53 protein-coding genes, 2 tRNA genes and 1 riboswitch (1 of these 56 running past the window's edge) are annotated in these 56,083 nt (G+C 67.9%); of the genes, 35 read left to right on the top strand and 20 right to left on the bottom strand.

Annotation, left to right across the window (positions count from 1 at the left end; genetic code table 11):
• On the bottom strand, positions 1–855 hold the 5' portion of the coding sequence (locus ASE02_RS03420; RefSeq protein ID WP_056731153.1) for an ABC transporter substrate-binding protein. The gene continues 240 nt to the left of window position 1, outside the view; 855 of the gene's 1,095 nt are visible here — the first part of the coding sequence; the start codon lies at positions 853–855; the stop codon falls past the left edge of the window.
• A 91-nt stretch (positions 856–946) separates the two neighbouring features.
• On the opposite strand from ASE02_RS03420, the gene ASE02_RS03415 reads away from it, so the two are divergent.
• From ASE02_RS03415 to ASE02_RS22620, 5 genes are all read left to right on the top strand, one after another.
• Entirely contained in the window at positions 947–1,612 is a 666-nt protein-coding gene (locus tag ASE02_RS03415) for a response regulator transcription factor (protein WP_056731152.1), read from the top strand.
• A complete protein-coding gene (locus ASE02_RS03410; protein WP_200957602.1) occupies positions 1,609–3,045 on the top strand; it encodes a sensor histidine kinase in 1,437 nt (478 codons plus the stop codon). Before ASE02_RS03415 ends, ASE02_RS03410 begins: the two co-directional genes overlap by 4 nt.
• 143 nt (positions 3,046–3,188) lie before the next feature.
• Positions 3,189–4,490 (top strand): CitMHS family transporter, encoded by a 1,302-nt coding sequence (locus tag ASE02_RS03405; protein WP_056731148.1) that lies wholly within the window; start codon positions 3,189–3,191, stop codon positions 4,488–4,490.
• 5 nt (positions 4,491–4,495) lie between these two features.
• A complete protein-coding gene (locus ASE02_RS03400) occupies positions 4,496–4,930 on the top strand; it encodes a hypothetical protein (RefSeq protein WP_056731146.1) in 435 nt (144 codons plus the stop codon).
• Between the two features lie 400 nt (positions 4,931–5,330).
• Positions 5,331–5,492 carry a hypothetical protein gene (locus tag ASE02_RS22620; RefSeq protein WP_200957601.1) on the top strand — a complete coding sequence of 54 codons (162 nt, stop codon included), beginning with the start codon at positions 5,331–5,333 and terminating at the stop codon, positions 5,490–5,492.
• Positions 5,493–5,906: 414 nt separating this feature from the next.
• Here ASE02_RS22620 and ASE02_RS03395 read toward each other — a convergent pair.
• Positions 5,907–5,983 (bottom strand) — tRNA-Met (locus ASE02_RS03395).
• Positions 5,984–6,079: 96 nt separating this feature from the next.
• Between ASE02_RS03395 and ASE02_RS03390 the strand changes: the two genes are divergently transcribed.
• From ASE02_RS03390 to ASE02_RS03375, 3 genes are all read left to right on the top strand, one after another.
• Positions 6,080–7,108, top strand: coding sequence for a glycosyltransferase (locus ASE02_RS03390; RefSeq protein ID WP_056731143.1), 1,029 nt, complete (start codon positions 6,080–6,082; stop codon positions 7,106–7,108).
• The gene (asnB, locus tag ASE02_RS03385; protein ID WP_056731142.1) at positions 7,108–8,793 is read left to right on the top strand and encodes an asparagine synthase (glutamine-hydrolyzing); all 1,686 of its coding nucleotides are present in this window, start codon (positions 7,108–7,110) and stop codon (positions 8,791–8,793) included. Before ASE02_RS03390 ends, asnB begins: the two co-directional genes overlap by 1 nt.
• A gap of 302 nt (positions 8,794–9,095) precedes the next feature.
• The gene (locus ASE02_RS03375; protein WP_056731138.1) at positions 9,096–10,328 is read left to right on the top strand and encodes a PQQ-dependent sugar dehydrogenase; all 1,233 of its coding nucleotides are present in this window, start codon (positions 9,096–9,098) and stop codon (positions 10,326–10,328) included.
• A 123-nt stretch (positions 10,329–10,451) separates the two neighbouring features.
• On the opposite strand, the gene ASE02_RS03370 is transcribed toward ASE02_RS03375, so the two are convergent.
• Positions 10,452–11,564 carry an NAD(P)/FAD-dependent oxidoreductase gene (locus tag ASE02_RS03370; protein ID WP_056731136.1) on the bottom strand — a complete coding sequence of 371 codons (1,113 nt, stop codon included), beginning with the start codon at positions 11,562–11,564 and terminating at the stop codon, positions 10,452–10,454.
• Between the two features lie 86 nt (positions 11,565–11,650).
• Between ASE02_RS03370 and ASE02_RS03365 the strand changes: the two genes are divergently transcribed.
• Positions 11,651–12,835: a serine hydrolase gene (locus ASE02_RS03365; protein ID WP_235536589.1), complete on the top strand. Its 1,185-nt coding sequence runs from the start codon at positions 11,651–11,653 to the stop codon at positions 12,833–12,835.
• Between the two features lie 18 nt (positions 12,836–12,853).
• On the opposite strand, the gene ASE02_RS03360 is transcribed toward ASE02_RS03365, so the two are convergent.
• A complete protein-coding gene (locus ASE02_RS03360) occupies positions 12,854–16,273 on the bottom strand; it encodes an indolepyruvate ferredoxin oxidoreductase family protein (RefSeq protein ID WP_056731134.1) in 3,420 nt (1,139 codons plus the stop codon).
• A gap of 141 nt (positions 16,274–16,414) precedes the next feature.
• On the opposite strand from ASE02_RS03360, the gene ASE02_RS03355 reads away from it, so the two are divergent.
• The 4 genes from ASE02_RS03355 (at position 16,415) to ASE02_RS03340 (ending at position 19,991) form a co-directional block, all read left to right on the top strand.
• Positions 16,415–16,912: an Lrp/AsnC family transcriptional regulator gene (locus ASE02_RS03355; RefSeq protein WP_056731132.1), complete on the top strand. Its 498-nt coding sequence runs from the start codon at positions 16,415–16,417 to the stop codon at positions 16,910–16,912.
• 51 nt (positions 16,913–16,963) lie between these two features.
• Positions 16,964–17,854 (top strand): pirin family protein, encoded by an 891-nt coding sequence (locus ASE02_RS03350; protein WP_056731130.1) that lies wholly within the window; start codon positions 16,964–16,966, stop codon positions 17,852–17,854.
• 87 nt (positions 17,855–17,941) lie between these two features.
• Positions 17,942–19,330, top strand: a complete 1,389-nt coding sequence (locus ASE02_RS03345) for a cytochrome P450 (protein ID WP_056731127.1) — start codon at positions 17,942–17,944, stop codon at positions 19,328–19,330.
• Positions 19,331–19,373: 43 nt separating this feature from the next.
• On the top strand, positions 19,374–19,991 hold the full coding sequence (locus ASE02_RS03340; RefSeq protein ID WP_056731266.1) for a glutathione S-transferase family protein: 618 nt from the start codon (positions 19,374–19,376) through the stop codon (positions 19,989–19,991).
• Positions 19,992–20,045: 54 nt separating this feature from the next.
• Here the strand turns inward: ASE02_RS03340 and pgsA are convergent, their stop codons facing one another.
• The 4 genes from pgsA to ASE02_RS03320 are packed head-to-tail and all read right to left on the bottom strand — an operon-like array spanning position 20,046 to position 24,721.
• On the bottom strand, positions 20,046–20,675 hold the full coding sequence (gene pgsA, locus ASE02_RS03335) for a CDP-diacylglycerol--glycerol-3-phosphate 3-phosphatidyltransferase (protein ID WP_056731125.1): 630 nt from the start codon (positions 20,673–20,675) through the stop codon (positions 20,046–20,048).
• A gap of 26 nt (positions 20,676–20,701) precedes the next feature.
• Positions 20,702–20,977 carry a hypothetical protein gene (locus ASE02_RS03330; RefSeq protein ID WP_056731123.1) on the bottom strand — a complete coding sequence of 92 codons (276 nt, stop codon included), beginning with the start codon at positions 20,975–20,977 and terminating at the stop codon, positions 20,702–20,704.
• 42 nt (positions 20,978–21,019) lie between these two features.
• On the bottom strand, positions 21,020–22,888 hold the full coding sequence (gene uvrC / locus ASE02_RS03325) for an excinuclease ABC subunit UvrC (protein ID WP_056731121.1): 1,869 nt from the start codon (positions 22,886–22,888) through the stop codon (positions 21,020–21,022).
• A 45-nt stretch (positions 22,889–22,933) separates the two neighbouring features.
• On the bottom strand, positions 22,934–24,721 hold the full coding sequence (locus ASE02_RS03320; RefSeq protein ID WP_056731119.1) for a long-chain-acyl-CoA synthetase: 1,788 nt from the start codon (positions 24,719–24,721) through the stop codon (positions 22,934–22,936).
• Between the two features lie 153 nt (positions 24,722–24,874).
• Here ASE02_RS03320 and ASE02_RS03315 point away from each other — a divergent pair, with 153 nt between their 5' ends.
• The 5 genes from ASE02_RS03315 to ASE02_RS03295 all read left to right on the top strand — a co-directional run bounded on the left by ASE02_RS03315 (position 24,875) and on the right by ASE02_RS03295 (position 29,004).
• Positions 24,875–25,591, top strand: a complete 717-nt coding sequence (locus tag ASE02_RS03315) for an HAD family hydrolase (protein WP_056731117.1) — start codon at positions 24,875–24,877, stop codon at positions 25,589–25,591.
• A gap of 233 nt (positions 25,592–25,824) precedes the next feature.
• Positions 25,825–26,022, top strand: a complete 198-nt coding sequence (locus ASE02_RS03310; protein WP_156405890.1) for a hypothetical protein — start codon at positions 25,825–25,827, stop codon at positions 26,020–26,022.
• Positions 26,019–26,531, top strand: a complete 513-nt coding sequence (locus ASE02_RS03305; RefSeq protein WP_056731114.1) for a hypothetical protein — start codon at positions 26,019–26,021, stop codon at positions 26,529–26,531. Before ASE02_RS03310 ends, ASE02_RS03305 begins: the two co-directional genes overlap by 4 nt.
• Positions 26,532–26,724: 193 nt before the next feature.
• Positions 26,725–28,701, top strand: a complete 1,977-nt coding sequence (locus tag ASE02_RS03300; protein ID WP_056731112.1) for an ATP-binding protein — start codon at positions 26,725–26,727, stop codon at positions 28,699–28,701.
• A gap of 81 nt (positions 28,702–28,782) precedes the next feature.
• A complete protein-coding gene (locus ASE02_RS03295; protein WP_056731110.1) occupies positions 28,783–29,004 on the top strand; it encodes a hypothetical protein in 222 nt (73 codons plus the stop codon).
• A gap of 104 nt (positions 29,005–29,108) precedes the next feature.
• Here ASE02_RS03295 and ASE02_RS03290 read toward each other — a convergent pair whose 3' ends face one another.
• Positions 29,109–29,855 carry a pentapeptide repeat-containing protein gene (locus ASE02_RS03290; protein WP_200957599.1) on the bottom strand — a complete coding sequence of 249 codons (747 nt, stop codon included), beginning with the start codon at positions 29,853–29,855 and terminating at the stop codon, positions 29,109–29,111.
• Between the two features lie 123 nt (positions 29,856–29,978).
• Complete coding sequence (gene thiC / locus ASE02_RS03285) at positions 29,979–31,811, bottom strand: phosphomethylpyrimidine synthase ThiC (protein WP_056731109.1); 1,833 nt, start codon at positions 31,809–31,811, stop codon at positions 29,979–29,981.
• A gap of 58 nt (positions 31,812–31,869) precedes the next feature.
• Positions 31,870–31,977: riboswitch (TPP riboswitch) on the bottom strand.
• A gap of 89 nt (positions 31,978–32,066) precedes the next feature.
• Here thiC and ASE02_RS03280 point away from each other — a divergent pair.
• The 3 genes from ASE02_RS03280 to ASE02_RS03270 all read left to right on the top strand — a co-directional run bounded on the left by ASE02_RS03280 (position 32,067) and on the right by ASE02_RS03270 (position 34,223).
• A complete protein-coding gene (locus ASE02_RS03280; protein WP_056731107.1) occupies positions 32,067–32,465 on the top strand; it encodes a DUF6491 family protein in 399 nt (132 codons plus the stop codon).
• Positions 32,466–32,532: 67 nt separating this feature from the next.
• Complete coding sequence (locus ASE02_RS03275; RefSeq protein WP_056731104.1) at positions 32,533–33,537, top strand: D-cysteine desulfhydrase; 1,005 nt, start codon at positions 32,533–32,535, stop codon at positions 33,535–33,537.
• Entirely contained in the window at positions 33,534–34,223 is a 690-nt protein-coding gene (locus ASE02_RS03270; protein ID WP_056731103.1) for an aspartate/glutamate racemase family protein, read from the top strand. Before ASE02_RS03275 ends, ASE02_RS03270 begins: the two co-directional genes overlap by 4 nt.
• On the opposite strand, the gene ASE02_RS03265 is transcribed toward ASE02_RS03270, so the two are convergent.
• The 5 genes from ASE02_RS03265 to ASE02_RS03245 all read right to left on the bottom strand — a co-directional run bounded on the left by ASE02_RS03265 (position 34,220) and on the right by ASE02_RS03245 (position 39,544).
• A complete protein-coding gene (locus ASE02_RS03265; RefSeq protein WP_056731101.1) occupies positions 34,220–35,071 on the bottom strand; it encodes a neutral zinc metallopeptidase in 852 nt (283 codons plus the stop codon). The genes ASE02_RS03270 and ASE02_RS03265 overlap by 4 nt on opposite strands.
• 73 nt (positions 35,072–35,144) lie before the next feature.
• Positions 35,145–35,495, bottom strand: a complete 351-nt coding sequence (locus ASE02_RS03260; protein ID WP_156405889.1) for a hypothetical protein — start codon at positions 35,493–35,495, stop codon at positions 35,145–35,147.
• Between the two features lie 34 nt (positions 35,496–35,529).
• Entirely contained in the window at positions 35,530–36,087 is a 558-nt protein-coding gene (locus ASE02_RS03255) for a tetratricopeptide repeat protein (RefSeq protein ID WP_056731097.1), read from the bottom strand.
• A 152-nt stretch (positions 36,088–36,239) separates the two neighbouring features.
• On the bottom strand, positions 36,240–38,516 hold the full coding sequence (locus ASE02_RS03250) for an ATP-binding protein (RefSeq protein WP_056731094.1): 2,277 nt from the start codon (positions 38,514–38,516) through the stop codon (positions 36,240–36,242).
• Between the two features lie 113 nt (positions 38,517–38,629).
• On the bottom strand, positions 38,630–39,544 hold the full coding sequence (locus tag ASE02_RS03245; RefSeq protein WP_200957598.1) for a DMT family transporter: 915 nt from the start codon (positions 39,542–39,544) through the stop codon (positions 38,630–38,632).
• A gap of 142 nt (positions 39,545–39,686) precedes the next feature.
• On the opposite strand from ASE02_RS03245, the gene ASE02_RS23140 reads away from it, so the two are divergent.
• The 3 genes from ASE02_RS23140 (at position 39,687) to ASE02_RS03230 (ending at position 44,137) form a co-directional block, all read left to right on the top strand.
• Positions 39,687–42,374 (top strand): autotransporter outer membrane beta-barrel domain-containing protein, encoded by a 2,688-nt coding sequence (locus ASE02_RS23140; protein WP_200957597.1) that lies wholly within the window; start codon positions 39,687–39,689, stop codon positions 42,372–42,374.
• Between the two features lie 53 nt (positions 42,375–42,427).
• Entirely contained in the window at positions 42,428–42,823 is a 396-nt protein-coding gene (locus ASE02_RS03235) for an MAPEG family protein (protein ID WP_056731088.1), read from the top strand.
• 171 nt (positions 42,824–42,994) lie between these two features.
• Positions 42,995–44,137: a patatin-like phospholipase family protein gene (locus tag ASE02_RS03230; protein WP_056731086.1), complete on the top strand. Its 1,143-nt coding sequence runs from the start codon at positions 42,995–42,997 to the stop codon at positions 44,135–44,137.
• Between the two features lie 131 nt (positions 44,138–44,268).
• Here the strand turns inward: ASE02_RS03230 and ASE02_RS03225 are convergent, their stop codons facing one another.
• Entirely contained in the window at positions 44,269–44,463 is a 195-nt protein-coding gene (locus ASE02_RS03225) for a heavy-metal-associated domain-containing protein (RefSeq protein ID WP_056731085.1), read from the bottom strand.
• A gap of 153 nt (positions 44,464–44,616) precedes the next feature.
• Between ASE02_RS03225 and ASE02_RS03220 the strand changes: the two genes are divergently transcribed.
• The 6 genes from ASE02_RS03220 (at position 44,617) to ASE02_RS03195 (ending at position 50,460) form a co-directional block, all read left to right on the top strand.
• Complete coding sequence (locus tag ASE02_RS03220) at positions 44,617–47,097, top strand: heavy metal translocating P-type ATPase (RefSeq protein ID WP_056731083.1); 2,481 nt, start codon at positions 44,617–44,619, stop codon at positions 47,095–47,097.
• Positions 47,098–47,106: 9 nt separating this feature from the next.
• Positions 47,107–47,538, top strand: a complete 432-nt coding sequence (cueR, locus tag ASE02_RS03215; RefSeq protein WP_056731081.1) for a Cu(I)-responsive transcriptional regulator — start codon at positions 47,107–47,109, stop codon at positions 47,536–47,538.
• A 71-nt stretch (positions 47,539–47,609) separates the two neighbouring features.
• Positions 47,610–47,694: transfer RNA gene (locus ASE02_RS03210), tRNA-Leu, on the top strand.
• Positions 47,695–47,863: 169 nt separating this feature from the next.
• The gene (locus tag ASE02_RS03205; protein ID WP_056731079.1) at positions 47,864–48,190 is read left to right on the top strand and encodes a FeoA family protein; all 327 of its coding nucleotides are present in this window, start codon (positions 47,864–47,866) and stop codon (positions 48,188–48,190) included.
• A complete protein-coding gene (locus ASE02_RS03200; RefSeq protein WP_369818515.1) occupies positions 48,184–50,058 on the top strand; it encodes a ferrous iron transporter B in 1,875 nt (624 codons plus the stop codon). The genes ASE02_RS03205 and ASE02_RS03200 overlap by 7 nt, the downstream gene beginning before the upstream one ends.
• 93 nt (positions 50,059–50,151) lie before the next feature.
• Entirely contained in the window at positions 50,152–50,460 is a 309-nt protein-coding gene (locus tag ASE02_RS03195) for a hypothetical protein (RefSeq protein ID WP_056731075.1), read from the top strand.
• Between the two features lie 74 nt (positions 50,461–50,534).
• On the opposite strand, the gene ASE02_RS03190 is transcribed toward ASE02_RS03195, so the two are convergent.
• The 4 genes from ASE02_RS03190 to ASE02_RS03175 are packed head-to-tail and all read right to left on the bottom strand — an operon-like array spanning position 50,535 to position 53,324.
• Entirely contained in the window at positions 50,535–51,035 is a 501-nt protein-coding gene (locus ASE02_RS03190; RefSeq protein ID WP_056731074.1) for a MarR family winged helix-turn-helix transcriptional regulator, read from the bottom strand.
• Entirely contained in the window at positions 51,032–52,039 is a 1,008-nt protein-coding gene (locus tag ASE02_RS03185; RefSeq protein ID WP_056731072.1) for a fumarylacetoacetate hydrolase family protein, read from the bottom strand. Before ASE02_RS03185 ends, ASE02_RS03190 begins: the two co-directional genes overlap by 4 nt.
• Entirely contained in the window at positions 52,040–52,315 is a 276-nt protein-coding gene (locus ASE02_RS03180; protein ID WP_056731069.1) for a hypothetical protein, read from the bottom strand.
• A 10-nt stretch (positions 52,316–52,325) separates the two neighbouring features.
• The gene (locus ASE02_RS03175) at positions 52,326–53,324 is read right to left on the bottom strand and encodes an isoaspartyl peptidase/L-asparaginase family protein (protein WP_056731067.1); all 999 of its coding nucleotides are present in this window, start codon (positions 53,322–53,324) and stop codon (positions 52,326–52,328) included.
• A gap of 163 nt (positions 53,325–53,487) precedes the next feature.
• Between ASE02_RS03175 and ASE02_RS03170 the strand changes: the two genes are divergently transcribed.
• From ASE02_RS03170 to ASE02_RS03150, 5 genes are all read left to right on the top strand, one after another.
• Positions 53,488–54,063, top strand: coding sequence for a YqaA family protein (locus ASE02_RS03170; protein WP_056731065.1), 576 nt, complete (start codon positions 53,488–53,490; stop codon positions 54,061–54,063).
• 43 nt (positions 54,064–54,106) lie between these two features.
• On the top strand, positions 54,107–54,622 hold the full coding sequence (locus ASE02_RS03165) for a disulfide bond formation protein B (protein WP_056731063.1): 516 nt from the start codon (positions 54,107–54,109) through the stop codon (positions 54,620–54,622).
• Positions 54,619–55,182, top strand: a complete 564-nt coding sequence (locus ASE02_RS03160; RefSeq protein ID WP_056731061.1) for a demethoxyubiquinone hydroxylase family protein — start codon at positions 54,619–54,621, stop codon at positions 55,180–55,182. The genes ASE02_RS03165 and ASE02_RS03160 overlap by 4 nt, the downstream gene beginning before the upstream one ends.
• A complete protein-coding gene (locus ASE02_RS03155; RefSeq protein WP_056731060.1) occupies positions 55,179–55,823 on the top strand; it encodes an N-acetyltransferase in 645 nt (214 codons plus the stop codon). Before ASE02_RS03160 ends, ASE02_RS03155 begins: the two co-directional genes overlap by 4 nt.
• Positions 55,820–56,083, top strand: a 264-nt coding sequence (locus ASE02_RS03150) for a DUF1294 domain-containing protein (protein WP_235536588.1), incomplete at its 3' end; no start/stop codon positions are given. The genes ASE02_RS03155 and ASE02_RS03150, both read left to right, overlap by 4 nt.

The raw sequence follows: 56,083 nt of genomic DNA, 5'->3' as shown, positions 1-56,083 counted from the left end.
GCGCGCTTCCTTCGAGATGAACGCGATCCGCGACATCACCTGGGTGTAGTCGGCCGGGAACACGATCCCGATCGACGGATCGCGCTTGGCCCGCTCCAACACATACGAACCGATGACATTGTATGAGATCAGGTGTTCGCCGGCCGCCAGCTTATCGATCATCGCCAGGGTCGAGTCATAGAGCCTGGGCTCCACCGCGCCGAGCGCGCGGATGAGCTTCCAGGTGTCGCGGCTGACCCGCAGGTCCTGCGACAAGTAGAGGAACCCGACGCCGCTCTTGGCCGGATCGTAGGTCGCCACCTTGCCGCGATAGGCCTTGGGCTTGGTGCGCAGAAGACGCTCAAACGCCTCGTGGCTGCCGGGGACGTCCTTGGCCGCCATCAGCGCCTTGTTGTAGGCGAACACGATAGGCTCGGCGGTCACGCCCCAGCCCTCGTTCTTCCACACCGCCCAAGACGGCAGGTTCGGCTTTTCCGGTGAGCCGTAGGCCTGGGCGTAGCCGTCGTTGATCAGCTTGGCCTGCAGGTCCATCGCCGAGCTCCAGACGAGGTCGGCCGATGCGGGGCCCTTGGCGTTCTCGGCGATGAAACGGCGATAGAGATCCGAGGCGCTCAGCTCCTCATAGCGCACCCGGATGCGGGGATAGGCCAGGCGGAAGTCGTTCAGGGTCCCGGCCATGCTGGCGGTGTCGGTGTTGGCGTAGACGACCAGTCGGCCTTCCTTCTCCGCCGCGGCGATCAGGTTCTTGTACGAACGGGGATAGCCGGCCGGGGGCTTGGCCTCCGCGCGGGTCGCCGGGAGCTGCGGCGCCAACAGGCCGGCGGCCGCGACCAGGCCTCTGCGAGACAGCAACATGCCTCTTCTCCCCCCAGGACGATTGCGCGACGCCCCCCGATTGGCGAAAGATGCGCGCAACGAACAAGATAGAGAAAAATCGGAGGGAACGTTGCGTATTCTGGTGGTCGAGGACGATGCGGCCCTCGCCCGTGGGGTGATCGCGACGTTCAAGAAGGACGGCTACGCCGTCGACCATGTCGTCGAGGGCGAGGCCGCGCTCGATATCGAGGCGAGCGAGCCCTACAACACCATCGTCCTCGATGTGACCCTGCCGGGCCTGAGCGGCTTCGAGGTGCTGAAGAAGATTCGCGCCCGCGGCTCCAAGACCCCAATCCTGATGCTGACCGCCCGCGACACCGTGCAGGACCGCGTGACCGGCCTGGACCTCGGCGCCGACGACTACGTGTTGAAACCCTTTGACCCCATCGAACTGTCGGCGCGGGTCCGGGCCTTGATGCGGCGCGGATCAGGCGATCCGGCCCCTACTTTGACGCTCGGCGCGCTCAGCGTGGATCGCTCGGCCGGCGTCGCCCACCTCGACGGGCGAGCGCTCGATCTGCGTCGCCGCGAATGGGCCGTGCTGGAAGGCCTGGCCACCCGCGCCGGCAAGGTGGTCACCCGCGAGCGGCTCGAGAACGAGGTGTTCGGCTATGACGATCCGGTCGGCCCGAACGCGCTGGAGGTCTATGTCGGCCGCCTGCGCAAGAAGCTGGAAGCCACCGGTCCGCTGATCCGCACGATCCGCGGAGTCGGCTATATGATCGACTGTTCGTGACGCAGGACGTCGCCGGCGAAGCCCCTTCGCTGCTTGCACGTCTCCTGACCGTCATCGTCGGCCCGCTGGTCCTGCTGGCCGTGCTGCTGGCCGTCGGCAGCGGCGTGCTGATCCACAGCCTGACCCAGAAAACCAGCGACCGCGTGCTGCTCGGCTCCCTGACCGCCATCGCCGAAACCCTGGCGATCGAGGATGGCGAAATCACCCTGGACCTCCCGCCGGCGGCGTTCGGGATGCTCGAGGATTCCGAGCGCGACAACGTCTATTACAGCGTCCGCCACGGCGACGTCCTGCTGAGCGGCTACCGCGACCTTCCCGTCCCCGAGACCTCCGCCCTGGTGCTCGGCGAACCCCAGGTCCGGAACGCCAAGTTCCGCGGCATGACCGTACGCGTCGCCGCGGTCGCCAAGCGTATTCCCCGGGTGGCCGAGCCGGTCGTGGTCCAGGTCGCCGAGACCATGAAGGCCCGCAACAAGCTGCAACTTCGGCTGGCCGCCGTACTCGCCGCCCTGGTCGGCCTGCTGGTGGTGGGGGCGGCCTTCCTGGTGCCGCCCGCCGTGGCCTGGGGGCTCCGGCCGCTCGACCAGTTGCGGCGCGAGGTCGAGGGACGCTGGCTGTCGGGGCCGGTCGACCTGTCGCCCTTGTCCATCGAACGAACCCCGCGCGAGATCAGGCCGTTCGTCGGGGCCTTCAACGCCCTGCTCCACCAGCTGGAGAACTCCACCGCCGGCATGCGGCGCTTCACCTCCGACGCCTCGCACCAGATGCGCACGCCCTTGGCCGCCCTGCGCACCCACCTGGCCCTGGCGCGCCATGGATCGCCCACGCCGGCCGAGGCCCGTGCGGCGCTGGACGAGGTGGACGCCGCCGCCAGCCGTCTCGAACGCCTGCTCGCCCAGTTGCTCTTATTGGCGCGGGCGGAGGAACAGGGCCAAGGTCTGATCTGCACGCCCGTCGATCTGGCCCGTCTGGCGGCCGAGATCACCGGCGAACGAGCTCCCCAGGCGGTGGCCGCGGATGTCGACATCAGCTTCGAGGACGAGGCCCACGGCCAGATCCTGGCGCTGGCCGAGCCGTTCCTGCTGGGCGAAGTCCTCGCCAACCTGGTCGACAACGCGGTCGGCTACAATCGCCCCGGCGGCCGGGTCGTGGTCCGCGTGCGCCATGCCGACGGCAGGCCGATCCTGGAGGTCGAGGACGACGGCCCCGGCGTTCCAGACGACCAGCGGGCGGAGGTCTTCGAGCGTTTCGCCCGGCTGACCCGCGACGGGGCCCAGCCCGGGACGGGGCTGGGCCTGGCGATCGTCCAGACCCTGGCGCGACGATTGGAGGCTCGCGTCGCCATGGAGGACTCCCGGAACTTCGCCTCCGGTCTGCTGGTGACGGTGACGCTCCAGGGCGTCCCGGAGTCGGGCGTCCTCGCCGCCTCATGAGCGCCCAGCCGCGACAGTTCCGTGAAAGGTTGCGGCCCTATGGTTCTGCTCAAGCCCGCCCAGGCGCGGGCGCCCGCGCCGATCGCCCCACCGATTGAACGCCGAGGCGACTGCTCCCATTCGACCGTCGGATTGACCGCTGCATGATCACGTTCCTCGGCTTTGCGATGGTGGCCAGCTTCATGGTCCTGATCATGACCAAGCGGATGACGCCGCTGGTCGCGCTGATCGTCATCCCGGTGATCTTCGGCCTGTTCGCCGGCGAGGTGTCGGGCCTGGGTCCGATGATGCTGGAAGGGATCGGCAAGCTGGCTCCGACCGGCGTCATGCTGATGTTCGCCATCCTGTTCTTCGGGATCATGAACGACAGCGGGCTGTTCGATCCGATCGTCCGGCGCCTGGTGCGCCTGGTGCACGCCGATCCAGTCCGCATCTCGATCGGGACCGTTCTGCTGGCCGCCCTGGTCTCGCTGGATGGCGACGGATCGACCACCTACGTCATCACCACCGCGGCCCTGCTGCCGCTCTACAAGTGCATGGGCATGAGCCGCCTGAAACTGGTCTGCCTGCTGATGCTGACCAGCGGTGTCATGAACATCACCCCGTGGGGCGGCCCGACCGCCCGCGCCGCCAGTGCGCTGGGCGTCGATCCCTCCGACGTCTTCGTGCCGCTGATCCCGGCCATGATCGGCGGGCTGCTGTTCCTGGTCGGCCTGGCCTACATGTTCGGCCGCAGCGAGCGGGCCCGGATCGGCGACATCGTCGTCGACACCTCGGTCGAGGAGTTCATCGAGGTCTGCGTCTCCCAGAACGTTGAGGCGCGCCGCGAACACCTCATCTGGTTCAACGCCGCGCTCACCGCCGCGCTGCTGGTGCTGCTGGTGGTCGGGATCCTGCCGCTGCCGATCCTGATGATGCTGGCCTTCGCCATCGCCATGATCGTGAACTACCCGAACATCGCCGATCAGAAGACGCGGATCGCCGCCCACGCCGGCAACGTCCTGGCCGTGGTCTCGCTGATCTTCGCGGCCGGCATCTTCACCGGCATCCTGGGCGGCACCGGCATGGTCGACGCCATGTCCCGCAGCGTGGTGGCGATCATCCCGCCGGCCATGGGCCCCTACATGGCGCCGATCACCGCCGCGCTCAGCCTGCCCTTCACCTTCTTCATCTCCAACGACGCCTTCTACTTCGGCGTCCTGCCGATCCTGGCCGAGGCCGCCGGGCACTACGGGATCACGCCGGTGGAGATCGCCCGCGCCTCGTTGATGGGCCAGCCGTTCCACCTGCTCAGCCCGCTGGTGCCGTCCACCTACCTGCTGGTGACCCTGGCCGAGGTCGAACTGGCCGACCATCAGAAGTTCACCTTCAAATGGGCGATCGTCCTCGGCGTGGTGATGAGCGTCGTGGCCATCCTGACCCTGACCTTCCCCTTCGTACGTTGAGCCGAATGACCGGAGCCATCGCCCTTCGCAGCGCAAGAAAAGTCACGATCCACTGCCCGATCTCGGCCGAAACCCTGAAGCGGCTGGCGGGAGGCGACCTGGAAGCCATCGAGCGCGACGACGCCGCGGCCGCGATCCTGGCGGTCATTCGCGCGTCCGATCAGTTGGGCGATTTCGACCTGTATAGGGGCGTCTTCGAGGTCTCCTTCGGCTTGGAGGGGTTCACCTCGACTGAGCGCGCCAACCCGACATCGGGCCAGCCTGGCGAGCGCACGCTGTCGCCCACGGCCATCATCTCGACCTATGTCGACGCCGCCGTTTCCGACCCTGAGTTCGCCAAGGTGATCGACGCGCTGGTCTTGGCCCATCCCTGGGAGACGCCCGTCATCGAGGTCAGCGCGCCGATCCAACTCGTTTGCGACACCGCCGCCGGCCTATAGCGTCTGCATCCGCCGGAGGGACGCTGGTCGTTCGTTCAGCCCCCTGGGTCCTTCCCCGATGGGTCTTGAAGATGCGGGTCAGTGCGGGCCGCCACCAAACGCTTCAGGTCAACGACATGCCGCGCGGCCCAACCGACGCGCCGTCGGCCACGGCCGCGGCCAAGCAGCAATCAGATCGCGTTCGATTTCTGACGCGGAACGGGCTCCCATCCAGGTTCGAAATCCAGAGACCCAAGGCGGCGCGCTGAGCTGGGCGGCTCTCCAATATTCTTCTCGTCCGTCGCTGCCCTCCCGGCGATCATAGCTGCAGTTGAGCCGGACGAGCCAAATCCTAGTGTCGATGTGACACGCCATAGCCTAGCGGGATGGAACCTTCCCCTACGGTGGAGGTTTGGCTCTTATGTCCATTCTGATCCTCATCCTCGTCGTCGTCGTGCTCTTGGCGCTTGCCTTGTTCGCCGTGCAGAAGATGCCGATCCCGTCGCCACTGAATTGGATCATTCAGGTCGTCCTCATCGTCATCGCGATCGCGTTCATCGGCCAACGCGCCGGCGTGTTCTAGATCGCCGCCAAGGTCGAAAGGCCTATTTGAGCGCCGACGAGCCCCGGAGGGCCATCGCTTTTTGCGCGGCCACAAGGACGGTAACCGCCGATAAACTGGCGCCTCAAACCGCACCGGCGTTGAGCACGCCTATTCAGATCGTTTCAGCATCCGCCTCGCTGATAGGCGCCACTCTAGTCACGCACGCGCTCTGATGCGGTGAGCTCTGGCGATGATTCGGACGGCAGGACCTCGAATTTCCGGTCTGCGCGCCCATTCTGACCGAATATTTTCAGTCCGCTTTGGGGCAAATCTCGCCTCAATCGTGCTCACCACGGGGGCATGACAACGAGAATATGCCCTACCTCTTGTGCCCCATGTGTGCCCCATTCGCCAAACAGGCGTTGGGAAGAATCACTAAGTCATTGAAAACATTGGTGGCTGGGGGCGGGATCGAACCGCCGACCTGTGGGTTATGAATCCACCGCTCTAACCATCTGAGCTACCCAGCCGCCGGACCTTTCGGCGAGGCGCGGTTTATAGGGGGGCTTTTTCTGATCTTCAAGCGGCTTGGGTGCGGCGCAAAGCCCGGCTAGGTTCTGCCTCGCATGAGCGTCCTCCATCTCCTCGGAACTGCCGGCGAAGGCGGAGCGGAAACCTACTTCCTCGATCTGGTCGCGGCCCTTGCCGACGACGGGGTCAGGCAGGTCGCCGCGATCCGCACGAACGCCAATCGCGAGGCCGCCCTGGCCCGCATCGGCGTGCCGTCGGGGGTCTTCCGATTCGGCGGGCCGCTCGACATTCTCACCAAGCCAAAGCTGAAAGGGCTCGCCCAGAAGCATGACGTGAAGCTGGCCCTGGCCTGGATGAACCGGGCCGCGCGCCACACGCCAAGCGGCCCCTGGGCGCGGGTCGGACGGCTCGGCGGCTACTACAACCTCAAATACTACAAGGGTTTCGACCATCTGGTCGCCAACACCGAGGACATCGCCGACTGGGTAGTGAGCCAGGGCTGGCCGGCCGGCAAGGTGCGCCACATCCCCAATTTCGCCGCCGCGCCCGTCGACGCCGCGCCGACGGACCGGGCCAGCCTGAACACGCCGGAAGGCGTGCCGCTGCTGCTGGCCATGGGCCGCCTGCATGATTCGAAAGCCCATGACGTTTCGCTGACCGCGCTCGCCAAGATCCCCGACGCCCACCTGTGGATCGCCGGGGTCGGCGGGCTGGAGGCCAAGCTGCGCGCCATGGCTCATGTGCTGGGCGTGAGCGAGCGCGTGCGATTCTTGGGCTGGCGAACCGACCCCTCGGCGCTCTACCGGGCCGCCGACATCTGCGTTTTTCCATCGCGATACGAGCCGCTGGGCAATGTGGTCATCCAATCCTGGGCCCACGGACTGCCGGTTATCGCCGCCGCCAGCCAGGGACCGTCGGCCCTGATTCGCGACAACGAGGACGGCCTGCTGGTCCCGATCGACGACGCGCAGGCCCTGGCCGAAGGGGTCAATCGGCTGATCGCCGACCCGATATTGCGCGCCCGCCTGGTGCAACAGGGCGCCCAGCGGGTGGAGGCCGAGTTCTCCCCCACCGCCGTGGTCGCCCAGTGGCGCGAGCTGTTCGCCGACTTCGGAGCGCACTGATGTGCGGCATAGCCGGCCTGATCGGCCCGGGCGGCTCGGCCCGGCCCATGATCGAGGCCCTGACCCATCGCGGGCCGAACGGGGTCTTCGTCGAGGACGCGCCCGGCCGCTCGCTGGCCCACGCGCGGCTGTCGATCATCGACCTGGAGGGCGGCTGGCAGCCCCTGCACGGCGCCGGCTGCACGGTCATCGGCAATGGTGAGATCTACAACTATCTCGAACTGGCCGAGGAGTTCGGCCTGAAGGGCCAGCTGGCCACCGGCTCGGACTTCGAACCGCTGCTGCACATCTACGCCCAGGAGGGACCAGCCGCCTTCCAGCGCCTGCGCGGCATGTACGCCTTCTGCCTGATCGGCGCGGACGGGCGGACCTGGCTGGCGCGCGACCCGTTCGGCATCAAGCCGCTCTATGTGCTGGAACATGAGGGCACGGTAGCCTTCGCGTCCGAGCCCCGCGCCTTCCTGGCCGCCGGCTTGCTCGCGCCGGAGCTGTCGGAGGACCGCGCCCGCGAACTGCTGGCCTTCAACTACACCCTGACCGACGAGACGATCTTTGCGGGCCTGCGCCGCCTGGAGCCTGGCGAAATCGTCGAGGTGGTGGACGGTAAGCTGATCCCGCACGGCGTCAGGCCGGCGGTTCCGGCCAGGACCGCGCGCGGCGGCGACGAAGCGGCCCTGCTCTCGCGGCTGGACGCGGTGCTGGAGGACAGCGTCAAGGTCCACCAACGCTCCGACGTGCCCTATGGCCTGTTCCTGTCGGGCGGAATCGACTCGGCGACCATCGCCACCCTGATGTCGCGGCTGAACGCGCGGCCGGTCACGGCCTTCACCTGCGGGTTCGACGCGCCCGGCGCGCGTGACGAACGCGGCCAGGCCGAGCGGGTGGCCACGGCGCTGAACCTCGACTGGCGCGAGACCCGCTTCGACGAGGAAGACTTCTGGCGGATCCTGCCGCAGGTCGCCTGGGCGATGGACGACCCGACCGCCGACTACGCGACCCTGCCGACCTACAAGCTGGCCGAGGCCGCCAAGGGAACCCTGACCGTCGTGCTGACCGGCGAGGGCGGAGACGAGCTGTTCGGCGGCTATGGCCGCTATCGCCGGGCTCTGCGCCCCGCCTGGCTGGGCGGTCGGGCGGCCGAACCGCGCACGCCCGACGCGGCCGTCGTCGAGCGCTGGCGCCAGCAGGCCAAGGCGCCGGCCGGCCTGACCCGGCTGCAGCAGGCCCAATGGGCCGACATCGCCACCTGGCTGCCGAACGATCTGCTGACCAAGCTCGACCGCTGCCTGATGGCGCACGGGCTGGAAGGCCGCACCCCGTTCCTCGACGCCCAGGTCGCCGACTTCGCCTTCCCCCTGCCCGACCGCTTCAAGGTGCGCGGACGCTATGGGAAGTGGCTGCTGCGCAAATGGCTGGAGCGCGCCTGCCCCGCCGCCGAGCCCTGGGCGCGCAAGCAGGGCTTCACGGTCCCGGTCGACGCCTGGATCGCGCCCCGCGCCGCCGAAATCGGCCGCCGGATCGGCCAGGTCGCCGCCGTCCGCCGGGTTCTTGACCCCGATTCCGCAGCAGCGGCCTTCACAGCGCAGAATAGCGTTCGCTGGCCGTTGCTCTTCTTCGCCGTGTGGTCGCTCATCCACCTCGAAGGCGCCTCTCCGAACGAGGCGATCGTCGCCGTGGCCGGCTGAACCCGCTCGACCCCGGAGACCTTCACATGCGACGCCTCTTGCTCATCGCGGCCGCCACCCTCGCCGCGCCTACAAGCAGGCCTTCGTCGGTCAGATCCGCGCCGAGCTGAACGAGCGCATCGGCGACCTGATCGTCGGGCCGGACGGCGCGCTCTATGTGGCCACCGACAGCCCCAAGGGGCGGGTCTTGAGGATCACGCCGAAAACCTGACGCCGCCTTGCGGTCGCGACAAACCTCGAACACTGGTTATCGAGACCGTTCGGCCCTACCTGCACCTGAAGCTTCACCACCGGAGACACCGATGCGCCGCCTCTTGCTCACCACCGCCCTAGCAGCCCTGGTCGCAGCCTGCGGGGGCGCCGAAGGTCAAGCCGAGACCCCGGCCGCATCGTCGCGCTCGCCTGTCGAGACCAAGGCCGCCAACGCCCCGGACCAGAAGCCCGCGGTAGCCGGCCAGACCCGCGCGCCGGCCGCGGCCTCCAACGTCGCCTATCAGGTCCAGACGATCGCCGAGGGGCTGAACAAGCCCTGGGGCCTGGCCTTCCTGCCTGACGGGCGCCTGTTGATCACCGAGCGGCCGACCGGCCAGCTCCGCATCCTCGGAACCGACGGCAAGCTGTCGGAGCCGGTCGCCGGCCTGCCGGCCGTGGACGGCCGCGGCCAGGGCGGGCTGCTGGGCCTCGCGGTCGATCCGAAATTCGCGCAGACCGGCCTGATCTACTGGAGCTATTCCGAGCCCCAGGCCGACGGGACCAACAACACCGCCACGGCTCGCGGGAAGCTGACGGACGGCAAGGTCGAGAACGTCCAGGTGATCTTCCACCAGGCGCCGTCGCTCGCCTCCACCCTGCACTATGGCGGGCGGCTGGTGTTCGCCCGGGACGGCACGCTGTTCATCACCACCGGCGAGCGCTCGATCCTGCCCGGCCGCGTCCAGGCCCAGCAACTGGACGGCACGTTGGGCAAGGTGGTCCGCATCAACACCGACGGCTCGGTCCCCAAGGACAACCCCTTCGTCGGCAAGGCCGGCGTGAAGCCTGAGATCTGGTCCTACGGCCACCGCAACATCCAGGCCGCCGCCATCGATCCCAAGACCGGCAAGCTGTGGGAGGTCGAACACGGCGCGCGGGGCGGCGATGAGCTGAACCAGCCGCAAAAGGGCAAGAACTACGGCTGGCCGACCATCACCTACGGCATCGAGTATTCCGGCAAGCCGATCGGCGAGGGGATCACCGCCAAGGCGGGCCTGGAACAGCCGGTCTATTACTGGGACCCGGTGATTGGCCCCTCGGGCATGGCCTTCTATGGCGCAAGCCTGTTCCCAGCCTGGAAGGACAGCGTCTTCGTGGGCTCGCTGGCCCAGAAGCACCTGGCTCGACTGGTGCTGAAGAACGGCAAGGTGGTCGGCGAGGAGCGCCTGCTGACCGACCAGAACGAACGCATCCGCGACGTCATCGTCGGCCCCGATGGCGCGCTCTACGTGGCGACGGACAACGAAAAGGGCCGCGTGCTGAAGATCACGCCGAAGGGGTAACCACCACCATCGTCATCCTCCGGTCGCCTGAAAGGCGGTCCGGGGGACGGCCTATCGTGTTCTGCAACTCAGCTTGGGTCCCCCGGATCAGCCTGCGGCTGACCGGAGGATGACGAGCGATAGCTAAAGCCCCAGCCGCCCCGCCACCTCTTCGCCGATCGCCAGCGAGGAGGTCAGGCCGGGGCTCTCGATCCCGAACAGGGTGACGAGGCCCGCCATCCCATGCGCCTGCGGCCCGTCGATCCGGAAATCCGGCTGCGGCTCGCCCGGTCCATGCAGCTTGGGCCGGATGCCGGCGTAGTCAGGCGCCAGCGCGCCATCCGGCAGGCCCGGCCAGAACTTGCGGATATAGCGGTAGAACTCGCCCGCCCGCGCCGGATCGACGCTGTAGTCGATCTCGTCCACGAACTGCAGGTCGGGCCCGAACACCGCCTGCCCGCCGAGATCGCGGCGATAGTGGGTGCCCAACGCGCCCGGGATCGGCGGCGGATAGATCAGCCGCGCGAACGGCGCCTTGCCGCTGAGGCGGAAATAGACACCCTTGCCGTAGTGCACTGGCGGGATGGTCTCCTTCGGGAAGCCTTCGATTTCCGCGGCGACTGCCTGGGCCGACAGACCCGGCGCCGTCACCAGGATGCGGGCGGTCAGCGTCGTCGGCTCCGCGCCGCCGGCGCGAATTGAAAAGCCGCCGCCGTCCAACGGCGTCGCGCCTTCAAAGGGCGTTGCGGTCACCACCGCGCCGCCGGCGGCCTCGATCTCGCCCTGCAGGGCCAGCATGTAGCCGTGGCTGTCGAACACCCCGCTCTGCGGCGAGATCAGCGCGCCTTCACAGGCGAGCTCCGGCTCCATGGCCAGGGCCTGAGCCTTGGAGAGCCGCGCCATACCCTCAACGTCGTTGGTCTGGGCCTGCTCGAGAATCCCGTCGAGGCGGCCGACCTCCTCGGCGTTGGTCGCCACCACCAGCTTGCCGCAGCGGTCGTAGGCGACCTTATGGCTGTCGAGGAACGCGTAGAGCGCGCGCCGCCCTGTCACGCAGAGCCGCGCCTTCAGCGAACCGGTCGGATAGTAGAGCCCGCCATGGATCACCTCGGAGTTCCGCGCCGAAACGCCCTCTCCGATGATCGGTCCAGCCTCCAGCACCGCCACGACCAGCCCGCGCTTGGACAGCGCATACCCGCAGGCCAGGCCGACAGCCCCGGCCCCCACCACCACCGCGTCGAAATCGAAATCCGCCATGTCTCCTGGCGTAGCCGAACGCCGTCGGTATGCAAACCGCCAACGCCCCTCTAGCTTGACTGCAACAACCAGGGCGGGAAGCGACCATGATGCTGAAGATGAAACTGGCGATGGCGGCCATGACCGCGGCGCTGCTGCCGGCCGCAGCCTTGGCGCAGGAAACCCCGCCACCGATCGGCGCTTCGGTCCTGATGTGGTCGCCGGACCAGCAGAAGGACGGCTACAAGGCCATGGAGAAGCTGGCCGCGCACAAGGTCGTGGCGCGCGGCGCCAAGGTCTTCCCCCTGCCCGCTGGCAAGACCATCGATCCGAAGGTGAGCATCGGCGGCAAGGAGATGAGCGTCGAGGCCTATATGGCCGCCTATCGGGTCTCGGGTCTGCTGGTCATCAAGGACGGCAAGGTCATCCTGGAGCGTTATGGCCTGGAGCGCGGGCCAAACGACCGCTGGACCTCGTTCTCGGTGGCCAAGTCGATGACCTCGACCCTGGTCGGCGCGGCGATCCAGGACGGCTACATCAAGAGCCTGAACGATCCGGTGACCACCTATATCCCCGAGCTTAAGGGCGGCGGATACGATGGCGTGACGGTCGGCCAGTTGATCACCATGACCTCCGGCGTGAAGTGGAACGAGGACTATACCGACCTCAATTCCGACGTCGCCAAGGTCGGGCTGTCGGTGATCGAGCCGGGGGTCAATCCGGTGGTCAGCTACATGCGCCGACTGCCGCGCGACGTGACGCCGGGAACCAAGTTCAACTACTCGACCGGCGAGACCGACCTGGTCGGGGTGCTGGTCTCCAACGCCGTGCGCAAACCGCTGGCGCAATACCTGTCGGAGAAGATCTGGGCGCCGTTCGGCATGGAGCAGGACGCCATCTGGGTCGAGGACGTGGCCGGCCACGAACGCGGCGGCTGCTGCATGTCGATGACCCTGCGCGACTACGGCCGGATCGGCATGTTCATCCTCGGCGGCGGCAAGGCGGGCGGCAAGCAGGTGGTCCCGGCGAGCTGGACCAAGGAGGCCACCGCCTCTCACATCCCTGTCGATCCGGCCCATCCCGAGGCTGGCGGCTATGGCTATTTCTGGTGGGTGAACCCCAAGGCCAAGTCCTATGAGGCGCTGGGCATCTTCGGCCAGTCGATCACCACCTTCCCGCAAGACAAGCTGGTGATCGCCATCAATTCGGCCTGGCCGGCCGCCGACACGCCCGAACTGAACGCGGCGCGCGACAGCCTGACCGCCGCCATCCGTACGGCGGCGGTCAAATAGGCATGGTCTGCGGCGGCCCTAGGCCGCCGTCTCCCACTGCTTCCAGAGCTTGGCCTCGTCGGCCTTGGCCACCTTCACCGAGGCGTCCTTGACGTGGCCAAAGCCGCGGATCCCCTGCGGGACCGCCGCGATCCTGGTCGCCAAGGGTAGGTTCTCGGCGGTCAGGCCGGCCAGCACCTTGTCGAGGCCCGCCTCGTACTGCGCGATCAGACCACGCTCCATCTTCCGCTCCTCGGTGTAGCCGAAGATGTCGAGGGAGGTGCCGCGCAGGCCCTTCATCCTGGCCATGATCGGGAAGGCGGCGTCCAGCATCCAGCCGCCGAACTCGATCTTCTTCGGCTTGCCGTTGGCGTCCTTGGGAGCAAGCAGCGGCGGGGCGAGCCAGACCTTGGTCTTGCCGCCCTTGAAGGTCCCGTTGCGTTCGGCGGCGAAGCGGCCGTCGGTATAGAGGCGGGCGACCTCGTATTCGTCCTTGTAGGCCATCAGCTTGTAGAGGTTGGTCGCCACCGCGCGGGTCAGGGTTTCCGAGCCAAAAATCGCCTCGGCTGAGGCGGCCTTCGCCACCTTATCCAGATAGCGCTGGGCGTAGGCGGCGTTCTGGTAAGCGGTGAGCTCGCGGCCGCGATGGGCGATCAGCTCGGCCAGCGGCATGGTCTCGGGCGTCGGCACGTCGGCCTCGGCCGGCCCACGCTGCGAAGGATCGTGCGCGACCTTGCGACCCAGTTCGAAGGCCTGGAGATTGGCCTCGGCCTGGACGCCGTTCAGGCGGATGGCCCGATAGACAGCGCGGCTGGAGAGCGGGACCAGCCCCTTCTGCCAGGCGAAGCCGACCATGATCATGTTGGCGTAGATCGCGTCGCCGAAGTTGATCTCGGCCAGGTGGTGCGCCGGGCATTCGTCATAGGACTTGCTGGCCGCCTTGATCCGGCGGGCCATCGAGCCGGCGTCGAAGCGCACGTCGCGGTCGGTGACGAAGTCGGCCGTGGGCGCGAAGTCCTCGTTGCCCACCGCCACGGTGCGATCCTTGGCGTAGAGCGCCAGGGCGTCGGCGCCGGCCGCCGAGAGGATGTCGCAGGCGATCAGCACATGGGCCGAGGCCGCCGGCACCCGGCCGCCGACCACGGTGTCCTCGGTCTCGCCGATGCGGACGTGGGAGAAGACCGCCCCGCCCTTTTGGGCCAGGCCCGTCATGTCCACCACCGACGAGGCGCGGCCGTCCACATGGGCGGCCATGGCCAGGATCGAGGCGACCGTGGTCACGCCGGTCCCGCCGATGCCGGTGAACAGGATGTTGCGCACGCCAACCAGCGGTTCAAACGTCGGCAGCGGGGTGGAGTCCGCGGTCAACGCCGGCATCGCCTTGGCGTGGGCGTTCTCGCCGCCTTCGATGGTGACGAAGGACGGGCAGAAGCCGTCGAGGCAGGAATAGTCGGTGTTGCAGCTCGACTGGTTGATCCGCCGCTTGCGGCCGAACTCAGTGTTCAGCGGCTCGATGGAGACGCAGTTCGACTTCTTGGAGCAGTCGCCGCAGCCCTCGCAGACCAGCGGATTGATGAACACCCGCTTGGTCGCGGTCTCCATCTTGCCGCGCTTGCGGCGACGGCGCTTCTCGGTGGCGCAGACCTGGTCATAGAGCATGACCGTGGTGCCGGGGGTGTCGCGCAGTTCCTTCTGCACGGTGATCAGATCAGAACGCGGCCTGACTTCGACGCCGGGCGCCAGATCACGAACGCCGTCGTAGCGGCTGGGGTCGTCGGCGACGATCACCGTCTTGGCCACGCCTTCGGAGGCGAGCTGGCGGGTGATCTGGGCTGGCGTGAAGCCGCTTTCGGCCGCCTGGCCGCCGGTCATGGCGACGGCGTCGTTGAACAGCAGCTTGTAGGTGACGTGGCTCTCGGCCGCGACCGAGGCCCGGATCGCCAGCGAACCGGAGTGGTTGTAGGTGCCGTCGCCCAGGTTCACGAACACATGCGGTTCGGTGGTGAAGGGCGCGGCCCCCACCCAGCTCAGCCCCTCACCGCCCATGTGGCTGTTCAGGTCGGTCTGCGGATCGGAGAAGCTGGCCATGTAGTGGCAGCCGATCCCGGCCAGGGCGCGCGAGCCGTCCGGCAGGCGGGTCGAGGAGTTGTGCGGGCAGCCCGAGCAGAAGAACGGCTTGCGCTGCTGTTCGGCCGCCAGGGTGACGGCGGCCATGGAGGCGGCCGAGACGCGGGAAAGATAGTCATGGACCCGCTCCATATGCGGACCGGGGGGAAGTCGGTCGGCGATGGCCAAGGCCACCTCGGCCACCGACAACGAGCCCAGCTCCGAGAGCAGCGGATGGCCCTGCTCGTCGGTCTTGCCGACAATCTTGGGCCGGGCGTGAGCGGGCAAGTCGTAGAGGGCGGCGCGGGCCTGAACCTCGATCAGCGGGCGCTTGTGCTCGATGACCATCAAGGTCTCGAGGCCGGCGGCGAACGAACGCAGGCCGGTCGGCTCCAGCGGCCAGGGCATGCCGACCTTGTAGATGGCGACGCCGAGGTCTGAGGCTTCCTTGGCCGAGATGCCCATGGCGGCCAGGGCTTCGATCACGTCCTTATAGGCCTGGCCCTGGCAGACGATGCCGAGGCGCGGACGGCCAGCGCCCAGCATCACCCGGTCGATCTTGTTGGCGCGGGCGAAGGCCAGGGCGGCGGGGATCTTGAAGCTGCGGAGCCGCCGTTCCTTGTCGAGCGGCTGGTCCTTGAGCCGGATGCCCAGGCCGCCGGCCGGAATATTGAAATTGGTCGGGACGACGATCTGGTGGCGGTCGATGGAGACATCGATGGTCACGCCGCTGTCCATGGTGTCGGCCAGCGCGATCAGGCCGACCCAGAGGCCGGAGAACCGCGACATGGCGATGCCCATCAGGCCGTAGTCCAGCACCTCCTGCACGTCGGCCGGCGACAGCACCGGCATCTCGAAGTCCTGGAACGCGAATTCCGACTGCGACGGCAGGGTGGAGGATTTGCAGTTGTGGTCGTCGCCGGCCACGGCCAGGACGCCGCCCTTGGCCCAGGTCCCGGCAAAATTGGCGTGCTTGAAGGCGTCGCCCGTTCGGTCGACGCCGGGGGCCTTGCCGTACCACATGCCGGTCACGCCATCGAACTTGGCGCCCGGGAAGAGGTTGGCTTGTTGGCTGCCCCAGACGGCGGTGGCCGCGAGGTCTTCGTTCAGGCCTTCCTTGAAGACGACCTGCGCCTGCTCAAGGAATTTCTCGGCGCGATGGGCCTGTTGATCCAGGCCGCCGAGCGGGGAACCACGATAACCCGAGACAAAACCAGCGGTGTTGAGGCCGGCCGCCTGATCAAGGCGGTGCTGATCCATCATCACCCGGAGCAGCGCCTGCACCCCGGTGATGAAGACTCGACCTTCCGTGAGCAGGAACTTGTCGTCGAGCGTCACATCCACGTGCCGCATAGCAATATCTTTCCTTTTTAGCTCCCTAATGGCTATAGAAGATCATATAAGCACGATGGAATTGCTTGCCAAAGACGTGCCCCTCCAAGGGCATTTCGGGGCAAGAATGACGCTCATAAGCGCCGTTTGATGGAGGAAATATTGTCCGAGGCCCTCGACGCTGTCGATGCCAAGATTCTGGACCTTATCCAGCATGACGCCGGACTGTCGGTCGCCGAGATCGCTGAACGGGTCGGTTTGTCCTCCAGCCCCTGCTGGCGGCGTATCAAGCGCCTCGAAGATTCCGGGATTATCCAACGCCGGGTGACCATTCTGGACCGCGACCTGCTGGGTCTCGGCTTCGAGGTCTATTGCACGGTCAAGCTTAGCCTGCCGACCAAGGACAATCTCGACGCCTTCGAAACGGCGATCACCAAGCTGCCCGAAGTCGTCCAGTGCGCGACCGTGACCGGCTCGGCCGACTACGAACTGCGCGTCGTCACCCGCGACATGCACGCCTTCGACGATTTCCTGCGCGAAAAGATCCTGTCGCTGGGCCTGGTTTCCAACATCGAGAGCCGCATCGTGATCCGCTCGGTGAAGCACACCACCGCCGCGCCGCTCGGCCTTGTCAGCCCCTATGTGAGCGCGCAAGGCTAGCCTCCATATTTGCTCCCTGCCCTTCAGGGAGCAAACGCGCGGAGGCGAAAAATGATCGACCTTGTCATCGACCAAAGGCGCAAGGACCTCGGCGGGTTCGAGGTCGGGCGCGTCCTGCCCTACGCCAAGCGGCGGATGATCGGGCCTTTCATCTTCTTCGACCGCATGGGCCCTGCCGACTTCCAGGCCGGGTTCGGCAAGGAGGTCGATGTCCGGCCCCACCCGCATATCGGGCTGTCGACCCTGTCCTATCTGTTCGACGGCGCCATGACCCACCGGGACTCGGTCGGGGTCACCCAACCCATCCTTCCGGGCGAGGTGAACTGGATGACCGCCGGGCGCGGCATCACCCACTCCGAACGCTTCGAGACCCTGCGCGAACATGGCGGGCGCATGGACGGCATCCAGACCTGGATCGCCCTGCCGGTGGAGGACGAGGAGATCGCCCCCTCGTTCAACCACTACGCCCCCGACGTGCTGCCGACCTATGAGGAAGGCGGCCTGTGGGCGCGCCTGATCGCCGGCGAGGCCTTTGGCGCCAAGTCGCCAGTGAAGACCCACTCGCCGATGTTCTATGTGCACTGGCATCTGAACGCCGGCGCCCAGGCCGATCTGCCGGCCGAGTATCCCGAACGCGCCGCCTATGTGGCGAAGGGCGTGGTCGAGGTGGACGGCCATCAGTACCACGAGGGCCAGATGATGGTCTTCCTGCCCGGCCAGGCGGTGCTGTTCACGGCGATCACCGACGCCGTGGTCATGCTGCTGGGCGGCGAGCCGATCGGCCCGCGCCTGATCGACTGGAACTTCGTCGCCTCGACCAAGGAGCGGCTGGAGCAGGCCAAGGCCGACTGGCGGGCCGGGCGCATGAAGCTGCCCGACGCCGACGACCAGGAGTTCATCCCGCTGCCGGAGCCCTCGCCGCCCGCCAATCCGATGTCGTGAGCCCACGTCACTGACCCTGTGATCAAAGGTCGTGTGACGGAGCGCGCCGCCAAGCCTAGCCTTCCTTGTTGAGACCAGGGGACAGGCATGACCAACGAGGCCCAGAGCCGCTTCCGGCCGGCCGCGCCGGCGCGCGAGGACCGCCTGCGGCCGATCTGGCGGCTGTTCTTCGGCGAGATGTCGCGGAACGCTCTGGTCGGCTGGCCGAAGTTCGCCTTCGAACGTGATTACTGGTTTCGCAGGGTGATCACCCTGCGCACGCATCTGATCAGCGATCCCGAGGCCATCGGCCGGGTCCTGCTGGACAACGCCGCCAACTATCCGAAACCGCCGCTGGTCAAGCGCATGCTCAGAAACCTGACCGGCGAGGGCCTGCTGACCAGCGACGGCGAACCCTGGCGCGAGCAACGCCGGTTGATGGCCCCGGTCTTCACCCCCGGCGCCGTGGCGCACTTCATGCCGCTGTTCGTGGAGGCCGCGAAGGCCACCGCCGATCGCTGGACGCCGGGACGGATCGACGTCGCCGCCGAGACCACCCGGACCACGGCGCAGGTCATCAGCCGCGCGCTATTTTCCGACGAGCCCTCCCTGACCTCGGCGCAGGCCTCCGAGCACATGCACGCAGCGCTGGCCGCCGTCGGGGAATACCGGCTAGGCGTCCTGATCGGCATGCCCTGGCTGGATCGCTCGCCCATCGCGCGCCGCGGCGAGATCGGCCGCAAATTCATCCTGGCCAGGCTGACTGAGTTCGTCGCCCGGCGGCAGGCCGACCCCGATCCGCCGCTCGACTTCATGACCCGGCTGCTGCAGGCGTTCGGCGAGGGCAGGTCCCCGGCCGCGGCGGCCAAGCTGGCGCTCGACAATGCCGTGACCTTCTACATCGCCGGCCACGAGACCACCGCCAACGCGCTCGCCTGGAGCCTCTACCTGATGAGCCAGGACCAAGCGGTGCAGGACCGCGCCGCCGCCGAGGCCCGTGCCGCGTTCGCCGCCGGCGGCGGCCCCGAGGAGGTGGTCGCTCGCCTGCCCTATCTGCGGATGGTGCTGGAAGAGGCGATGCGCCTCTATCCGCCCGTCGTGCGCATCGACCGGGTGGCGCTGGCCGAGGACGAACTCTGCGGCCACCGCATCCGCAAGGGCGACATGGTCAGCATCCGGCCCTGGGTGCTCCACCGCCATACCCGCCTATGGGAAGAGCCCGACCTGTTTAATCCAGAAAACTTCAGCCCGCAGGCCAAGGCGGGCCGTAACCGCTTCCAGTACCTGCCATTCGGCGCGGGTCCGCGGGTCTGCATCGGCGCCCAGTTCGCCCAGGCCGAGGCCGCGCTGATCCTCAGCTGCTGGCTGGCCAGGTTCCAGTTTGCGCCCGTCCTCGATCACGAGGTGTTCCCGACGGCCGATGTCGCGATCCGGCCGCGCGGCGGCCTGCCGTTGATGGTGAGCCTGCGAGAAACCGACTTGATCGCCGCTGCGTAAAGCAGGCGATATGCCGCCCAAACAGAAGTCCTGGGAGGACGGCATGAAACTCTATTCTTCGGTGGGCCCCAATCCGGCGGTCGTGACCATGTTCCTGGCCGAAAAGGGCGTGGAGCTTCCGACCCAGAAGGTCGATCTGGTCGGCGGCGAGAACCGCCAGCCGGGCTATGTCGCCAAGAACCCGGCCGGCCAACTGCCCTGCCTGGAACTCGACGACGGGACCGTGCTCGCCGAGATCACCGCCATCTGCGAATACCTGGACGAAAAATACCCGACCCCGCCGTTGATCGGCACGACGCCGGAAGAACGCGCCGAGACGCGCATGTGGGTGCGCCGCCTCGACCTCAACATCTGCGAACCCCTGACCAGCGGCTTCCGCTACGCCGAGGGCCTGCCGCTGTTCCAGAGCCGCATGCGCACCATCCCGCACGCCGCGAGCGACCTGAAGGAAATCGCCAAGGAAAAGCTGGCCTGGTTGGACGGCCTGATGGCCGGCAAGACCTGGATCGCCGGCGAGCGCTTCACCCTGGCCGACATCATGCTGTTCTGCTTCATCCAGTTCGGCGCCACGGTCGGGCAAGCCCTGGACCCCGACAACAAGAACCTCGCCGCCTGGCAGGACCGCGTGAAGGCCCGCGTCGCCGAGAAGGCGTCGGCCTGAGTTCTTCTTTCCTCCCCCGCTACGCAGGGGAGGAAAAGGACGCAGCCACAGCTCCTACGTTTCCTGCGCGCTGAGCGCCTTGCGGGTCTGTTCCCAGTACTGGGCGCCGGTGATCAGCGTCACCAGGGTGGCGAGCCACATCAGCGTATGGGCGATGAAGGTCGCCGGTTCCTGCACCGCCGGGTCGGCCGGCAGGTTGAACGCGCCCCAGGACGCCACCAGCAGCTCGGCCGCCAGGGCGGTCAGCTGCAGCGTGGTCTTCCACTTGGCGAGCAGGGTGACCGGCAGCTTCACGCCGCGGCCCGCGCCCACTTCGCGCAGGGCGCTGACAGTGAATTCCCGGAACAGCATCAGGCCGGCCGGCAGCACCACCATCGGCTGGCCGCCCATCGCCAGCAGGCCAAGGATCGCGCCGCAGACCAGCACCTTGTCGCCGATCGGGTCGAGGATCGCGCCCCAGACGGTGACGGCGTCCAACTTGCGCGCCAACCAACCGTCGAAGAAGTCGGTCACCGCGGCGATCACGAAGGACCAGAAGGCCCAGCGCTGCAGGGAAAACTGCATTTCCGAAGTCAACCGCTCGCTGACATAGGGTATCGCGCCCGAGGCCGCGGCCAGGGCCACGAAGACGAACAGCGTCAGGACCAGCCGCAGCGAGGTCAGGATATTGGGTAGAGCTTTCATGGCGGTCCTAACGCGCGGATGAGCCTTCAGGTGGCCGGCGTCAGCTCCACCTTCTTCGATTGCTTGCCATAGACGCAGATTCGCTTGTCGGTGCCTTCACGAAGCACAGCGACGCCATAGGCCTCAGTGCCGAGCGGGTGCACAATCACCTCCGGCGTCTTCATGCCCTGGGCCTGCGCGGCGGCCAGACACTTGGCGCGAACGTCGGCCTGGAACGCGGCCCAGGCGTCCGGCGAACTGGCGTGACCGATGGCCGGGGTCAGCACGGCGAGGGCGGCGAAGGTGAGAACAAGGCGGGACATCGGCGTCTCCTGTGAAGCGTCAGCCCGGACTCTAGCCCGCGCTCAACTTTTGCGGAAGAAATCGAAAATCCGCTGGGCCAGGGCCTCGCTCACCCCATCCACCTTGGCCAAATCGTCCGCCGAGGCCCGCGAGACGCCGCGCGCCGAACCATAGGCATGCAGCAGGGCGCGCTTGCGCCCCGGACCGACGCCCTCGATCTCGTCCAGCGGGTTCTTCTTGATGTCCATGGAGCGCCGGGTGCGGTGGCTGCCGTTGGCGAAACGGTGCGCCTCGTCGCGCAGGCGCTGCAGGTAGTAGAGCACCGGCGATTTCGGCTCGAGCATGAACGGCGTCTTGCCGGGGATAAAGAACCTTTCCAGCCCAGCGTCGCGATCCGGCCCCTTGGCGACCCCCACCACATCGATGTCGTCGACGCCCAGGTCCTCCAGGACCTCCATCACCGCCGCGAGTTGACCCGCGCCGCCGTCGACCAGCACCAGGTCGGGGCGCACGGCGACTTCGCCGGCCTCCTCGTCCTTGACCATGCGCGAGAAGCGGCGACGCATCACCTCCTTCATCATGCCGTAGTCGTCGCCGGGGGTGAGCTCGGTCCCCTTGATGTTGAACTTGCGATACTGGCTCTTCTGGAAGCCGTCAGGCCCGGCCACGATCATGCCGCCGACCGCATTGGTCCCCGAGATGTGGGCGTTATCGTAGACCTCGATCCGCTCGGGCGGCGCGTCCATGCCGAAGGCCTCGCAAACCCCGGCCAGCAGCTTGGTCTGGGCCGAGCTCTCCGACATCTTGCGGCCCAGCGCCTCGCGGGCGTTGGTCAGGGCGTGATCGACCAACTGGGCCTTCTCGCCGCGCTTGGGCTGGTTGATCTCGACCTTCCGCCCGGCCTTCAGACCAAAGGCCTCTGTCAGCAGCGCGGCCTCCGAGGGCTCCACATTGGTCAGGATCACCTTGGGGATCGGCTTGTCGTCGTAGAACTGCCCCAGGAAGGCGCTCATGACGTCGGGGTCTTCGTCGCTCTTGTCGACCCGGGGGAAGTAGGCGCGGTTGCCCCAGTTCTGACCCGCCCGGAAGAAGAACACCTGCACGCAGGCTTGGCCGCCCTCGGCGTGCAGGGCGAAGACGTCGGCCTCCTCCAGGGTCTCGGGATTGATCTGCTGTTCCTGGGCGACCGAGGCCAGCGCCCGGATACGGTCACGGATCCGGGCGGCGCGCTCGAACTCCATCTCGTCGGAGGCGGCCTGCATCTCCTGCGACATGCGCTCCATCACCACCCGGCTCTTGCCGCGCAGGAAGGCCTCGGCCTGATCGACCAGACCGCCATAGTCCTCCAGGCTGATCAGGCCGGTGCAGGGCGCGGCGCAGCGCTTGATCTGGTGCAGCATGCAGGGGCGGGTTCGGCTCTCGTAGACGCTGTCCGAACACGACCGCAGCAGGAACGCCTTCTGCAACGTATTCAGCGTCTTGGTCACCGAGTGGGCCGAGGCGAAGGGCCCGAAATAGTCGCCCTTGATCGTGTGCGCGCCGCGATGCTTGCGCAGCTGCGCGGCCGGGTGCTCGCGGCGGATGACGATCTCGGGGAAGCTCTTGTCGTCGCGCAACAGCACGTTGAAGCGCGGCTTCAGCTGCTTGATCAGGTTGATCTCGAGCAGCAGGGCGTCGGTCTCGGTGCGGACCGTGACGAACTCCATCGACCGCGTCAGGTCGACCATCAGCGCGATGCGCTGGGTGTGGAACCGGCCCTGCGCATATTGCAGGACGCGCTTCTTCAGGCTGCGGGCCTTGCCGACATAGAGGACCTCGCCATCCTCGCCCATCATCCGATAGACGCCGGGCGCATCGGGCAGGCGGCGGACTTCGTCCTTGATCAGGGCCGCGCCCTGGAGGGGAGCCTGGGTGGTCACGTCGGTCGGCATCTCGGCAATATAGGCGAGTCCGCGCCCAAGCGTAGGCGGCGTGTCCTACAGCTTCACGCCTCCTGCCATGATCTTGGCGAAACCGGGCTTGGTGAGCTTCACATAGCCCTTGGCGCCGTCCTTGTAGAACACCGCGCCCTTGATGGTCGTAGGATCGAAGCCGTCGGCGACCAGGTCGATCTTGCGGTACTTGAAGGTGCCCGTGGTCTCGATGGCCGGCAGGATGCGAACGAAGACCGGCTGGGCGTAGGGCGGCAGGTCGCGGGCGACGATCTCCCCGAACGCCTTGATGTCGAACTGGCTGTCGACGACCACGCCCGCCATCCCCGCCCGGCCGTCCGCGCCCTCGACCTCGACGCCATAGACATTGGCCTCGACCACGCCCGGAATGGCCTGCAGCTGTTCAGCCACCTCGCCGGTGGAGACGTTCTCGCCCTTCCAGCGGAAGGTGTCGCCGATCCGGTCGACGAAATAGAAATAGCCGTCGGCGTCGGTCTTCATCAGGTCGCCGGAGCGGAACCAGGCGTCGCCCTTCTCGAACACGTCGCGCAGGATCTTCCTGTCCGAGGCGGCCTTGTCGACATAGCCGGTGTATTCGCTGCGCGCGTCGTGGCCGATCTTGCCGATGCACTCGCCGATCTGGCCAGGGCCGCATTCGATGCACAGGCCGTTCAGTGCGCGGATCGGCTCTTCCTTCTCCACGTCGAACTGCACCAGCCGGTAGTTCACCTTCTCGCGCAGCCACTTCGGCGAGCGCCCGATGGCGCCCACCCGGCCGTCGAAGTTGAACATCGAGATGTTGCCCTCGGTTGAGCCGTAGAACTCCAGGATGTCAGGGATGCGGAACCGGCGCTTCATCTCGGCCCAGACATCGGCGCGCAGGCCGTTGCCGAAGGCCAGCCGGACCTTGTGGCGGCCCTCGTCCTCGGTCTCGGGATGATTGATCAGATAGCGGCAGAGCTCGCCGATATAGACGAACATGGTGCAGTTCTCGGCGACCACGTCCTCCCAGAAGTGGGTGGCGGAGAACTTCTTCTTCACCACCACCGAACCGCCGTTCAGCAGGGCCGCGCCCAAGGCGCAGAGGCCGCCGGTGGCGTGATAGAGCGGCAGGGCCACATAGATGCGGTCCTTGTCGGTCGCCCCGGTCGAGCCGGCGAAACCGCGCATATAGAGCTGGGCGCGCACATGGGTGACCCGCGCGGCCTTGGGCAGGCCGGTGGTGCCGCTGGTGAAGATCAGCAGGGCGGTGTCCTTGGCGACCATCCCCTCGCGGACGCTGCGGTCGGGGGGGAGCTGGCTGCAGCTCTTCAGAGCCTGGGTCAGGTCACGCTGATCGCCGTGCGCCTGTCCCAACACCCATTGCTGCAAGGGCCGATCGAGCTGCGCCTTGGCCAGTTCGAACACCGGCGAGGTCTCGCTGTCGACGATCACATGCGCCGCGCCGGAGATGTTCAGGCAGTGGGCCAGCGGCAGACCCGCGAGCTGGTTGTTGATCAGGGCGGTGACCACCCCGACCTTCGACAGGCCATACCAGATGGGGAAATATTCCAGCCGGTTGGGCATGAACAACGCCACCGTCTGGCCGCGTCGCAGGCCGATCCCCTTGGCCCAATGAGCGTAGCGGTTGGCGACCGCGTCCATCTCGCCATAGGTCAGCGTCTTATGTTCGAAGGTCAGCGCCGGGTTGTCGCGCCATTCTTCGACCGCATCCTGGAGATCGTCGCACAGCAGGTTGTTCGAGGTCGGCGCGATCGACTTCACGCGCTTCAGAGTGCGATTGAGCCCGCGTATGAAACGCCAGTCACGCTCTAGCTGGGCCCTGATACGCATACATTCCCTCCGACGCAGGGCCACCTTGGCGGCGGCCGCCCGGACGGGTCAAGCGGGGCTATGAACACAGGACGTCGCACACGCGTCAGGCGAAGCCGACCGTGGCGCCGAGGACTCAGTGCGCGGCGCGAAAGCCCCGCCTAGGATGGCGCCATGCTGCCCACCGCGATTCTGTTCGACCTCGACGAAACCATCATCTCCTTCGGTTCGCGCCGCCTGATCCTGCAGGCCGTGGCCGAGGAATTCGCGGGCGTCTTCGCTCCGGTGACGCCGGAGGAAGCCGGCCAGTCGCTGGAGACCACCTTCCGCGCCTTCTGGGCCGACGAGATCCGCGCCGAACACTGGCGCAAGAACCTGGCCGAGGGCCGCAAACTGGCCGTGGCCACCGCCTTCGAGACCCTGGCCGATCGCGCGCCAGGCCTGACCCCGGCCTTCGCGGCCACATTCGGCGAACGCTTCCACATCTATCGCGAGGAGCAGGCCAAGTTCTTCCCCGGTGCCCTGGAGACCATCGAGGAGTTGAAGCACCGGGGCGTGAAGCTCGCCCTGGTCACCAACGGCGCGGCCGCGCCGCAGCGCGCCAAGGTCGAGCGCTTCGACCTCGCCCGGCTCTTCGATCATGTGCAGATCGAGGGCGAGGCCGGGTTCGGCAAACCGCAGGAACAGGCCTATCTGCACGCCATGCAGGTTCTGGGCGTCACCCCCGATGAGACCTGGATGGTCGGCGACAATCTGGAGTGGGAGGTGACGGCTCCGCAGCGCCTGGGCATCTACGCCGTCTGGCACGACCATCTGGGCGAAGGCTTGCCGCCGGGCAGCCTGGTGAGGCCTGACCGGATCGTCCGTTCGATCGCCGAACTGCTGGATTAGCCGGGCGCGAAATGCGGCCAGTTGATGGCGACACTTAGAATATTGCGGCGACATTCTGCGCGAAATTGTCAGAATAAATCAGACAAATTCCGGGTCATTGAAAGCAAATTGACGATTAAAAGCGTTAGTTTTCAAGGAATGATCAAGAAACATCGCTGTCTGATTTTCAGATATCGGAACATGTGAACACCCACATCGTTCTTACACCGACCAATAATTTTGGGAGGTGTATGATGTCTACCGAATACCGACCCCTTTCTAGATCTGCTTTTACCGCTGACGATTTCGCGCGGAATGAAGAGGCCTTCGACGCGCCTCGAGAGCAGACGCTTCACGCCGACGAGGCGCTTATCCACGCCGAAGAGCAGCCGATGTTCGCCGGCACGCCGATCTACGCCCGAACCACGCGAAAGAAGACCGCAACCGTATGACGCCCGCCTTGATGATCGGCGTGCCCGCCGTCGTCCTGCTGGCCGGCGTCACCTATTTCGCCATGCAGCCGCGCCAGACGATCATGGCCGACCCTATTCCGGCGACCGCTGTGATCGAGGCTCCGGTGACAAAACCGGCGGCTCCGGTGGCCGCTGAACTGGCGGCGGCCCAGACTCCGCAGCCGACGACGCCCGAAGCCGTCGTGGCGACGAGGCCCGCGGCTCGGGCGGCGCCTCCGGTCCGGGTGGCCGCGGCCCGTCCGGCGCCCGCCGCACAGGCGGCCTCCGGCTTCGCCGCCGACGCCAGCGCGACGCTGCCAAGCGCGCCGGTCCCCTATTCGGCGCTCGGCCAGACCTCGGCCCCTGCTCCGGCGGCGATTGTAGCTCCGCCGCCCGTGGCGGCTCCTGCTGAGGCCGCGTCAGCCCCGGCCGAACAGACGCCGGCGCCTGTGGTCTCGGAGCCTGCCGTAATACCGCCGACGGAAACGCCGGAGACGATCACGCCCTAACTAGGCAAATCGCCCTCAAGGAAAGCGGTCGCGGCGACGCGGCCGCTTTTTTGTGGATGAAGCTCGGCCACACCGTCCCTTAACCACCTTCGATCAGTGTCGAACCTCAGAGTTTGCCGGTCGGGACCAGGGAATGCGGCGGGAGTCTGAGTTTCGATTGCTCGCACCGCTGATTGGGCTCGCCCTCGGCGCGATGGCCGTTTTCGTGGGCTGTTTGCTGATCTGGGCCCATCAGGTCGATCACGACGTCCGCAAGCAGGAAGAAGACCTCGTTCGACGCGGCCTGCTGGCCAGCATCCACGAGATCGAACGTTCCATCCTGCCGGAGACGACCTGGGATGAGGCGGTCGTCAACCTGGACAATCGGTTCAAGCCCGCCTGGGCGGCCGCCAATCTGAACGACTATCTCGCCCAGAACATCGACTTCGAGCAGCTCTTCGTCCTCGACGGCGACAATCGCCCGATCTACGCCCGCCGGCGCCAGACGACCGTGGCGCCCGCCGAATTTCGGCATTTCAGCGGCGCCGAACGCCTGATCGCCGCCGTGCGCCACGCCGAGGCCGAACGCGGCCCCATCGCCCTACGCCGCGCAGGCCCCAAGACCCTGGTGTCACACCCGATCCAGGCCAGCGATTTCATCCTGCACGAGGACGGGGTCTATCTGGTCTCGGTGACCCTGGTTCAGCCGGACCTGGCCACCGCCGTGCCGAAGGGGCCATACGCGCCGCTGGTCGTCGCGGCGCTGAGGATGAACGGCCAATCGCTCGGCCGCCTGCAGGAGCGCTTCCAACTCGCTGACCTGAAGGCCAGCCGCGGCGAAACCCGCGCAGCCCAGGGCGACGCACGGGTCGCGCTGCCTATCGTCGGCAGCGACCGGCCCCTGGTGCTGAGCTGGACCCCGCACAAGCCCGGCGCGGAACTCGCTCGCGCCGCCGCCCTGCCCATCGCCCTGGTGTTGCTGGTGTTTGGGATTGTCGGCTTCGTCATGATCGTCAGGATCCGGCGCACCGCGGCCCAGTTCATCGCCAATCACCGCAGCCAGAACGAGTTCCTGGCCAATATGAGCCATGAGATCCGCACGCCGCTGAACGGGGTCAACGCCATCGCCGCGGCGCTGGGGCGGACCGCGCTCTCCCCCACCCAGGCTGAAATGGTCGGCATCATCCAGGGCTCGGGCGAAACCCTGGAGCGCGTGCTGTCCGACGTGCTGGACCTCTCGAACATGGAGGTCGGCGTCGTCAGGGTCGAACATCAGCCCTTCCACCTCGGCGACATCATCCGGTCCGTGGCCGCCTTGGCCAGCGCGCGGGCCGAGGACAAGGCGCTGGACCTGATCATCGACGTCGATCCCGCCGCCGAGGCGGCCGTCACCGGCGACGCCGTGCGGGTCAAACAGATCCTGAACAACCTCGTCTCCAACGCGCTGAAGTTCACCAACGAAGGCTATGTCGCGATCGCCGTCCGCGCCGAGGGCCCTGGCCGTTGGCGGATCGACGTTCAGGACACCGGCGTCGGCTTCGACCCGGCCGACAAGGACCGGCTGTTCGGCCGCTTCCAGCAGGGCGACGGATCGACGACCCGGGCCTATGGCGGCGTCGGCCTGGGGCTGACGATCTGCAAGCAACTGGTCGACCTGATGGGGGGCGAGATCGCCGCCAACGGCGCCCCCGGTGAAGGCGCGACCTTCAGCGTTCGGCTGCCGCTGGCCCTGACCTCGGCGACGCCGCTGACGCGGCCTGACGCCGACGCCGACACCGCGCCCGACCGCCCCTTGCGCATCCTGCTGGCCGACGACCACCCGACCAACCGCAAGGTGGTGCAGGTGCTGTTCTCCGAATTCGACGTCGACCTGGTCTGCACCGAGAACGGCCAGGAGGCCTGCGAGGCCTTCGCCACCCAGCGCTTCGACCTGGTGCTGATGGACATGCAGATGCCGGTCATGGACGGGCTTGAGGCGGTCCGCGCCATTCGCGAACGCGAGCACCAGCGCGGGTTCACCCGCACCCCGATCGTGATGCTGACCGCCAACGCCTTGCCCGAACATCGTGACGCCAGCCTGGCGGCCGGCGCGGACCTGCACATGGCCAAGCCCATCGAGGCGGCCAAGCTGTTCGGCGTGCTGCAGAGCGTCGCCGAGCGACAGGCCGTGGCGGTCGCGGTCGCGGCCTGACGGCGACCGCATGCCACATTTCGGCGTCATCTGAATGCGGCTATTTCCCCGCCTGCACGCCGCAATCCAACGGATATTTTCATGCTGAAGCTGCTGTTTTCGAGCTGGGGCGCCGAGTGGGGCACCGCAGGCCTGGTGTTCTTCGTCAGCGCCGCCGTCGGCCGGTTCGCCGCCGAGGGCATGAACACGCTTCAATGGTGCGGCGCGATCACCGCGATCCTGGCCGCGATCACCGCGGCCGTCGCCGTGCGGGTCTGGAAGACGGAGCCCGCCGAGGCCAAGGTCCGCATCGACCGCGACTAGTCCTAGATCCTCCCCTGCTGGGGGAGGTGGCANCTGCGGCCTCGAAGAGTCCAAGTCCCCCTCAGTCAGCCATTCGGCTGACAGCTCCCCCAGCGGGGGAGCATCTACTCGGCGTAGACGTCGAGGCCCATGGCGGTCAGCAGCCGGTACTGCTGGTCGACCGAAACCTTCATCCCGTCCAGGCTGCCCAATTCGGAAAGGTTCAGACCGCTGACCTCGGCGCCGCGCAGATCGGCGCGCGCCAGCTTCAAGCCGACGGTCAGGGCGTGGAAGAACTCGCACTCCCGCAGGTCCGCGCCTTCCAGGTCCGCATCGACCAGCACCGCCTCGCGGAAGTTGGATCGGTTGAGATCGCAGTCGGGCAGCCGCACCTGGGTCAAGTCGGCCAGTTCCAGGTTGCAGCCCTTCAGCGCGGCGGAACACTTCACCACCTTGCGCCCGAACGCCCGGCCAAAGTCGGCCCGCACGAACGCCGCCCCGCGCAGATTGCAGGCCTCCATCTCGATCCCGTAGAGGGTCGAGCGCTCGAACCGGGCGAAGGAGAGGTCGCAGCGACGGAAGCGCCCCTCGTCCAGCCGGCAGAAGGCGAACTGAGCCCCGACATGGCCCTCGTCGTCGGTGAAGACGCAGTCCTCGAATTCCGCCTCACGCAGGTCGGCGTGGGCGAAGCGGCAGCGGATGAACCGGCAGCCTTTGAACCGCGCGCCCTGCAGGACGACGCCTGAGAACTGCGTATCCCGGATGGTGCAGTCGGTCAGTTCGAGGTCGAGCAGGTCGCGGTCGGTCCAATCGAATTCCGATAGATCGACACCCTTGAGATGCGCGCCGGCCTTCAGTTCGATCGTCGACATAAACTACCCTCCGCTCACCCCGACGAACGCCGGGGCCCAGGCCGAACATCCAATGCGCCTGCGTCGCAATCGGTCGCAACCGGCTCATCCCAGCTTTCGCCGGGATGAGCGGGTGTAGGAGGCCTAGTCCTTCGCGGCGGCGGGAACGTAGATCTCCCCGCCCTCGGCCCGGAACTTCTCGCTCATTTCCGCCATGCCCGCGGTCGCCACGTCGTTCTGCTTGGCGGCGCTGTCGCGGATTTCCTGGCTGATCTTCATCGAGCAGAACTTCGGTCCGCACATCGAGCAGAAGTGGGCGGTCTTGAACGCCTCCTTCGGCAGGCTCTCGTCGTGGTACTCGCGCGCGGTTTCCGGATCGAGGCCGAGATTGAACTGGTCCTCCCAGCGGAACTCGAACCGCGCGCGGCTGAGCGCGTCGTCCCACATGCGGGCGCCGGGATGCCCCTTGGCCAGGTCGGCGGCATGGGCGGCGATCTTGTAGGTGATCACCCCTTCCTTGACGTCCTCGCGGTCCGGCAGGCCCAGGTGTTCCTTCGGCGTGACGTAGCAAAGCATGGCGGTGCCGTACCAACCGATCATCGCCGCGCCGATGGCGCTGGTGATGTGGTCGTAGCCGGGCGCGATGTCGGTGGTTAGCGGGCCCAAGGTGTAGAAGGGGGCCTCGCCGCACATGGCCAGCTGCTTGTCCATGTTGGCCTTGATCTTGTGCATCGGCACGTGGCCGGGGCCCTCGATCATCACCTGGACGCCGTGCTTCCAGGCGATCGGGGTCAGCTCGCCCAGGGTCTCAAGTTCGGCGAACTGGGCCGCGTCATTGGCGTCGGCGATCGAGCCCGGCCGCAGGCCGTCACCCAGGCTGAACGACACGTCGTAGGCCCGCATGATCTCGCAGATGTCCTCGAAGTGCTCGTAGAGGAAGTTCTCCTTGTGGTGCGACAGGCACCACTTGGCCATGATCGAGCCGCCACGCGACACGATGCCGGTCACCCGCTTGGCGGTCAGCGGCACATAGGCCAGGCGCACGCCGGCGTGGATGGTGAAGTAGTCCACGCCCTGCTCGGCCTGCTCGATCAGGGTGTCGCGGAACACTTCCCAGTTCAGGTCTTCGGCCACGCCGTTGACCTTTTCCAGCGCCTGGTAGATCGGCACCGTGCCGATCGGCACGGGGCTGTTGCGGATGATCCAGTCGCGGATGTTGTGGATGTTGCGGCCGGTGCTGAGGTCCATGACCGTGTCGGCGCCCCAGCGGGTCGACCAGACCATCTTGTCGACCTCGTCGGCCACAGTCGACAGCACCGCCGAATTGCCGATGTTGGCGTTGATCTTGACCAGGAAGTTCCGGCCGATCGCCATCGGCTCCAGTTCGGTGTGGTTGATGTTGGCGGGGATGATCGCCCGGCCGCGAGCGATCTCGTCGCGCACGAACTCCGGGGTCACGAAGTCGGGGATCGAGGCCCCGAAATCCTCGCCGTCACGGATCGCGCCGTCGTTCTCCTGGCGGCGCAGGTTCTCGCGGATGGCGACGTATTCCATCTCCGGCGTGATGATCCCGCGGCGCGCGTACTCAAGCTGCGTCACCGCGCCGCCGGCCTTGGCGCGATAGACGCGGCGCGGCGCGTTGAACTGCGGGGCCAGGTGCTCGCCCTTGGCGAAGCCGTTGTCCTCGGGCTTCACCTCGCGGGGGTTCTCGACGATCTCGACGTCGCCGCGCGACACCACCCATGGCTCGCGGGTGCGGGCCAAGCCCTGGTCGATGTCGATCTTTACATTGGGGTCGGTATAGGGGCCGGACGGATCATAGATCGTCACCGGCGGCTCGCCCGCCGAGGGATGCACCGCCACCTCGCGGAACGGCACCCGGATGTCGGGCCACAGCACGCCCGGTTGATAGACCTTGCGCGAACCAGGACGTTCGCCGGTCGGAATGGCGTCTTTGATGGGCGTCTGGATGTTCACCGGCACGGCTCCTCTAGGCCAAAAGGCTACGCCGGCGAACGGGAATCCGGGCGCAGAACCGCACCCGAAACGCCTTCCCTTCGCCGGCATGACCCGGATCAGGTTCTACGGGTCGCGGGCTCGCCCGCCTCTCAGCCGCCTATGCGCGGCCCCCCGAGGACAAGCGCGACTCTTAGGCGGGAATGAACCAGATGAAAAGCGCCGCCATGCAGCCCCAATTTCGGCGATACTCGAAAATCTCAGGAGAACCGTCTGATGAAACGCCTGCTCATTATCGCGTCCGCCCTCACCCTGGCCGCCGGCGCCTCCAGCGCCCTCGCCGCCGACCAGACCAAGCCCGCCGCCAGTTCGCAGTGCTTCCGCATGAGCCAGATCAAGAACCACACCAAGGGCGACAACCAGACGCTCTATCTCAGCGTCCGGTCCAAGGACGTCTATCGCCTGGGCATGTCGGGCAACTGCCTGGCCGGGGCGAACTCCAGCGATCCCCTGGTCATGAAGACCGTCGGTGGGACCGACATCATCTGCCGGCCCCTCGACCTGGACCTGAAGATCAAGATGGGGCCGGGCGGACTGTCGCCCTGCATCATCAAGGACATCACCAAGCTGACCCCCGAGCAGATCGCCGCCCTGCCCCCGAAAGTGAAGCCCTAGACCACAGCCTGGGGCTCGCGACAGACCTTGGCCGCATGTTAGTCAGGCGGCCAAGGAGTCCTCTCGTATGCACCTCGCCAGATTTCCGCGCGCCCGGTTCGCGCACCTTCCGACCCCGCTAGAAGCCGCCCCGCGCCTGGGCGCCGAGATCGGCGTCCCCCGCCTGTTCATCAAGCGCGACGACTGCACCGGCCTGGCCGGCGGCGGCAACAAGACCCGCAAGCTGGAGTTCCTGCTCGGCGACGCCCTGGCTAAGGGCGCCGACACCCTGGTGACCCAGGGCGCAGTTCAATCGAACCATGTGCGCCAGACCGCCGCCGCGGCCGCCCGCCACGGCATGGCCTGCGAGATCATCCTGGAGGAGCGGACCGGCTCCAAGGCCGTCGACTACAACGGCTCAGGCAATGTGCTGCTCGACCGGCTGCTGGGCGCCTCGATCCGCAATGTCCCCGGCGGAACCGACATGAACGCCGAACTCGCCAAGACCGCCGAGGAGGTCCGCGCCCGCGGCGGCAAGCCCTATGTGATCCCCGGCGGCGGCTCCAACGCCATCGGCGCTCTGGGCTATGTGGACTGCGCCATCGAACTGGTCCGTCAGGCCGACGAACAGGGCCTGGTCATCGACCGCATCGTCACCGCCACCGGCAGCGCCGGAACCCATGCCGGCCTGGTCGCGGGCCTGGCGTTGATCGGCGCGAACATCCCGGTCCTGGGCATCGGCGTGCGCGCGCCAAAGGAAACCCAAGAAGCCAACGTCCACAAGTTGGCCCTCGAAACCGCCGCCCTGCTGGGTCACGAAGACCGCGTCACCCGCGAGATGACGCTCGCCAACTGTGATTATGTCGGCGCGGGCTACGGCCTGATCGACGAGGGCGTGATCGACGCCCTGAAACTGGCCGCCCGCACCGAGGGTCTGTTGTTCGATCCGGTCTATACCGGCAAGGCCGTGAAGGGCCTGATCGCGCTCGGCCGCGAGGGCGCCTTCAAGAACGAGACCGTGGTCTTCCTGCACACCGGCGGCGCGCAGGGCCTGTTCGGCTATCACGGCGAGATGGAAGGATCCCTGCGATGAGCCTCGTCCTGGGCGTTCTCGGCGGCATGGGACCGGCCGCCACCGTCGACTTCCTGGTCAAGCTCCAGGCCCTCACCCCGGCCGAGCGCGACCGCGACCACATCCGCACCATCGTCGACATCAATCCGCAGGTGCCCGACCGGACCGACCCGCTGGCCAAACCCGGCCCGGTGTTGGCCGAGATGGCCGGCGCGCTGCAAGGCGCCGGGGCCGAGGTGCTGGCCATCGCCTGCAACACCGCCCACGCCCATGCCGACCTGATCAGCCGCTCGTCCGGCCTGCCGTTGATTGACATGATCGCCACCGCCTCGGCCGCGGCCCGCGACACCGGCGCGCACCGGGCCGGGGTGCTGGGCACCCGGCCGGCGCTGAAGCTCTATCGCGAGTATCTCGCCGCCCAAGGCATGGGCCTGATCACGTTGGAGCCCGAGCGCCAGGAGGTGTTCATGGACCTGATCCAGCGTATCAAGAGCGGCGACGTCGGCCCCGCGGTCCGCGCCGAAATGGCCGCCCTGACCGTCGATCTGGCCGCGGCCGGCGCCGAGGCGATCATCGCCGGCTGCACCGAGGTTCCGCTGGTCATGAGCTCCGGCGACACCCGCCTGCCCTTCATCGACGCCGGCGAGGCCCTGGCGCGGCGTTGCGTGGCGGTGTGCCTGGGACTGGAGCCGGTTCCCGCGGCCTAGAGCCTTCCTGCCTTGAAGGTGTCGCAGGCGCCCGGATCGCCGGTCTGCACGCCGGTGCGGAACCAGCGCATCCGCTGCTCGCTGGAGCCGTGGGTGAAGGCGTCGGGCATGACCCGGCCCTGGGACTGCTTCTGGATCGCGTCGTCGCCGACCGCCGCGGCGGCGCGGATGCCGTCCTCGATATCGGCTGGATCGAGCGAGACCTGGCCATCGGACACGGCTGGCGCATGGGCGACCCAGACGCCGGCGTAGCAGTCGGCCTGGAGTTCCAGCCGCACGGCCGAACTGTCGGCCCCGCGCGAACCGCGCTCGACCTGGTTGGTCTGGCCGGTCAGGTGCTGGATGTGATGGCCGACCTCGTGGGCGATGACATAGGCCCGCGCAGCTTCGCCCTTGGCGCCGAAGCGGGTCTCCAACTCGCGCCAGAAGGCCAGGTCGAGATAGATCTTCTGGTCGGCGGGGCAATAGAACGGCCCCATGGCCGATTGCCCCATGCCGCAGCCGGTGCCGGTCGCCTGGTCGTAGATCACCACCGAGGCGGGCCGCCGATACTGCTGGCCGGCCTTGGCGAAGATCGGGGTCCAGACGTCGGTGGTCGACTGTTCGATGACGTCGACGAACTGCCCCCCCTCGTCGGTGGTCGAGCCGCGCACGCCGGCCTGTTGCTGGGTCTGCTGGCCGCCTGCGCCCTGCACGACCGACATGGTGGTCGAGGGATCGATGCCGAAGACGAAATAGCCGATCAGGGCCAGGACCACGCCGCCGACCCCGATGCCTCCGACGCCCGCGGCGCTAACGCCCCGCCGGTCTTCGATGTTGCCGCCCTTGCGGCCGCCCTGCCAACGCATGCCAGTCCCTCCTGAGGCGCCGCACGCTCAACGCGCAGATCCGCTCCCAGGATGCGACCTAATGGCGCAACTGTCAGCGCCTGTTTTGTGACGCCGCGCGAACCCGAGCGTTGGACGCCGCCAACATGTCGTCAGGGATCGAGACATAGCCGTCGGCATTCGTCGTCCCGACGGCGCGGGGGCCGCTGGGCAAGGTCAGGCTGGGCCGCGTGCGAATGGCGTCGATGTCGCGCAGCCGCTGCTCGGTCTGCACCTTGGCTTCCAGGGTGCTCAGCTGGTTCTCCAGCGCGACCGACCGCTGCAACTGCATCTGCTGCTGGTTCAGCACGTCGAGGTCGCGCATCGCCGACTGGTGGTCGACCTGGGCCAACGCCGGCGCGGCGGAGACCGTCAGCAAAGCCAGGGAAAGGAGGAGCGGGCGCATGTCCATAAAACGCCCAACCTGGGCCAAAAGCTCCCTATCGGCGCGAAACCGAGAAGCGGGTGAGTTGCTCGCGCGGCGCGGGCCACTCGGGCGCGATCTCGAGGGCTTTCTGATAGTCGAAATAGGCGGACTTGGCGTCATCCAGGCCCTCATAGGCCAGCGCCCGGTTGAAATAGGCCTTTTCCGGTTCGCTCACCCCCAAGGCCAGCGCCTTGTTGATGTCGGACAGGCTGTCGGCGTAGCGCTTCTGGCCGATGGAGGCCGCGCCGCGGTTCACATAGGCCTCGCCCATTTCGGGCTGCAGCCGGACCGCCTCGTTGAAGTCGCGAGTGGCCTCCGAATAGGAGGTCCGCCGCAGCTTCAGGACCCCGCGATTGACGTAGGTGCCGGCGCGATCACGCGGCAGCATGAATTCGGTGTCCAGCGCCACGGTGCAGATTTCCTGGAACCGCGGATCGTCCTGGCCGCCCAGGGCGGCCTCCGAACAGGCCTGGGCCAGCCCGCCGCCGATCACCGTCACCGCGCCATGGGCGACGTCCGCCGCCGCCCAGCTCAGGGCCGCTATGCTCGCGGCCGTCAGCAGCTTGAACATGGCTGGGCCTCCTGCCCTTCAGGCGAGCGCGCCAGCCGGCGAAAGGCGCGGCGCACGTCCGACCTACTGACGCTGAGAATCCTCCCGTAACGATGGTCTGTCAACGCGAGCTTTTCTGCGAAATGGGCAGCCAAGGCGCTGTTTTTGGAGCGCTATTCCGAGATCACCCGAGCCATTTGGCGTGCGAGGTCCAGCATCGAAAACGGCTTGTGCATCACCGGGCCGGACCAGGTCTCGGCCAGTTCTTCGAGGTCGGCGTAGCCGGTCATGATCACCACGGGAAAGTCCGGCCGCTCCCAGCGCAGCCCAACGGCGGTCTCGCCGCCGCTCAGGCCCGGCATGGCGAAATCCACCAGCGCCGCCCGGAGGTCGGAATCCTCGCGCATCCGCTCCAACGCCTGCTCGCCGCTCTCCGCCAGGCTGACCCGGCAGCCCAGGTCCTGCAGCATCTGTGCGGTCACCGACCGGACGCGGACGTCGTCGTCGACCAGCAGCACCCTCACCCCCTTCAAGATCGCCGCGTCCGGCGCGATCTCGCCGGCGCTCTCCAGCCCGCCCAGGGCCTCGGCGCGCGGCAGATAGACCCGCACGGTCGAGCCTTGGCCTGGGGCGGTGTCGATCTCCACCCCGCCGCCCAGTTGCTTGGCCAGGCCCAGCACCTGCGGCAGGCCCAAACCCGATCCCTTGCCCACCGGCTTGGTGGTGAAGAACGGCTCGAAGACCCGCGCCACGACCTCCGGCGTCATACCCTCGCCGGTGTCGGAGACCGCGATCATCACATAGTCGCCGACCGACGGCGCCTCGCCGCGCGGCGCCCGGTCGGCAATGGTGACATTGCTGGCGGCGATGGCGACCACCCCGCCGGCGCCCATCGCGTCACGGGCGTTGAGGGCCAGGTTCACGACCATCAGCTCGACCTGGGTCGCATCGCCGAACGCCGGCCACAGATCGGGGGCCACCTCGACCTCCAGCCGATGGGCCGCCCCGACGGTGGACCTCAGCAAGGCCGCCGCCGCGCCCACGGCCTCGCCAATGTCCATCGCCTTCACCTCCAGCCGCTGGCGACGGGAGAAGGCCAGCAGCTGCCCCGTGAGCTTGGCGCCCCGCTCTCCGGCGGCGCGCGCCTGATCGACATAGCGCAGGTGCCGGGGCTCGGTGAGCCGGCGCGACAGCAGGTCCAGATTGCCCAGCACCGCCATCAGCAGATTGTTGAAATCGTGGGCGACGCCGCCGGTCAGCCGGCCGATGGCCTCCATCTTCTGGGCCTGGGCGAGGTTCTCCGTCGCCTCGGCCAGTTCGCGGGTCCGCTCGGCGACCCTGACCTCCAGCGAGGCGTTGAGATTGAGCAGCTCGGCCCGCTGATCGGCCACCTTGGTCCCGGCTTCGCTGAGGGCGGCGGCCAGGGCGTCGATCTCACGGGTGCCCGTCGGGAACGGCGCCGGCGGTCGCTTCTCCGTCCAGGCCAGGGCGGCGGCGGCCAGGCGTTCGACGGGCTTTGCGAAGCTTCTCGCCGCATAGATCGCCAAGATCGCGCCCAGCCCCAGGAAGGCGGCGCCCAGCGCCACGCCCCAGAACAACGACTGGCGCGCCTGGCCGGCGATCTCCGAGCGCGGCGCCGCCACGATGAAGGCCCAGCCATAGTCCGGCGAGCGGCTCCACGCGGTGACGCTGGGAACGCCGTCCAATGTCGTGGTCTCCGCGACGCCGGACAGCTGGCGTCTGATGTGCTCGGCCATGACCGGCGAAGCTGACCGGCCGACCATCCCATCGTCGTTGCGGCTGCGCGACACGACGACGTTGCGGGCGTCGGCGATCGTTCCGGTCCAGCTCTGCGGAAAATGCTGATCCATCCAGACCTGACCGAAGGACGACGCCGTCGCCCCAGCCGCCAGGATCAACGGCCGCGCGTTCGGCCGCTCCACCGGCACGTTGAACGAGACGATGTATTCCTTGGCCACGGAGCCGTGGAAAACATTCGAGACCTGCATCCGCCCGTTGTCGGTCTGCGACCAGGTGAGGCCGGGCGCGCGCCCGGCGCCCTTGGGCAGGGGCGCGCCCAGCGGCAGACGCGTGTTCACCCTCTGCAATCCGTCGGCGTCGAAGACCACCACCCAGGTGTCGCCGCGGCGGGTCGCCTGCCGAGCCTGGGCGTCGAAGGCCGCCCAGTCGTTGGTCAGCAGATAGGGCGAGCTGGCGAGGGCCTCGAGCAGCACCTCCTTCTGTCCGATCTCGCGGTCGACCACCAACGACAGGGCGCGCGCGGTCTCGGTCATCTGGCGTTCGACGGACTGGCGCTGCTGGCGGTAGACCGTCCACATCAGCAGGCCCGCGGTCATCACCGCCGGGATCAGCACGGCCAGCACCAGGACCACCAGCCGGGCGCGAAGTCCCGGCGCGTGCTGGGTCGAGGTGAAGGCCTCGTCGTTCAAGCTGTCGCCTTCCGCCCCGATCAGATGCGCTCGCGACCCTAAGGCGCGACACCGGTATTGTGAAACCTCAGATGCGCTTTTACGCAATCACAACCTGCGTCAACGGCCAGGCTTCAGGCGCCCCGGCCGCCCACCCGGAAGCGGCGCGTTTCCCGCAGCAGGATGTAGACCCCGCTGGCGGCCACCACGACGGCGCCGGTCAGGGTCGCGGCGCGCGGAAGCTCATCCCAGAACACATAGCCCAGGATGCAGGCCCAGATGAGCTGGGTGTAGTCGAACGGCGCGACCACCGCGACCTGCGCGCGGCGCAGGGCCTCGGTCAGGAGCAGCTGGCCGGTTCCGCCGACCAGACCGGTGCAGACCAGCATCACCAGCGTGGTGACGTCAGGGATCACCCAACCGCCGAACGGCAGGCTGGCGAGGCCAAGCAGCATGCCCGCCAGGGTGAAGTAGAAGACGATGGTCGGGCCAGGCTCGGTGCGGCCGATCTCGCGGATGGCGATCATCGCGCCGGCCGCCCCTAGCGCGCCGGCCAGGCCAAAGACCGTGCCCAGCGTCGCCATGTGGGTGGGATCGGGCCGGATCATGATCAGCACGCCGATAAAGCCGACGATCACCGCCCCCCAGCGATGGAGGCCCACCCGCTCCTTGAGGATCGGGCCCGAGAGCGCGGTCATGAACAGCGGCGCGGCGAAGGACAGCGCCGTGGACTCGGTCAGCGGCAGCATCGAGACCGCCGTGAAGCCGCAGACCATGCCGACCAGGCCAACGCTCGCGCGCGTCGCATGGCCGCCCGGCCGGGTGGTTTTCAGGACCGAGAAGCTCGTCGTGCGCCAGATGTAGAACAGCACCGGCACGAAGGCGAAGACGTTGCGGAAGAAGATGATCTCCAACACTGGCGCCCCGCGCTCGGCGCAGGCCTTCACCAGGGCGGCGAGGCCGGCCATGCAGGCCATGGCCGCGACGCGCAGGATGATTCCCAGACCGTTGCGTTGCAGGACGGCGTGGGCTGGGGGTTCGGCAGGCAACAGGCTCTCCTAGAGCCGCAGCCCTTAAAGGCCGCCCGTCCCCCAGGCCATCCCCCCACGGCCAAGCTCACCCCTGGGTAATATTTCGGTCACCAATGCGGCGCAAAAATTCCATCTATAGTTGATTTTCAGTGAGCGCATGATGACGTCCATGGTCACTCGCGGATGTGCGATCCGCCCCGCCGCCCTGCTTTCGACCACGGCGATCCTGCTCGCGACCCTATGGCCGCAGGCCGCGTCGGCCGCCTGCGCGCCCGTGGCCACCGGCGGTGACGACACCTTGGTGTGTGACGCCGCGACCGCGCCCGACCCGGTCGCCGGAGCGGTGGACCTGCTGGCCGGCGCCGACACCGTCACCATCAACAACGGAACCTACGCCGGCGGATTTCGCGGCGGGGTCGGCCAGAAGCGCCTGACCCTCAATGGCGGCACGGTCGCTGGCTACAACAACACGACCGGGGTCTCGACCATCATCCTCGCCCCCGGTGGAAACGCGATGGTGTCCGGACCCGTCACCTTCGGGACCGGGGCCGACCGGCTGGAGGTTCATTCGGGCTCGATCACCGGCCATATCGAACAGGGCGACGGGATCGACGCCTTCGTCATGACCGCCGGACAGATCCAATCCCTCGACCAGGGCGGCAATCTCGATACGGCGACGATCTCCGGCGGCTGGATCGTCGGCGCCTTCAACGACGGCGATCTGCTCACCATGACTGGCGGTCGCATCGGCTCGGTCGACCTGCGGGTCGCCAACAACATCATGCGGATGTCGGGCGGGAGCATCGACGGCCGGGTCAACGCCGAACAGGGCGCCGACCTTCTGGAGCTGACGGGAGGAACCATCGGCGGCCAGGTCGACTTCGGCAACGGCGCCAACACCTTCACCATCAGCAACGGCGCGATCGGCGGCGGGATCGTCTCGGGCACGGGCGCCGACACCCTGACCTGGACCGGAGCCGGCACGGTGACCGGGGCCATCAGTCTGGGCGCCGGGGCTGACACCGCCACGCTGCGCAACCTGACGACCAGCGGGCTGGCCGCCACCACGGCGATCGACGCCGGCGCGGGCGCCGACCGGCTGGCGTTCGACACCACCGAGATGTCGGGCCTGGCCCGGTTCCAGAACTGGGAGACCATCGCGGCGACCAACGGCGCGCGCCTGTCCCTGGACGCCGACCTGGCGCTGGGCGGGGCCGACACCCTGACCGGCGCCCTGACCATCGACGGCGCCAGCGCCATCTTCGCCGGTCCCACCGGCCGCCAGATCCGGCCGTTCGCCGCCGGCCAGCGCGCCTCGGTCGCCAACGCCGGGACCATCGACCTCACCACCGGCGGCGCTGGAGCCACCGGCCGCCTCACCATCGTCGGCGACTATATCGGCCAGGGCGGGCGGCTGCTGGTGCGCAGCGTGCTGGAAAGCGACGGTTCGGCGTCCGATCGGCTGATCCTGTCGGGCGGCGCGGCCAGCGGCTCCACCGGGATCGGCGTCACCAATCTGGGCGGCGCCGGCGCCTTGACCGCCGCCGACGGCATCCTGCTGATCGAGACCGTCAACGGCGCGACCACGGCCTCCAGCGCCTTTGGCCTACTCGGCGGATCGGTCTCGGCCGGCGCCTACGAGTATTTCCTGTTCCGCGGCGGCGTCAGCGCCGGAACGGCGGAGAACTGGTATCTGCGCTCGACGCTGCTGCCGGGCGGCGCGCCGCCCGCGCCGGCCGCCGTGCCGCCTCCCGCCCCGCCACCGCCTCCCCCGCCGACGCCCGGCGCGCCGCCACCCCCGACGCCGCAGCCCACGCCGGTCATTCCCCCCTCTCCCGAACCCGCGTCGCCGGAACCACCCGCCGCCGGAGCCGCCGCGCCAGAGCCGGTGCGGCTCTACCGGATCGAGGCGCCGGTCTACGCCGCCCTGCCCGCCGTCGCACGGAACCTTGGCCTGACCATGCTGGACACCTTCCACGAACGTCAGGGCGAACAGGACATCCTGGAGGGCGGCGGCGTCCTGTCGGCGGGCTGGGGCCGGCTGATCGGCCAACGCACCCGCGAGGGCTGGGCCGGCGACGCCCGGCCGGAGTTCAACGGCGAGATCTACGGCTTCCAGACCGGACTCGACCTCTATGGCGCGCGCTCCGACGGCGGCCACGTCAACCGGCTGGGCGCCTTCGTCGGCTACGCCAAGGCCCGCGGCGACATCAGCGGCTTCGTGGTCGGCTGGGAGGGTCTGCACGCGGGCAAACAGAAGGTCGAGGGTAAGAGCCTGGGCGCTTATTGGACCCACGTCGCGCCGTCGCGCTGGTATCTCGACGGCGTGGTCATGGGGACCTGGTACGACGCCGAACTGCGCTCCACCCGCGGCCTCGGCTTCGACACCGAAGGGGTTGGCGTCACCGCCTCGCTGGAAGGCGGCTACCCGATATACCTCGGCCGCCGCGTGATCTTGGAGCCCCAGGCGCAGGTGGTCTGGCAGGACCTGTCGTTCGACGACGCCGCCGACCTGATCTCAACCGTCAGTTACCAGGACAGCGACTCGACCACCCTACGGATCGGAGCGCGGCTCTACGGCGAGTTCGAGGCGGGCGAGACCCAACTCATGCCCTACGCCAAGCTCAACCTGTGGCGCACCCTGCCTGGCGACGACCAGTTGGTCTTCGCCGGCGGCGACGCCATCTCAGTCAAGCAGGAGGCCACCTCGCTGGAGTTCGGCGGCGGCCTGGCCGCCAGGGTCTCGACCTCGGTCAGCCTGTTCGCGGCGGCCGACTACACCCATGGCCTGGGCGATCACAAACGCCGCAGCCTGGAGGGCAATCTCGGCGTTCGCTGGACATGGTGACTTCCCTTGCGGCGCCTGCCTACAGTGACGCCTGATCACCAAGGGAGTCGGCGATGACAATCGGACTGATGATGGCGGCCTGGACCCTGGTCCTGGCGTTCGCCCAGATCCTGCTCTTCGATATCGCTCGGACCGGCCAGTACGGTTTGAAGTGGAACACCGGCCCCCGCGACGGCGAGATGCCGCCGCTGAGCGCCCGCGCTGAACGGCTCAAGCGCGCCCAGGACAACCTGTTCGAGACCTTGCCGCTGTTCCTCGGCGCCGTGCTGATCGCCCACGTGGCCGGCAAGGAGAACGAGACCACGGCGCTCGGCGCACAGATCTATTTCTGGGCGCGGGTCGCCTATGTGCCGCTCTACGCCTGGGGCGTGCCTCACGTGCGTTCGCTGGCCTGGCTGATCAGCATCGTCGGCCTTGGCATGGTGGCCCAGGCGATCCTGCTGCCCTAGTCGCCTCCAGACGTCGACCAGGCCCCTGGTCGACGTCATGGACTGACCATCGCCTAGAAACCGCCTTTCGGCCGGCCAATTGATCGGTTGAACTCTTCACCTGGCCAACGCATCAAGAGATCGCTGTCGCCTCCCGGTCAGCTTTCAAAGCGCATTGCGCGGAGTGAATACATGTCGCGGCTCCTTGGCGCCGTCGCCGCCATCGTATTGACCGCGACACAACTGGCCGGTTGCGCCTCGTTCTCGCGTGAGGATTTCACCGCCGCCGACGCCAGGCGCGCGGCGCCGGGCAGCGCCTCCGACATCCGGTTCGACGCCAACGACACCACCGCCGCCGTCGCCTTCACCGCCCGGGCGCGCCGCCAGCTGGAGCGCAACGGCGACCGGCGCGTCGACATCCTGGCCATATCGGGCGGCGGCGCCGACGGCGCCTATGGCGCGGGCGTGATGGTCGGCTGGACCAAGGCCAAGACCCGGCCAATCTTCGAGATCGTCACCGGCGTCAGCACCGGCGCCCTGATCGCGCCCTTCGCCTTCCTCGGCTCGAAGTGGGATGACGACCTCACCGAGGCCTATGCCGGCGGCCAGGCCAGTACGGTGCTGAAGGGGCGCGGCCTGGGCGTGTTGTTCGCCTCCAGCATCTACAATCCCGCCGCCCTGCGCGAGCTGGTCGAGGCCTACTGCACCCCCGAGATGCTGCGCGAGATCGCCGCCGAGCACGCCAAGGGCCGCAGGTTGCTGATCGCCACCACCAACCTGGACACCCAGCGGACGGTGATCTGGGACATGGGGGCCATCGCCTCGCGCAAGAACCCCGAGGCGCTGGACCTGTTCCGCGAGGTGCTGGTCGCCTCCGCCGCCATTCCGGGCGTGTTCCCTCCGGTGATGATCCCGACCAAAAGCGTCGACCATCGCCAGATCGACGAGATGCACGTCGACGGCGGCGTCACCGCGCCGTTCGTGTCGATCCCGGAGGCGATGTATTTCTGGGAGGCGCCGGACGGTCAGGCCCTGAGAGGCCGCATCTTCGTCATCGTCAACGGCAAGCTCGACCCGTCCTTCTCCGTCACCCGGGGGCGGGCGCCCACGATCCTGGGGCGCAGCTTCGACACCATGATGAAGACCACTCTGCGGACCCATATCGCCGCCAACCGGGCCTTCGCCGAACGCAACAACCTGGACTTCGAAATGGCCGTGGTCCCGCAGGACGCCGAGGCCGGCAGCATGAACTTCGAGGCCGCCAGCATGAAGCGGCTGTTCAAACTGGGCGAAGACCGCGCCATCGCCGGAACCGCCTGGCAGAAGCCGGACTAGGCGACGTCCTCCTCTGCCCGCCAGGGAGAGATCGGGTGAAGGGAACGGCGTCGCCGATCCCGACGCCGCTTCACGCAAACGCACCGCTACGCGGCCCCCTCACCTAGCCTCTCCCGAGGGAGAGGAACGTCTTAAGCTGCGACCTCGTAGCCGGCGTCGCGGATCGCCGCGGCGATGGCGTCCTTTTGGTCGCTGCCTTCGACGCTGACGCTCTTGCCGGCGAGGTCGACCTGGACCTGCGCCTTGGCGTCGACGGCCTGTACGGCCTTGGTCACGGACTGCACGCAGTGGCCGCACGTCATGCCTTCGACCTGGAAACGAAGCATCGGGATCTCCTCTTCTGACTGCCTCGCGAGGTGAGATAGGGCTTCCCACCATGGGAGGGTCAAGGCCGCTCAAGAAGGATCCGACACCCCTTGACCCTCCCATCATGGGAAGGTCCATCTAGGCTGGGCGTTACTCTCCAGGAGGCCCTGCCAATGTCCGACACCATCTTGAAACCGCTGGAAATTCCCGTGCTGGGCATGACCTGCGCCAGCTGCGTGGGCCGGGTGGAGAAAGCCATCGCGGCCGTGCCTGGCGTCGCCAAGGCTTCGGTCAACCTCGCCGCCGAACGGGCGCATGTGGAGTTCGGCGCGGGCGGCGACACCGGGGCGGTGGTCGAGGCGATCCGCAAGGCCGGTTACGAACCCCTGGCCCGCGAAGTCGACCTCAAGATCGGCGGCATGACCTGCGCCAGCTGCGTCAGCCGCGTCGAGCGCGCACTGAAGGCCGTGCCCGGCGTCCTGACCGCCAGCGTCAATCTGGCCACCGAACGCGCCCATATCAGCGCCCTGGCCGGCGCCGCCGAGCTCCCCGCCCTGATCGCCGCCGTCGAGAAGGCCGGATACGAGGCGCAGACCGTGGGCGAAGCCACGCCTGACTTGGCCGACCGCGAGGCGCAGGCCCGGCAGGCGGAGATCACCTCCCTGAAACGCGCGGCGATGGTCGCGGCGGCCGGCACCCTGCCGCTGTTCCTGATCGAGATGGGCCGCCACTTCATCCCTGGCGTCCATCACTGGCTGGCCATGAACATCGGCGAGCAGCCCTGGCGGCTGGCGAGCTTCGTGCTGGCGGCCGTGGTGCTGTTTGGCCCCGGCCTGCGGTTCTTCCGCAAGGGCGTCCCCAACCTGATCCGCCGCACGCCGGACATGAATTCGCTGGTGGTGCTGGGGACGAGCGCGGCCTTCGCCTATTCGACGCTCGCCACCTTCGCCCCCCAACTGCTGCCGGCCGGCGCCGACCACGTCTATTACGAAGCCGCCGCGGTCATCGTGACCCTGATCCTGTTGGGGCGGCTGTTCGAGGCCCAAGCCAAGGGCCGGACCAGCGAAGCCATCAAGCGGCTCATGACCCTGCAGGCCAAGACCGCCCGCGTGGTGCGGGACGGCGAGGAACGTGAGATCCCCATCGCCGAGGTGGTGGCCGGCGACGTCGTCGCGGTCCGTCCCGGCGAGCGCATCGCCGTCGACGGCGAGGTCGTGGAGGGCGCCTCCTTCGTCGATGAATCCATGATCACCGGCGAGCCGATCCCGGTCGAGAAGACCACCGGCGCCGCCGTGGTCGGCGGCACGGTGAACAAGACCGGCGCCTTCCGGTTCCGCGCCACCAAGGTCGGGTCCGAGACCATGCTGGCCCAGATCGTCCGCATGGTCGAAACCGCCCAGGGGGCCAAGCTGCCGATCCAGGCGCTGGTGGACAAGGTCACCGGCTGGTTCGTGCCCGCCGTGATCGCCGCCGCCCTGCTGACCTTCGCCGCCTGGTGGCTGCTGGGCCCGAGCCCGGCGCTCGCCTTCGCCCTGGTCAACGCCGTGGCGGTGCTGATCATCGCCTGCCCCTGCGCCATGGGCCTGGCCACCCCGACCTCGATCATGGTCGGGACCGGCAAGGCCGCCGAACTGGGCGTGCTGTTCCGGCGGGGCGAGGCCTTGCAGGGCCTGCGCGACGTCAAGGTCGTGGCCTTCGACAAGACCGGCACCCTAACCCTTGGCCGCCCGGCCCTGACCGACCTGCAGACCGCCGAGGGCTTCGAGGAGGCCGAGGTGCTGGGCCTAGTCGCCGCCGTCGAGACCCGCTCCGAACACCCGATCGCCGAGGCCATTGTCGAAGCGGCCAAGACCCGGGGCGTCGCTATCGCCTCGCCCGAAGCCTTCGAGGCGGTCCCGGGCTTCGGCGCGCAGGCGCTGGTGGGCGGCCGCCGCGTGCAGGTCGGCGCTGATCGCTACATGCGCCAGCTGGGCCTAGACGTCGCGGTGTTCCAGGAGACCGCCGCGCGGCTGGGCGCCGAGGCCAAGAGCCCGCTCTACGCCGCCGTCGACGGCAAGCTGGCGGCGATCATCGCCGTCGCCGACCCGATCAAGCCGACCACCCAGGAAGCCCTGGGCGCCCTGCACGCCATGGGCCTGAAGGTGGTGATGATCACCGGCGACAACGCCGCCACCGCCCGCGCGGTCGCCGCCTCGCTCGGCCTCGACGAGGTGGTGGCCGAGGTGCTGCCCGACGGCAAGGTCGAGGCGGTCCGCGCCCTGCGCGAGCGCTACGGCGCCATCGCCTTCGTCGGCGACGGGGTGAACGACGCCCCGGCCCTGGCCTCGGCCGACATCGGGATCGCCATGGGCGCGGGCACCGACGTCGCCATCGAAAGCGCCGACATCGTGCTGATGCGCAGCGACCTGCGGGCCGTGGCCACCGCCATGGCGCTGAGCCGCGCGGTCTTGAACAACATCCGCCAGAACCTGATCTGGGCGTTCGGCTACAATGTCGTGCTGATCCCGGTGGCCGCGGGCCTGCTCTATCCGGCCTTCGGCATCCTGTTGTCGCCGATGTTCGCAGCCGGCGCCATGGCGCTCTCCAGCGTCAGCGTGCTCACCAACGCCCTGCGGCTGAAGGCCTTCCGCCCGCCCGTCGCAACCCGTCACTAGGAGGACGACATGAACATCGGCCAAGCCTCGAAGGCCTCGGGCGTCTCCACCAAGATGATCCGCTACTACGACGAGATCGGACTGGTGCGCCCGGCCAGCCGGACGGAGTCCAACTATCGCGAGTTCGACGAGCGCGAGATCAACGAGCTGCGCTTCATCCGCCGCGCCCGCTCGCTGGGCTTCTCGATGCCGGAGATCACCCAGCTGCTCTCGCTGTGGCGCGACCGCGAGCGCCCCAGCCGCGAGGTGAAGGCCATCGCCCAGAAACACCTGGGCGAGCTCGACGCCCGCATCGCCGAGATGCAGACCATGGCCGACACCCTGCGCCACCTGTCGCACTGCTGCGCCGGCGACGACCGTCCCGACTGCCCGATCCTGGCCGACCTGACCGGAGGCGCCCAGCCCGCCGAACCCAAGAGCGCCGATGTTCGTCGGCGCTGAGCGCAAAGGATACATCTTGATGCAGATGGTCCGTTGATCGCGGCCGAGCTCTGACGTAGATGGTCGCTCACGCCCCTTTGGTGGAATTGGTAGACACACGGCACTCAAAATGCCGCGCCGAGAGGCATCCCGGTTCGAGTCCGGGAGGGGGCACCACACCGCACGCGCTGCAGTTCCTTGAAGAACGCGCGCCGCAATCTCTCCGACATGACGCGTTCGCAAACGCTGAAGCTCGAACGAACGCCCTCCGCGGCGTCCTCGCCCCTCGACGCAGCCGACTCCGAATGATAATCGTTCGCAAATAGTGCGCGTTAAGGACCTGCGTATGAACGACATCTCGACCCGGCCGGGAGCCGCGGCTGCCCTGGTGGAGGGAGCCATCGTACGCCTGAGCGACGCTTCGGTGGGCGATGTCGGCACGATTGTCGATGTCCGCGCCGAAAGCTCGCCGACCGCCCACGGCGTCGATGTCCACGAACTGCAACGCCGACTGCTGGAGTTCGGCTTCGTCGAGGGCGCCCGGATCGAGGTGATCCACGAGGGCGCCATCCGTCACGATCCCATCGCCGTGCGGCTGGACGACATGCGCGTGGCCCTGCGCCGGCGCGACGCCGAGGATGTCTTCATCCTGCTGGACGGAGCGAGATCGTGAGCGACACCCTGACGTCGGCCCGGGTCGCCCTGGTCGGCAACCCGAACTCCGGCAAGACCGCCCTCTTCAACGCCCTGACCGGCTCGCGCCAGAAGGTCGCCAACTACGCCGGCGTCACCGTCGAGCGTAAGGAAGGCATGATCACCTCGGCCGCCGGCCGGAACCTCTACATCCTCGACCTGCCCGGCACCTATTCGCTGCGCGCCCGCAGCCCCGACGAGGCGGTGACCCGCGACGCGGTGCTGGGCCGCCTCGCAGGCGAAACCCCGCCCGACGTGGTGGTCTGCGTGGCCGACGCCACCAACCTGCGGCTGGTCCTGCGGCTGGCCATGGAGCTGAAGCAGGTCGGGCGCCCGATGGTGCTGGCGCTCAACATGTACGACATCGCCCAGCGCCAAGGCCTGCGGATCGACCTTGAGGGCCTGAGCCGTGAGATCGGCGCCCCGATCGTCACCACGGTCGCCACCCGCAAGCGCGGCGTCGAGGACCTGGTCGCCCAGGTCGACGCCTTGGCCGCCTCCGGCGCCCTGGCCGGCGAGAACACCTGGCGTGAGCCGAACGCCGCCGAAATCCGCAAGGCCCACGCCGAGGCCCAGCGCATCGTGCGCACCTATGTCCGCCCGCCGGAGCATCCCGACACCTGGACTGGCAAGATCGACAAGGTGTTGCTGCACCCGATCGCCGGCCTCGCCATCCTGCTCAGCCTGCTGTTCGTCATGTTCCAGGCGGTCTTCACCTGGGCCACGCCGGCCATGGACGGGATCGAGGCGGTCTTCGGCGCGCTCGGCCAGTTCGTCGGCGCCTATGTCTCCAACGACATGCTGAGAAGCCTGATCTCCGACGGGATCATCGCTGGGGTCGGCAGCGTGCTGGTCTTCCTGCCGCAGATCCTGGTGCTGTTCTTCTTCATCATCCTGCTGGAGGACCTGGGCTACATGGCCCGGGCCGCCTTCCTGATGGACCGCATCATGGGCGGCGCCGGCCTGCACGGCCGCGCCTTCATCCCGCTGCTGTCATCCTTCGCCTGCGCCATTCCCGGCATCATGTCGACGCGGGTGATCGACTCCAAGCAAGACCGGCTGACCACGATCCTGGTGGCGCCGCTGATGACCTGTTCGGCGCGGATTCCGGTCTACACCCTGATCATCGGGGCCTTCATTCCCAACCAGACGGTCTGGGGTTTCGCCAGCCTGCAAGGCCTGGTGATGTTCGGCCTCTACGCCGCCGGCATCCTCAGCGCCCTGACAGTCTCCTTCGTCACCCGTCGCATCTTCTGGCGCGGCACGGTCGAGCCGTTCCTGATGGAGCTGCCGACCTACAAGCTGCCCGAGCCGATGAGCGTGGTGCGCAACCTGCTGCAGCGCGCCAAGATCTTCCTCAATCGCGCCGGCCGGATCATCCTGCCGATGATGATCGTGATCTGGGTGCTCTCGACCTTCCCCTATGCGCCGGTGGGCGCGACCCAGCCGGCCATCGACTACAGCTTCGCCGGCATGATCGGCCACGCGATCCAGCCCCTGCTCGCCCCTATCGGCTTCAATTGGCAGATGTCGATCGCCCTGGTGCCCGGCATGGCGGCCCGCGAGGTCGCGGTGGCGGCGCTCGGCACCGTCTATGCGGTGGGCGACGCCGAGAACAATGTCGGCGCCCTGGGCTCGGTGCTGGCCAGCCACTGGTCGCTGGCCACCGGGCTGTCGTTCCTGGCCTGGTACGTGTTCGCCCCGCAGTGCGCCCCGACCCTGGGCGTCGTGAAACGCGAGACCAACAGCTGGTTCTGGCCGGTGGTGATGTTCGTCTACATGGTGACGCTGGCCTATACGGCGGCGTTCATCGTCTATCACACGGCGGTGGCGCTCGGAGGTGGTTAGCGCAGCTTCAACCTCAAGCTGAGATTAAGCATCCCAATTAACCACCCGCTAAACTGGAAAGCCCTAGCGTCTCATCATTGGGTGGGGACTAGAATGGACCAAGCTCTTAGACAACCGCGCCGCAAAGCGGCCCAGCGTCCGACGACGGAGAACCTTGTCGAACGCATCCGCGAGACCCTGCTGTTCTTCGGCGGGGAGGCGCATCGCCGGGACGTGATCGCCAATGTCGCCCGCGACATCGGCGTCGATGTGAAGAACATCCCCGAGGACCTCCAGAACGCGATGATCATCTCGTTCGAGGAAGCCTGGCGTGATGAGGCCCGCAGGGCGACGTACGGCTTCCACCTGCGGTTCGGCGAAGGCTCGCACCGCTGGGGCCTGAAGTCGGCCACGGCACACTAGCCAGCGACGTCGAACGACCGCGCCTTAGCTCGTCATCCTCCGTCAGCCGGAAGATGACAACGTGGTTTGGCGGCCTATCCCGGCGAACCGCCGCTGCCCGAGAGGGCGTCGGCCGCGGCCTGCAGCCGGCCCAGCAATCGCTTGAGCAAGGCCACCTCGGCCGGCGCGAGGCCTGCGATCAACGCCGCCTCGTAGGCCAGGGCCAGGGGCGCGATCTCGACATGCAGCCGCACGCCCTCCCGCGTCAGGTTCAGCAGGTGCGAGCGGCCATCGGCGTGATGGTCCGATCGCTCGACCAGCCGCCGGTTGGCCAAGCCCTGGGCCGCGCGGCTGACCGTCACCTTGTCCATGCCGGTGCGCGCGACAATGCCCTGCTGGGTCTTGCCGCCATCCTCGGCCAGCACGCAGATCAGCCGCCATTGCGGGATCGAAAGCCCGAACCGGTCTTCATAGGCCCGGGCGATCAAGCCGCTGACCGCGTTCGAGGCCACCGACAGTCGATAGGGAAGATAGGCGTCCAGCTGCAGGGCGCCCGCCGGGGCGTCGATCTCTGAAAGCGTGGACGGCCTGGTCATGGCGTGGCGACGACCTGTTCGATGGCTCCAAAGATGGAGTGCCGGCGCCCGTCGCGCATCTCAATGCGGACCTTGTCGCCGATCTTCAGGAACGGCGTCTTGGCCGCGCCTTGGGCGAGCGTCTCCACGGTTCGCAACTCGGCAAGGCAGGAATAGCCGGCCCCGCCATCCTGGATCGATTTTCCTGGACCGCCGTCCGCGCCGCGATTCGACACCGTGCCCGAGCCGATGATCGACCCCGCCGACAGGGCCCGCGTCTTGGCCGCGTGGGCGATCAGGGTTCCGAAGTCGAAGGTCATGTCGACGCCGGCGTCAGCCTTGCCCAGCGGCTGACCGTTGAGCTCGACCTCCATGGCGCCGTGCAGCTTGCCGTCCTTCCAGGCCGCGCCCAGCGCATCGGGCGTCACCGCCACCGGCGAGAAGGACGAGGCGGGCTTGGACTGGAAGAAGCCGAAGCTTTTGGCGATCTCGCCAGGGATCAGGTTTCGCAGCGAAACGTCGTTGGACAGCATCACCAGGCGGACAGCCTCCAGCGCCCGTTCGCGGCTGGCGCCTTGCGGCACGTCGCCGGTCACCACCGCCACCTCGGCCTCCAGGTCGCAACCCCAGGCCTCGTCGGCCAGCGGGATCGGATCACGCGGCCCGAGGAACCCGTCGGAGCCGCCCTGATACATCAACGGGTCGGTCCAGAAGCTTTCGGGCATGTCGGCGGCCCGCGCCTTTCGCACCAGGGCCACGTGGTTCACGTAGGCCGAGCCGTCGGCCCACTGATAGGCGCGCGGCAGCGGGCTGGCGGCGTCGTGCTCGTGGAAACGTTCGCGCGGCACGGCGCCATGCTCGAGGCTCTCGGCCAGACCGCGCAGCAGGGGCTCGGCGGTGGCCCAGTCGTCGAGCGCCGCCTGTAGTGTCGGGGCTATCGAACTCGCATCGGCACACCAGGCAAGGTCGTTGGAGACCACGACAAGGCGACCGTCACGGCCCCCCTTGAGCGATGCAAGCTTCATTCAGTCCTCCCGGCGGATGACGCGTGTCAGACGCACGCCCTTTTCATATGCCTCCGCGAAATAGACCACGACCTCGACGCAGATGTCTCCACCGAGATCGCCAACCCACAAATAGTTGCGCTCGAAGCAGACATCGCGCCCGGCCGGCGTATAGCCCTCATAGGTGTCGCCCCAGGGCGTGCAGGCGGCCATGTCGCGGCGCCCCAGCGCGCAGGCGCGCTCCAGTTCCTCCTCGGCGGCTTCGGTCAGGTCGGCTTGTCGATCGATATGGGCCATGGCGCGGATCTTACGTCTCGTCCTTGTAGATGCCTACGCTCACCGGCCCGCCGGCCGAGGCGCGGCCCCGGTACATGCCGCTGGTGTTGAAGCTCCAGGCCAGCTGGCCGTCGGGCGCCACGGCGATGATCCCGCCGTCGCCGCCCAGCGCGGTGAGCTTGTTCTGGACCACCTCGTCGGCGGCGGCCTGCAGGCTCATGCCCTTCAACTCCACCAGGGCGGCGATGTCGCGCGCCACGGTCAGGCGGATGAAATACTCGCCGCTGCCGGTCGCCGAGACCGCGCAGGCCCCGTTGGAGGCGTAGGTCCCCGCCCCGATGATCGGGCTGTCGCCCACCCGGCCCCATTGTTTGCCGGTTGTTCCGCCGGTGGAGGTCCCGGCCGCCACGTTCCCGGCGGTGTCCAGGGCCACGACGCCGACCGTCCCGTGCTTGCCTTCGTCGTGCGCCAAGCCCTTCGCCGGGTCGGGCCGGTCCAATCCGCCCGGCTTGGCGGGGACCGGCAGATCGTGGGCCTTGAGGAAGTTCTCCAGGCTGCGCCAGCGGCGCTGGGTGGCGAAGTAGCTGGGCTCGACCTGCTCCAGGCCCTGGCTGACCGAGAAGGCGTCGGCCCCCGCGCCCACCATCATCACGTGGGGCGAGCGCTCCATCACCGCGCGGGCCAGCGAGAGCGGGCTGCGCGTGCGGGTGACGCCGGCCACCGCCCCGGCGGCCAGGGTCGCGCCATCCATGATCGAGGCGTCCAGCTCGATACGGCCCTCGGCGGTGAACACCGCGCCACGGCCGGAGTTGAACAGCGGGTCCTCCTCCAGCAGGTGAATGGCCGCCTCGACCGCATCCAGCGCCGAGCCGCCCTGCTCCAGAACCGCCGCGCCGGTTTCCACCACACGGGTCAGGGCCGCGCGGTAGGCCGCCTCCTGCTCGGGGCGCAGCTGAGCGCGCTCGATGGTTCCAGCGCCGCCATGGACGGCGATGGCCCACGTCTGGGCGGGGTCGTTTGGCATGGTCATAGGGGGAGCAATCGCACCTGTTGGCTTCGCGCGGCGTTGTTCTTCACCTGGCCCTCCAGCGCAACCCCGCGCCTGGCCCGAATGATGCGGGCCAGGCGCCGGCGGGAGAGACAAGGCCGCCCATCGCTGCTAGCTAACTCGTCAACCTTCTTCTCGGATCGTCATGCTTCGCAAAACCTACGACTGGGTCATGGGCTTGGCCGGCTCGCGTCACGCCCCCTCGGCCCTGGCCGCGGTTTCGTTCGCCGAAAGCTCGTTCTTCCCGATCCCGCCCGACGTGATGCTGGCGCCGATGGTGCTGGCCCGGCCGGAGAAGGCCTATGTCTACGCCACCATCTGCACGGCCGCTTCGGTGCTGGGCGGCATGTTCGGCTACTTCATCGGTTACCACCTCGGGCCAGTCGGCCTGTGGCTGCTGACCCTGATGGGCCATGCCGACGGTCAGGCCGCCTTCGAGAAGTGGTTCGCCGACTGGGGCCTCTGGGTGATCCTGATCAAGGGCCTGACGCCGCTCCCCTACAAGCTGGTGACCATCGCCTCGGGACTGGCGCACTTCTCCTTCTTCACCTTCATCTGGGCCTCCGTGGTCACGCGCGGCGCGCGGTTCTTCCTGGCCGCCACCCTCATCAAGTATTTCGGGCCGGCCGTGCGCGAAGAGATCGAAAAGCGCCTGGCGCTCTACACCACCATCGGCGTGGTGGTGCTGGTCGGCGGCGTCGTGGCGTTGAAGTTCCTCTAGAGCCTATTGGGGCCGCCCAGCTTTTAGGGTCTTATCCGAACCGATGAGCGCATTCCTCCGACCGTTCCTGCAACGCTGGCGCCTCTGGGCGCTGCTGTCGTCGCTGCTGATGCTGGCCATCGCCCATGGGTTCGAGACCTTCGGCGGTCTGGCTCCCTGCGCGCTGTGCCTGCGGGCCCGTGAAATCTACTGGGTCGCGGCCTGGGTGGCGTTGATCGGCATGTTCGTGGTCCGCCTGCGCGGCGGCGAGCGTTGGCGCGCGGCGTTCGACGCGGTCCTGGCCCTGATCTTCGCGGTCGGGGTGGGCGTGGCGGTCTATCATGCCGGCGCGGAGTGGAAGTGGTGGCCCGGCCCCACCGCCTGCTCGGGCGGCGCGGGATCGGTCAGCGCCGGCCAGATGGCCGACCTGCTGCAGGGCGCCAAGATCAAGGCCCCGGCCTGCGACAAGGCCGCCTGGGTGTTCCTGGGCGTCTCCATGGCCGGCTGGAACGCGCTGGTGTCGCTGAAGCTGACCATCCTCAGCCTGCTGGCCGTGCGCCATGAACGGAGAGCGTCATGAGCGAGAAACCCATTCCGCCCCGCCCCGGCGTCGGCGCCGTCAGCGCTCGCCTGGCCGAGATCCTGCGGGTCGACCACGCCGGCGAACTCGGGGCCGTGCACATCTATCGCGGCCAGCGCGCGGTGCTGGGCGCCGCCAAGGGCCACGAGCGCATCGCCGGCCAACTGGAAGAGATGGAGGGTCATGAGGCCGTCCACCTGGCGCGCTTCGACCAACTGCTGAACCAGCATCAGGTCCGTCCCACGGTCATGACCCCGCTCTGGCGCGCCGCGGCCTTCACGCTCGGCGCCGGCACCGCCCTGCTGGGCGAAAAGGCCGCCCACGCCTGCACCGAGGCGGTCGAGAACGTGATCGAGCAGCACTACGCCAGCCAGATCGCCGAGTTGGAAGGCCGCGACCCTGAACTCGCCGCCGAGCTCTCGAAGTTCCGCGACGAGGAACTAGCCCACCGCGACCATGCCGTTGAGGAGGGCGCGCGCGACGCGCCCGGCTATCCGATCCTCTCGGCGGTGATCCGCGCAGGCTGCAAGGCCGCCATCAAGATCAGCGAGAAGCTGTGACCGACGAAGAGATCACCGCGCTGCGCAGAGGCGCGGACGCACCGGTCGCCGCGGATCCGGCCGACGCCGCCGCCGTGGCGCGTGATCTCTCCGCCGCATTCGCCACCGATCCGGTCTTCAACTGGTTCCTGCGCACCGACGCGCGCCACGACGCCGCCCGGCTGAAGCTCTTCCATCTGCTGGTCGCCATGGCGCTGGCCGACGGCGAGGTGTTCCGGCCAGCGACCGGCGGGGCGGCGGCGGTCTGGCTGCCCTCAGAGAGCCTGGGCCCCACGCCGCTGCTGCAGGAACTGCGCACCCTGCCGGTCATCCTCCAGGCCACCGGCTTCTCGCGCCTGCCGCGCATGTCGGCCATGCGCGCGATCATGGACGAGCATCATCCCAAGAGCCCGCCCCACGCCTATCTCTGGTTCCTGGGCGTGACGCCGGAGGCTCAAGGCTTTGGCGTCGGTTCGCGAATGCTGGCCCACGGCCTAGCCCGCGTGGACGCCAAGGGCCTGCCCGCCTATCTGGAATCCTCCAGCCCCGCCAACCTGCCGCTCTATCGCCGCCACGGCTTCGAGGTGATCGAGGTGCTGCGGGCCCGCCCCGACGCCCCGGAAATGTGGGCCATGTGGCGCGAGGCGCGGCCGGCCGCGTGAGCGCCCTGCTCGGTTATCTGCTGATCGCCAACCTGGCGGCGTTCGCGGCCATGGGCTGGGACAAGTCCAGCGCCCGGCGCGGCGTGGAACGCATTCCCGAACGCACCCTGCTGACCCTGGCCGCGGCCGGCGGCGGGCTGGGCGCCGTGCTGGCCCAGCAGGTTTTCCGCCACAAGACCCGCAAGCAGCCCTTCGCGAACATCCTCGTCGCGATCTTCGCAGCCCAAGCGGTGCTGGCGATATTTCTAATGAGCCGCAGC

This window comes from Phenylobacterium sp. Root700 (assembly GCF_001429025.1).
Taxonomy (GTDB): Bacteria; Pseudomonadota; Alphaproteobacteria; order Caulobacterales; family Caulobacteraceae; genus Phenylobacterium.
This window is presented reverse-complemented; position numbering and strand designations above follow the sequence as displayed.

What these genes read in the sequence shown, in the direction of transcription:
- ASE02_RS03405 (WP_056731148.1), top strand. Translation starts at nt 3,189, where the DNA reads ATGATCACGTTCCTCGGCTTTGCGATGGTGGCCAGCTTCATGGTCCTG.
- ASE02_RS03400 (WP_056731146.1), top strand. Translation starts at nt 4,496, where the DNA reads ATGACCGGAGCCATCGCCCTTCGCAGCGCAAGAAAAGTCACGATCCAC.
- ASE02_RS22620 (WP_200957601.1), top strand. Translation starts at nt 5,331, where the DNA reads ATGTCCATTCTGATCCTCATCCTCGTCGTCGTCGTGCTCTTGGCGCTT.
- ASE02_RS03390 (WP_056731143.1), top strand. Translation starts at nt 6,080, where the DNA reads ATGAGCGTCCTCCATCTCCTCGGAACTGCCGGCGAAGGCGGAGCGGAA.
- asnB (WP_056731142.1), top strand. Translation starts at nt 7,108, where the DNA reads ATGTGCGGCATAGCCGGCCTGATCGGCCCGGGCGGCTCGGCCCGGCCC.
- ASE02_RS03375 (WP_056731138.1), top strand. Translation starts at nt 9,096, where the DNA reads ATGCGCCGCCTCTTGCTCACCACCGCCCTAGCAGCCCTGGTCGCAGCC.
- ASE02_RS03370 (WP_056731136.1), bottom strand. Translation starts at nt 11,564, where the DNA reads ATGGCGGATTTCGATTTCGACGCGGTGGTGGTGGGGGCCGGGGCTGTC.
- ASE02_RS03365 (WP_235536589.1), top strand. Translation starts at nt 11,651, where the DNA reads ATGATGCTGAAGATGAAACTGGCGATGGCGGCCATGACCGCGGCGCTG.
- ASE02_RS03360 (WP_056731134.1), bottom strand. Translation starts at nt 16,273, where the DNA reads ATGCGGCACGTGGATGTGACGCTCGACGACAAGTTCCTGCTCACGGAA.
- ASE02_RS03350 (WP_056731130.1), top strand. Translation starts at nt 16,964, where the DNA reads ATGATCGACCTTGTCATCGACCAAAGGCGCAAGGACCTCGGCGGGTTC.
- ASE02_RS03345 (WP_056731127.1), top strand. Translation starts at nt 17,942, where the DNA reads ATGACCAACGAGGCCCAGAGCCGCTTCCGGCCGGCCGCGCCGGCGCGC.
- ASE02_RS03340 (WP_056731266.1), top strand. Translation starts at nt 19,374, where the DNA reads ATGAAACTCTATTCTTCGGTGGGCCCCAATCCGGCGGTCGTGACCATG.
- pgsA (WP_056731125.1), bottom strand. Translation starts at nt 20,675, where the DNA reads ATGAAAGCTCTACCCAATATCCTGACCTCGCTGCGGCTGGTCCTGACG.
- ASE02_RS03330 (WP_056731123.1), bottom strand. Translation starts at nt 20,977, where the DNA reads ATGTCCCGCCTTGTTCTCACCTTCGCCGCCCTCGCCGTGCTGACCCCG.
- uvrC (WP_056731121.1), bottom strand. Translation starts at nt 22,888, where the DNA reads ATGCCGACCGACGTGACCACCCAGGCTCCCCTCCAGGGCGCGGCCCTG.
- ASE02_RS03320 (WP_056731119.1), bottom strand. Translation starts at nt 24,721, where the DNA reads ATGCGTATCAGGGCCCAGCTAGAGCGTGACTGGCGTTTCATACGCGGG.
- ASE02_RS03315 (WP_056731117.1), top strand. Translation starts at nt 24,875, where the DNA reads ATGCTGCCCACCGCGATTCTGTTCGACCTCGACGAAACCATCATCTCC.
- ASE02_RS03310 (WP_156405890.1), top strand. Translation starts at nt 25,825, where the DNA reads ATGTCTACCGAATACCGACCCCTTTCTAGATCTGCTTTTACCGCTGAC.
- ASE02_RS03305 (WP_056731114.1), top strand. Translation starts at nt 26,019, where the DNA reads ATGACGCCCGCCTTGATGATCGGCGTGCCCGCCGTCGTCCTGCTGGCC.
- ASE02_RS03300 (WP_056731112.1), top strand. Translation starts at nt 26,725, where the DNA reads ATGGCCGTTTTCGTGGGCTGTTTGCTGATCTGGGCCCATCAGGTCGAT.
- ASE02_RS03295 (WP_056731110.1), top strand. Translation starts at nt 28,783, where the DNA reads ATGCTGAAGCTGCTGTTTTCGAGCTGGGGCGCCGAGTGGGGCACCGCA.
- ASE02_RS03290 (WP_200957599.1), bottom strand. Translation starts at nt 29,855, where the DNA reads ATGTCGACGATCGAACTGAAGGCCGGCGCGCATCTCAAGGGTGTCGAT.
- ASE02_RS03280 (WP_056731107.1), top strand. Translation starts at nt 32,067, where the DNA reads ATGAAACGCCTGCTCATTATCGCGTCCGCCCTCACCCTGGCCGCCGGC.
- ASE02_RS03275 (WP_056731104.1), top strand. Translation starts at nt 32,533, where the DNA reads ATGCACCTCGCCAGATTTCCGCGCGCCCGGTTCGCGCACCTTCCGACC.
- ASE02_RS03270 (WP_056731103.1), top strand. Translation starts at nt 33,534, where the DNA reads ATGAGCCTCGTCCTGGGCGTTCTCGGCGGCATGGGACCGGCCGCCACC.
- ASE02_RS03265 (WP_056731101.1), bottom strand. Translation starts at nt 35,071, where the DNA reads ATGCGTTGGCAGGGCGGCCGCAAGGGCGGCAACATCGAAGACCGGCGG.
- ASE02_RS03260 (WP_156405889.1), bottom strand. Translation starts at nt 35,495, where the DNA reads ATGCGCCCGCTCCTCCTTTCCCTGGCTTTGCTGACGGTCTCCGCCGCG.
- ASE02_RS03255 (WP_056731097.1), bottom strand. Translation starts at nt 36,087, where the DNA reads ATGTTCAAGCTGCTGACGGCCGCGAGCATAGCGGCCCTGAGCTGGGCG.
- ASE02_RS23140 (WP_200957597.1), top strand. Translation starts at nt 39,687, where the DNA reads ATGACGTCCATGGTCACTCGCGGATGTGCGATCCGCCCCGCCGCCCTG.
- ASE02_RS03235 (WP_056731088.1), top strand. Translation starts at nt 42,428, where the DNA reads ATGACAATCGGACTGATGATGGCGGCCTGGACCCTGGTCCTGGCGTTC.
- ASE02_RS03230 (WP_056731086.1), top strand. Translation starts at nt 42,995, where the DNA reads ATGTCGCGGCTCCTTGGCGCCGTCGCCGCCATCGTATTGACCGCGACA.
- ASE02_RS03225 (WP_056731085.1), bottom strand. Translation starts at nt 44,463, where the DNA reads ATGCTTCGTTTCCAGGTCGAAGGCATGACGTGCGGCCACTGCGTGCAG.
- ASE02_RS03220 (WP_056731083.1), top strand. Translation starts at nt 44,617, where the DNA reads ATGTCCGACACCATCTTGAAACCGCTGGAAATTCCCGTGCTGGGCATG.
- cueR (WP_056731081.1), top strand. Translation starts at nt 47,107, where the DNA reads ATGAACATCGGCCAAGCCTCGAAGGCCTCGGGCGTCTCCACCAAGATG.
- ASE02_RS03205 (WP_056731079.1), top strand. Translation starts at nt 47,864, where the DNA reads ATGAACGACATCTCGACCCGGCCGGGAGCCGCGGCTGCCCTGGTGGAG.
- ASE02_RS03195 (WP_056731075.1), top strand. Translation starts at nt 50,152, where the DNA reads ATGGACCAAGCTCTTAGACAACCGCGCCGCAAAGCGGCCCAGCGTCCG.
- ASE02_RS03190 (WP_056731074.1), bottom strand. Translation starts at nt 51,035, where the DNA reads ATGACCAGGCCGTCCACGCTTTCAGAGATCGACGCCCCGGCGGGCGCC.
- ASE02_RS03185 (WP_056731072.1), bottom strand. Translation starts at nt 52,039, where the DNA reads ATGAAGCTTGCATCGCTCAAGGGGGGCCGTGACGGTCGCCTTGTCGTG.
- ASE02_RS03180 (WP_056731069.1), bottom strand. Translation starts at nt 52,315, where the DNA reads ATGGCCCATATCGATCGACAAGCCGACCTGACCGAAGCCGCCGAGGAG.
- ASE02_RS03175 (WP_056731067.1), bottom strand. Translation starts at nt 53,324, where the DNA reads ATGACCATGCCAAACGACCCCGCCCAGACGTGGGCCATCGCCGTCCAT.
- ASE02_RS03170 (WP_056731065.1), top strand. Translation starts at nt 53,488, where the DNA reads ATGCTTCGCAAAACCTACGACTGGGTCATGGGCTTGGCCGGCTCGCGT.
- ASE02_RS03165 (WP_056731063.1), top strand. Translation starts at nt 54,107, where the DNA reads ATGAGCGCATTCCTCCGACCGTTCCTGCAACGCTGGCGCCTCTGGGCG.
- ASE02_RS03160 (WP_056731061.1), top strand. Translation starts at nt 54,619, where the DNA reads ATGAGCGAGAAACCCATTCCGCCCCGCCCCGGCGTCGGCGCCGTCAGC.